This window comes from Sulfurospirillum diekertiae (assembly GCF_011769985.2).
Classification (GTDB): Bacteria; Campylobacterota; Campylobacteria; order Campylobacterales; family Sulfurospirillaceae; genus Sulfurospirillum; species Sulfurospirillum diekertiae.
The window spans coordinates 2,188,280-2,245,950 of record NZ_CP039734.2; the positions used below are offsets into that span (position 1 = coordinate 2,188,280).

A 57,671-nucleotide genomic window follows, 5' to 3' on the forward strand; every position below is an offset into this window, starting at 1 on the left:
GGCATGGAAAGTTTAGATGTGACTCGTTTTGAATCTGCTCGCACTTTACTCAAAAATGTGGAGACTCAAGCTAATGCGATTGATAATGAAATTGTTGTGACATTAGCGCTTTTTGGACCTGAAGCAAAAGACCTTCGTAAAATGGTTGCTTACCTTAAAATCACCAATGAACTTGTCAAAATTGCTGAAAATATCCGCAGTTTCAGTAAGCGTATGGCACTCCATCTTCAAGGCGATGTACCATTGATCTCACTACACGAATACTCAACACACCTTTGCAAAACCTCTGTTCAAGCCGTTACGTTAGCCCTTGGCACGATTGATATTGGCGATAAAGATACGCTTGAAGACACGTATCGAAAAGTCAAAGTGGAAGAGAGCAAAAGTGACGATCTTTACTCTATTTTGGAAAAAAATATCTTAAGTGACATTACAAAAACCATCGATCAATCCGCTGATTTTATTCAGATTTTAAGTACCATGCGCAAGTTAGAACGTATGGCAGATCGCAGTGTCAATATCGTCCAACTGATGATTTTTTCACGTGTGGGTGGAGAGATGAAAACCTATTAAAATTCTGCCACGCATGTGGCAAGCTTGAGTGCCTTAGCGGCCAGCGTAGCGTGTTGAGCTTTCCTAACATGCGTATAAAAATGTAAATTTCTGCCACGTACGTGGCAAGCTTTAGTGCCTTAGCGGCTAGCGTAGCGTGTTGAGCTTTGCCCAACGCGCGTGTTAAAGATCAGAGGGAAAATGAAACAGACTATTTTGATTATTGAAGATGAGGAAGATCTTTTAGAACTTTTAGAATATCATTTACAAAAAGAAGGCTATGAAACACTCGGTTTTTTAAGCAGTAAAAATGTTGAAAAGTGCCTTCAAGAAGAGCCCATCGACCTCCTCATCGTTGATCGAAATTTACCCGGAGTGGAAGGCAGTGAGTTTGTTGAGAGCCTACGCAAAAAAGGGTTCACACAAGCCGTTATTTTTGTCACAGCCAAAGACAGTGATACAAACATTGAAGAAGGTTTTGTGCGAGGAGGAGACGACTACGTTACTAAACCGTACAATATGAAAGAGCTTCTTTTACGCATCAAAGCGATTCTCTCTCGTACTGCACCCAAAAATGAAAAATCATTACTCTCTTACCGTGACCTCAGTCTCGATCTTGAAGCACACCGTTTACATGTAAACACCAAAGAGGTCGAACTCACCAAGCTTGAGTTTGACCTCTTACGCACCCTCATTGAAAACAAAAGTTCTGTTTTAAGCCGTGAATTTTTACTCGAGCATGTGTGGAAAAATGATGAATTTTTTCAAGATAAAACAGTCAATGTCGCCATCAATCGTCTCAAACAAAAGATAGATCCCACCAAAGAAAAAGAGTACATCAAGTCTATTTGGGGAGTAGGATACACTTTATGCTAATGCTCCACCAACACATTACACGAGCACTCCTTGCACTTTTTTTAACAACACTTTTGCTCTCAGGTGCGATTAGCTACTTCGCCATCAAAAGTGACAATATCGATCACTATCGCAACAACCTTGAATCCCATATCAATATTTTAGTACGTGAATTACCTCAAATGAACGACCTTGATAGTTTTGCAAAACGCTTTCGAGAGAGTACCGATATTCGTTTTACACTTATTAACGAAGAGGGTATGGTCGTTACCGACAGTGACCATGACAGCGAAACGATGGATAACCACTCGCATCGTGAAGAGATGATTAAAGCGGGCAAAGCCTCTTTTGGTTACTCTATCCGTTTCTCCGATACCATGAAAAGTAATTTTTTATACGTGGCACACCGCTTTAGTATGAATGATCATGTTTACTTTTTACGATTGGCAAAAAACATCGACACCATTATGCATAACTTCTATGCCTTATGGTTTAAAATCGCCATTATCTTTACCGTGACAATTCTAATGGGATTGTATGGGGCGTATCGTTTTAGTCAAAAAATTCGACAAGAGATCGATAACATTGTCGAAAACCTTCAGCAAATTGCTGACAAAGATTATAGAATTAAACTCTCTTCACACTTTAGTATGGAGTTTTTAGAAATTTCCAATTATCTCAAAAAGCTAGCCTCCAAACTGGAAAAAAGAGCCAAACAAAAACGAAAATACACCGCTAAGATCAAGCTGATTAGTCAACAACGTAGCGATGTTATCTCTGCCATTAGCCATGAGTTTAAAAACCCTATCGCTTCCATCATGGGATACGCGCAAACGCTTTTGGATGATCCCAATACCAATGCACAAATTAGAGAGCGCTTTTTAGGGAAAATTGTTCAAAATGGGCAGAAAATTTCCAATATGATCGACCGTTTAGCGCTAACAACCAAATTTGAAAATGGTGATTTTACAACCCAAAACACCACATTTGACCTAGTGAAGCTGACTCAAGAAATTGCACAGAGTTTTAGAGAAAAACAGCCTACCCGAACCATTCATACAGAACTTCCTGCAATGTATATGGTATCGGCAGATCGTACGATGATAGAGCTTGTCATCACTAACCTCATCGACAATGCCCTCAAATATTCTGAAGAAAGCATTACCCTTGTTCTTGAGAATGACGCTTTACATGTAAAAGATCAAGGCATGGGTATCAAAAGCGAAGAGATCGAAAAAGTGACTCAAAAATTCTACCGCTCGAATTCACACTCATGGGATAACTCCATGGGACTTGGACTTGCTCTTGTGAACTACATTCTTAAACTTCACAACACTACACTAGAGATACAAAGTAGCTTAGGTGTAGGATCTGATTTTTCGTTTAAATTACCTTCAAACTGATTTATTATAAGATAAACCCATCAATTTCGTCACTTTTGTTAAAGTTTTGGCCAGGTATCTGGCAAGCTTTAGCGTCCCAATGGCAAACGTAGCGTTGCAGGCTTTGCCTACAACGTGTATCAAAATAAAAAAGGGCTCAACATGTACAATATGGGTGAACCGCGCATCAAAATTGTTGCGATGCCAAAAGATACTAACCCCTCTGGTAATATCTTTGGAGGCTGGATTATGTCGCAAATGGACATTGCAGGAAGCCTTGCTGTACGCGATCTCAACGTTGGACGCGTAGTAACGGTTGCCGTACAATCTATGGAGTTTAGAGAAGCCGTTAAAGTAGGTGACGTTCTGAGTTGCTATGCTAAGATCATGAAGGTGGGGAAAACATCCCTTACCGTGCGTATTGAAGTCAATGCCGAACGCTCCATTGAAGGGGCACACCGTTGTTTACATGTAACGAGTGCCGTGATTACCTATGTCAACGTTTCGTCGGATGGTAAAAAAATGCCCATTCCTTATACCGATAACGAACTCATAGCGCTCGGTATTGAAGTAAACGCATAATGCGTTTACTTCTCAAGAACAAATTGACTCAGTGGGGTATCTGCGACCATTAAATCCTCGATTACCCCTTTACCCTCTAAAATTCTAAGCTTTGCTCTCACCGTTATTCCGCTATTTTGTCTTAAAACTTTTTCAGCTTTTGGTGCTAATTCCTCACGCATGTAAAAACGATCAAATGGTAATGAAAAAGAGACAAGTCTTGAGAGATCTTCTTTTTGAGTCATACCTTGATAGAGAGGATGAACATTCACTTCCAAAAAATTTCCACTCAGTGGCTTTGTAAAGCGTATCTCTTTGATGCTATCCTTTTGATCACTGTGTTCAAAAATGGCATACGCTTTAGAATGTTCTCTCATAGTCTCATCCTCAGCGAGAGGTGCTTTTGTAGCCGTATCAAAACGAAGTGTAACATAGCGTCCCCGAAATGGATCATACGGATCAAGTGGCGATACTTTCAAATAAAAGACTTCACCTTCTTTGAGAATGCGCTCATAACTCATAATCTGAAAAACAATGACGCCAAGTTGTACTACACACAGAAGCCCAAAACAAATCCACGAGAGGAGTTTCATATTTTTCATACGCTTGCCCTCAACTTTCGTCGTACAAAAGCATTGATCACTAAAAACAATACGCCTGTAACAATAAATGCCACACCTTTAGCTACCAAATCAAACTTAGCATCCATGAAATGAATCCAAACCGTTAATGCGATTAAAATCATCCCTTGATTGATCAGTCCTAAACGCCCCTCTTTGGCACCGCATACAATCATCCACGAAGCCCCCAAGAGTAAAGAAGCATTGATAAAGAGCATTGAAGCCAAAGCAGATACTTCGTGATGACTTTGAAGCTGTGTGTATATCAAGAAAATGACAGGGGTCAGTATGACAAGCACTTCGGCGGGAACCTTTTTAACCTTTTGTAAAAATAGCACTAACAGTGCTACAAAAAGCACGATTAGACTGATTGCCAGCCAACCCATCTGGCTAGGTGCTTGAATCATTGAATCCGCCCCATCCAGCCACATTCGTGCTCGAAATGAAACCTGAGTCAGTACCAAGAACAAAGCTCCAAATTTTCCGATGCGTTCAAAAGGACGTTGCCATGTTTTTTCACCATGCGAAAGATACAGCATTCCTGCCATGTAATACAGTGCAAAGAAAAGTGCAAAATAATTCACCATGCTACGTAAATGAGGCATAGCACGCGTTTGCGTTAAGATTTCAACAAGAAAAACAAGAAAAAGTGAGATCGCAAGTCCCCAACTAAGGAGCAAGGTACCATTGGCATTTTTTGCTGTTCTCAGTTGCCACACATAGTAGCCAAGCCAACAAAGCATAATTCCTAATAGTGCCCATGTGCTGAGAAAAGAGTCTGTATTCATTTCCAGCAATGTGCTTAAGTCACTTCGATGACTGATCCACACAACTGTCCACAAAAAGATCTGTAAAAAAGCGGCACCCGAAGAAGGAAGCAACCATGCAATACCAAAGGAGAGTAAGAGCCAAATACTCAGAAAATCAAACACCGTACCGCCCAAATGGTATGTCTGTCCAATGATCGCCAACGATGCGCCCATCATCAAAAACCAAAAAATGCCACTCCCTTCTAGTAACGCTGTGTTGTTTGGCTTGTAGCGCTTCACAAAAAAACTAAACGTTTGTGCTCCCACTAAAAGAACAATGGCGAACAGTGTACGCTCCAGATGTCCCAACGCATCCCAATTGTAGGCTAAAAGGGAGATAATGCCCAATCCTACAAGCGCAAATCCTAGCAGACTAAACGCGATACCTGAAGAGCGAGAAGACGTTTTTTCACCCACATAACGACGCAAAAGTACCTGTGCGCCTTCATCGGTAACAATACCCTCTTGAACCCAAGAAGGCAGCTCTTTCTCAAGCCATTGGTAAGTTTCTTTGCTCATAACTACCTTTACATGTAAAGATCAATCAACGATAAAAAGCTTAGCTCCACTTGGTGTATACGAACGATGTGCCATCGTCTCATCTGCCACTTCGTAACTCATACCCGCTTGAAGAACGTGAACTTCTCCATTTTTAAGCTCCGTATAAAGTTCACCCTCTAAACACAAAAGAATATGCCCTTTTTGACACCAGTGATCGGCTTTATACCCTGCGGTGTATTCAACCATACGCACGCGAATACTTCCGCACTGTTTCGTACGCCAAAAGGCACTTCCACTCTCTCCTTTGTGTTCCACTTTTTCAACATTTTCCCAATCGGTTGTGCCAAAAGGGATGTTGGTCATATTCACTTTACATCTCTTTTACAGCCATATTTTGCGGCATAAACTTCGCCAAATGCGTGCATAGAGTCAAGCACTTTTTTAAGCTCTAAACCGATAGGGCTAAGCGCATACTCCACACGAGGAGGCACTTCAGCAAAAACTGTTCGCTCAATAATATGATCGGCTTCTAACTCTTTAAGTTTTTGTGTCACTGTTTTTTGTGTCACTTGTGAAAAAGCTTCACAAATGTCTTTAAATCTTTTTTGTCCGCCTAATAATATATAAACGATAAATATTTTACTTTTGTCGTTTATAATGTCCAATGTCAATGCTACAGGGCATTGCAACTCTTTTACGTCTGTTGTTATCATTGTTGTCACCTCTTAATTTGTATTATACCATAATCACCATTTTTGTTCTTTACTTACTTTTTATTCTATAATAAACTTTAAGGTGTTAAGAGGTATATTTTTCTAAATTTTTAGGAGAGATACTATGAAAAAAACATTGATTATTTTTGCACACCCCAACATCACGGAGTCCAAAGTCAACAAAGCACTTCTTGAGAGCATCAAAAATGAGCCAAATATCACCGTACATGATCTTTATGCAACGTATAAAACCGTAGAGGCTATTGATGTTGCTAAAGAGCAAGCCCTTTTAGTCCAATATGATCGCATCATTTTCCAATTTCCACTCTACTGGTATAGCACTCCTGCTATGTTAAAAGAGTGGCAAGATAAAGTTTTGGGATATGGTTTTGCATATGGCCCAGAGGGTAGCAAACTGGCAGGAAAAGAGAGCAAAATCATTGTGAGTGTGGGTTCACCTGAGTACGCTTACCAAGCAGGTGCGTACAATAACTTTACGCTCAGTGAATACTTAAGACCGCTTTACTCAACCATTGTCTTTACAGGGATGGAATTTAAAGGGATTTTCGCATCTTATGGGGCGATGAAACTCACCGCAGAAGCGCTTGCAAAGGATGTTAAAACCTACCAAACCATCTTGCATACAGATGACTGGAGCACTTCCCTTTTCAAATTTTTAGCAGAGTAAACCAAAAGGGGCATGCCCCTTTTATGCCTCATCTTTGGGCAATACAATTGTGATAAACAGCCCACCTCGCTCATTGGTTGCATTGATGGAGCCTTGCATCGTCTGTTCAATAATCTGTTTGGACATATAAAGCCCTCCACCATTGCCACGTGTCGGATCTTTTGTGGTAAAAAATGGATCAAAAACATGAGGAAGTTGTTCATCCGTCACACCACCTCCATTGTCTGAAACTTCAATAATGACATAGTGCTCTTGCTCATACCCCTTAATGGTAATTTCACCATGAGCAATCTGCCGCTCAATAAGCGCCTCTTTTGCATTGTGAATCAGCACTAAAAGGACATGCCCCAGCTCTTTCTTAAAAGTATTCAGCGCAATCTCTTGCGGACAATCCACACAAAATAAAATATCTCGATTGGCAATGCCACCATCGTTCATCCGAATACTCTCTTCAATACATTTCGATACTGAAAACAGAACTTTTCCCGTGTCTGCTAAAAAGAAATCTTTAAAATCATCAATCGTTGATGACATACTTTGAATTAAACTTCTTAGTTTTACAATCTCGTCTTCAAGGTTTTGAGGCGTGAGTTTTTTCATTTGGCTATCAAGATAAATCTTGCTAATAACCACACTAATGGTATTAAGCGGCTGTCTCCATTGATGCGCGATATTGCCCAACATCTCTCCTAAGGCTGCCAGTTTAGCTTGTTGAAAGAGCATTCGATCTTTAAGTCTGCTGTTCGCAACTTCTTCATCGATCTTTTTTTCCAAGTTTTTATTGAGATATTCTAGCTCTTCTTTTGTATCAAAGGACTCGCACAGTGCTGTTGAAATAGCACCATATTCATTCTCTTTGAGCAAATATTTACGTAAAGGCTCTTTATTTTTAGCATTGAGCGCAACTGTGATGTCTCGCAAAGGAAAAGAGATAAATTTTGCAATCAAAAGGGCAAAAACGATCATCAAAATAACCGTATGCACAATGGTCAGCTTCAACTCTTTTTTACCATAGCGATCCAACACTTCACTCATTCGATTATGAATATGTAAATAGAGTGTGCCTACTTTCTCGCCTTGAATTCCACTTAAAGGAATTTCATGGACGGTGTTATAGTCATCGTCATTTTGAATTGCACTTAAACGTGCCTCTGCAATTCCATAGCCACTAAGCTCTTCCAAAAATGCTTCATCCCAATGCTTTACAATCAGAACAAACCCTTTCGCTAAAGAGTTTTGAGCAATAGTCTCATCAATACGATGAATCGGCGCAACATAGCATTCTATAATTCCTTGCTGCGGTACTTTGGCATAGAAGTGTAAGAGCCCCGCATTGGCAGTATCAAACACCGCAAAAGGGATAAGCGTTTCAATCGCCTCTAAAAAAGGTTTATTGGATTCGGAAAAGAGGATTTTTTTGTTCTGATCCAAGATATACATTCCATCGATACCAAATTGTACAATGCTTGCTCTAAGGTTATCTTCAGCCCATTGCGGATCTTTCGTATCGGTAAAATTGGCAAGGTCGTTCCACGCAGCATAATCAAGTGCTTGTTTTTTAAAAGAGTCTGATTTTAAAATTAAAAGTTGTTTGAACCCTTGAACGATCTCTTGGGCATTCTGCTTAGCCATTGCATTGACATTGTCGCGTTCATTCACCCAAATGAAAGCTTCAACACCAATAGCCACTAAAAAAGTTAACATTGTCAAGAAGAAAAAAGAGGACTTCACACTCATCGCGGCACTCCTTTTTAATATGCAAATAATGCATAACATGCTTTACATGTAAAGGGCGTCACCTACCTTTCGCGTAGGTCTCCCATCCTGCTTTTCGTAGCACACATGCAGGACATTCGCCACAACCATAGCCCCATGCATGCTTTTTATCGTGGACACCATTATAGCATGTATGTGACTCATCGATGACGAGTTCTAAGACACCCTCTTGGTGTGAAAGTTCAAAGGTTTCAGCTTTTGTGAGGTGCATAAGCGGGTAATGGAAAGTGATGTTGGCTTCGCTTCCAAGATTAAGGGCAAGTTCAAGCGCCTTTACAAAAGGCTCTCTACAATCAGGATACCCTGAATAATCGGTCTGATTGACTCCAATGATGATATGCTCAATACCTTGTTTTTGCGCAAATGCGTGCGCAAGTGTAAAAAAGATCGCGTTGCGATTGGGAACAAAGGAAGCAGGGAGATTGGTATGCGTTCTATGATGTGCGCCAATATCTTGCGTACCATCAATTAAAGCCGAATCATTCAGTTGTGAAAAGGCATCTAAGCTGAGCAGTGTATTTTTTACATGTAACGCTTTGGCGATCTTCTCAGCTTGCGCAATTTCCACGCGATGCTTTTGGCCATAATCAAACGTAATGCTTTCAACACTATCAAAACGATTCTTTGCCCAACCCAGACAAGTCGTACTGTCTTGTCCACCACTAAAGACCACTAATGCTTTGGAAGCAATTTTTCCCATTATTCCACTCCTAAAAACTTGTGCAACTGCACACTCAAGATAAATTGTGGATGTTCTTTGACAAACTCCACACAAAAAGCAACATTTTCTTTGTTGGGTCGATCCATCTCATTTTGAGGCTGAATGAAGATGGGTTTGTAGCTTGAAAATTCAAGTATTTTTTCAACTGCAGACTCTTTGCTCACCACAAATTTAATCTCATCGTAGCCATATTTTTCAATTTTATCCCAATCTTTTGGGCTATAGGTCACCCAGTTAGCACTCGCAATGTTGGAAAAATTATAGCCATTCGTTTCGACAGAAACAGCATACATATACGCTTGCAAATAATCAATAAAACCATTAAGATTATAAATACTCGGCTCGCCACCTGTAATGATGACATTCATGGCAGGATAAGGCTTAATACGTGTTAACACCTCATCAAAACTAAGACTTTCATATTCTCCTTTGTGCAAGAACTCATCACAAAAGGAACAGGTGAGATTGCACCCATACAGTCGAATAAAAATAGAAGGAACGCCCACATGTGCACCTTCTCCTTGAATAGAATAAAATATATCGACGACTTTTAGCATGCCACCCTTTTCCTTAATAATGTTTCAAAACATTATTATCTATTGTGTAACATTATAATATGAAATGGATTAGAAGATTATTTGAAAAAGTGCCTCTTGTTTTAAGATTAACAAGAGGCGTGTAGGTTTACATGTAAGCTTTTTAGTGATGTGATTTGATAATTAGAATGGTCATTCGGATGTTGATCATAATAAATTTTATCACTTGCCAAATCACACAGGTTCTTCTAAAAAGTGTAAACTTTGAAGGAATCGGTGTAAAAGCATTTTGTGAATACGGTGTTAATTTCATACTATTCTCCTTTGTTTTCATTTTTTGTCACGCCTTTAGAGCAAAGCTCTAAAGACTACGTTAACACTGAGTTTTGCTTGGCGCAATGCCCGTGCATCTTCGATGCTTTTAAGTTCTTATGGAACTTTGTCTCGCACTCAAAGCAAAGCTTCTCATGCTACGCTAACGCACTTTATTCTGGGATAATGGACCAAAAAGGTTTCATTTTGGCTTTCCAGATAAATGCATGGTGTAAAAGATGCTTAACCCAATGGGCAGCAAGACCAATTTCACCAAAAGTACCGCCAAAATCTCTACCATAATCAGGATATTTTTTATAATTCGGAATAATCGGATACATGGTCATCGCAACAGCGGTTCCTGAGAACAACCCTTTACCAGCACTCGCAACACACGCTGCACCCATTTCCGCCATACACGCGGTATGGGTTGGTGCACTCGCACCCCCTATCATATCAACGATGCTTGCAGCAACCGCTTTTCCCATCATCGCACTAGGCATTCCTGTTCGTGGAGGTGTTGGATTGATCGGTGTGCCATTAGGAGATTTCATCGGTTTAGAGATGATATGCGGTGGTGCAAAGGCAATACCTGCCGCAAAAATATTTTTATATTTAGGATTTTGACATGTTTTTGGCCAATCAGACGCATCCCATGTTTCATACGGAGCTGTTGCTTTTGAGTAATCCCCATCAACAAACATAAAACCACCCGCATTGAACATAGAAGAGGTAATGTCTTCTCCATTTTTATCGTATGCTTTCATACCAGCCCCTGCAAATGGAGGAATGAGCATAGAAAAGTCATACGTCTCTTCTTTCATTTCGCCTGCAAGATTTTCGTAATGGACTTTGTCTTTTTCAACTTTATTGACATGCGCTCTCGTGATCCATTTGACATCACGCTCGGCGTATAAAGATTCTGCAAAGACTTTGCCACTGGTGATGTAACCACCCATTTTAAGGTGCATACCGCCTACACCAAAGTCACCGAGTTCATATTCATTAGAGATATAAGTGATGGTCGCTTTGTCACGAACACCCTCAGCACGCAAGCGATGATCGACGTTAAACGTGTACTCAAACGCTGCACCTTGGCAGGTACACATTCCATGACCTGTACCAATCAAAATCTTTTTCTCTTCACCTTTTTTTAATGCTTCGATAATCTTTTCAAGCTCATCTGCGGCATGTTTAGCATGTGAAGCCGTACAAACGGAAACAGTAAAGCCATTGTCCGGTCCTAAACCTTCTGTTGCTGCAAAATTGAGCCGTGGTCCTGTGGCATTGATGAGATAATCATACGTGATTTCCTCTTTTTCGCCCTCTTTATTTGCACCAGTGTGTTCTATGGTAACAAAATTTTTACTATTTTCCACTGTGCCCTCAGGGTGAATAGTAAGTGCTTTTGCTTGAATATAGGTAATGCCCGCTTTTGCATAAATGGGTGCCAAATCAAACAGAACTTCCTCTTGATCCATTTGACCAACACCTACCCAAATGTTCGATGGAATCCAATTCCATTTGCTATTAGGGGTTACAACCACAACTTCATGAGTTCGATTGAGCCATTTTCGCGCAAACTGTGCGGCGGTATGCCCTGCAACACCACCACCCAAAATAACAACTTTAGCCATCAATTATCCTTATAAAAAATGTAAAACTTTTTGATTGTATAACAAGAAAAGATAAAATAAAATTGTACTATTACAAATCCGAAGTTATTTAAGGTTTAAAAAAGGTTTACTTTTTTTGACAGCTATATTTTGGTATCATTCCTAAGATATTTTTCGATGTAAAAGGGTATAACCAATGTTATGGCAAATCAGTAAAGAATTCGATTTTTGTTATGGGCACCGCGTTTGGTCACAAGAGCTGGATGCTGAATTTTCCCTCAGTGGGTGCTTAGCGTGCCGTCACTTGCATGGACATCAAGGCAAAATTATCGTTTTTTTACAAAGTAATGAACTCAAAAATGGTATGGTGACAGACTTTCATCATCTGAACTGGTTTAAACTCTTTTTAGACAATACCTTAGATCATAAATTCATCATTGACATTCACGACCCACTCTTTGCGACCTTATTGCCTCATTTTGCTGACAAACAGAATTTACTTTCCCATGAAAGTGGTTATAAAACACCCGATCTCTCTTTTATAGCGCATGAGCCAAATTATCTTGTAGAAATGTATGAGGGGTATATTATCGTTGATTTTGTGCCAACCAGTGAGAACATCTCAACGTGGCTGCTTCAAATCATTGCGAAAAAGATGAGTCGCTTGGGAGTGGAAGTCTCGCATGTAGAATTTTTAGAAACCCCAAAAAGCCGAAGTATCGTTTACAACCATTAGCGTTCTACCCGAACGCTGAACGTAGCCTCTAGAGCAAAGCTCTAAAGACTACGTTAACACTGGGTTTTCTTTGAAGTCAAGCCCGCGCACTTTCAGTGCTTTTAAGCCTTTGGATAGACCTTTTCGAGTTTTTTATAGAGCGCATCCACAGTGGGAGCAGACTCGCCATGAAGCAATGAAAGCATCACTTCGTTATCTTCTTTACCATTCCACACTTTGATGTAATGTCCCTCTTTGTAGCCATGATCTTGGCGGAATTGGTTAAGCACGTTTTTAGCCACATAGAATTTGTACAGCACTTTAAGGTTGATGCCACATTTTCTTGAAAGTGTAAAATACTCTTTCAACAGTCCATCAAAAAGATCCATTTCAAAACCTGTCGTATCGTGAATGATGCTCTCGATGTCATTGACCAGTTCCATTGGTACAGCCATACCGATAGAGAGTGGTTCTTTGGTAAATGCTTCAAATCCCTGAACATCCAACACATCTAAAACAAGTTGTTCAATATCGCCTCTGTTGTTCGTTTTATAATCTTCCAATAACAGGCTCATAATAAAATGCCAAATATCAACGATTTCAACGGTGACATTGTCCCAATCGGTCGGTTTATTAATGTTTTTCCAATGTTTCCAACTAAAACTATCAATGAGTTCCGCACACTCCATATAAATACATCGCTTCCAGTTAATCATGCGGTTATGTTTGGTATAGCCATTTTCCCAGCCAATACCATTGGTTTCGTCGTTCAGTTTTTGCTGTAACGCAAACATTTGCGTTAAATAATCTTTACTTGTCATTCTATTCCTTCGATCTTAAAAGGGTTTCATTATACTTTTTTGCGCCATAAAAGTCAAAATGGATTCACTGCCTTTGCGATATCCAAGCTCAAAACAAGCATCTATTTGTCTAAAAGTAAACAATCCAAAATCATTGAGTGTGGGATCGCTAATGCACAGATCACTCTGCTCTATCTGCTGTTTCGATGAAGCCAAAATGGAGAGATAAATAGCGCGCTCAAAACTGGAAAAAAAGTTACTTTTTTGCTTTACATGTAAAGGAAACAAATTAACACTCACCACAGGATAAGGAAGCTCTAAAAGTGGTGCTACAGGCAGGTTATCCATAAAACCACCATCAATAAGCGTGTAATTATCATAAGTGATGGGGCGAAAGATAGGAATGAGCGCGGAGCTTGCGATGGCAAGGTTAATTGTATTGCCATGGCTAAAGCGGACGATTTCGCCATGAGGGAGATCAACACATGTCATAAAAGTAGGAATGCTCATCTGCTCTAAACGCTCAATAGGGGCGATCTCTTTCAGAATAGCTGCTTTTTCATTGATGCGAAGAAGTCCCTTGCGAAAATAGTTAAAATGAAACACTTTGCGAAAGGCTCTGCTTTTAACGATACGCAACAGATCAAAAGCACTGACACCTGAACCCACACCGGCGGCAATCACCGAACCAATGCTACAGCCTGAAACAGCGGCTATCTCCACATTGTTTCGCTCCATTGCAGCAATGACACCCAGATGAAATGCCCCCCTTGCCGCACCGCCCGAAAGGGCTAAGGATATTTTCAATGTCCCAGCCATCGTATAATCCTAAATTCACCCTCTAAGGTTTCGACTATTGCGGTGCAAGACTCAACCCAATCGCCACAATTCAGGTACTTAATCCCCTCAATATCGCGAATCTCCGCCTTATGAATATGCCCGCAAATCACCCCATCGTAGTTATTGCGTTTGGCATGCTCGCTGAGAATATGCTCAAAATCGGTGATAAAAGAGATGGAGCTTTTGACATTGTCTTTGACGTATTTGGAGAGTGACCAGTGGCTGTGATAGCGCATTTTCTTGCGAAACCAACCAATAAGTTGGTTAACATTGAGCAAAAGGTCGTACCCCAAATCACCCAAGATGGCAAGCCACCGTTTGGTCATCGTAACCGAGTCAAAAAAGTCACCGTGCGTAATGAAAAATCGCTCGTTGTTGAGACTTGTATAATCCACTTCATCGACAACCGCGATGCGATCGCCCAACCCTAACGGCAAAAAGGAACGTAAAAAGTCATCGTGATTGCCGGTGATGTAAAAAACATTCGTCCCTTTTCGGGCTTTTCGTAAAATCTTTTGAATCACATCGGAGTGCGACTGTGCCCATTTGATTTTACGCTTAATCGCCCAACCATCGATCACGTCACCCACTAAATAGAGATTTTCACTGTTTGTAAATTTTAAAAAATCCAAAAGCTCCTCCGCTTGTGAGAAACGCGTTCCCAAGTGAAGGTCGGAGATAAAGATCGAGCGAAAGGCTATCGGGTCTTCATCCCCTGAAAATTCGTATTTGGTCATTTGTGTTTGTCGCCGTCCCCAAAAATATCATCCGCAAAGTGTGAGAACTTACCTCGTACCGATTTATCCAACTCTATCGCAAAGAGTGAGATGTGTGTCTGCTCTTTTTTGGTCTGTTTGAGCAGTGAGGTCAAACCGTTGTTAAAGCGGTTTAAGTACATGTTATCAATCTGTCGGTTTGAGCCAATCACAATCGCTTTACAGTTATTATCCAGACGGGACAAGATGAGCTGCGTGGTATTGTTGGAGCTGTTTTGCCACTCATCTAAAATCACAATGGCATTGGAAAGCGTTCGTCCTCTCGCCTCACCCGGCCAGAGTTTTTCGATATTGTACTTGGTGATCATCTCTTGTACTTTTTTCTCAATCGCCACTTGCGGTTCTTGGGAGTTGTCACGTTTTTTCATCTTCTTTTTAGCAATAAATTCCAATGTGTCATAGAGCGCCATATTGTAAATCCTAAACTTCTCATCATTGCCAGAGAGGTACCCGACATCCGCACCCTTGTCAACACTTTCAATGGAATTGCGCACATAGACGATCTTCTCGTAACTCCCTTTAGTGACCAAGCGCATCGCCGCAACAAAAGCCATCAAGGTTTTACCGCTACCTGCGCGTGCATCGATGACATGAATGTCGTACATATTGGAAAGCAGTGCTTTCATAAAAAATTTTTGTTTGAGGTTGATCGGTTTAATTTCCAAGCCTCTAAAGTCCAACTCTTCATTGAGCATATGAATAATGCCACCTGGAGAGATAATAGCATGTTCTGAATTGCCATCAGAACTGATAAATTCGTAGCAGTAGTTTCCACTTTTATATTCAGGGTCATACTCGCTGATCAGCTTTTTATCGAGTGTGTTGAAAAGGGCTGAATCAACAGGAAGCTGTTTAACAAACTCAAACTCTGGCACATCGCTTCGATCTTCTCTCAAAGACTCTACGGTGACATTGTAAAAAAGTCCAAACATACGCGCATACACATCTAATGAGAGAAAAATAACTTTATAATCAGGATAATACTCTTGAGCACCCGCAGCCACTTCAAGGATACGTTTGTCGTTAGATTCATTAATAAATTGCGAGTCTATATCGGACGTGTAGATCGTCTTGGAAAAAAGATGGATGGAAATATCTTCTTCGTACTGCATCTTGACAACGCGGAAGGGCTCCCCACTGTCCACTTCAATGACTTTACACGAAGCCAGCATCCTAGCAAAGCTTCTGGCTTGGTACCCAAGTTCTGTGAAGTTCTTTTTAAAATCTTCCAGCTCTATAAGCACCGTTTCTGGGATCACAATGATGTTGTTGCCGCCATCACACAACTCTTTGATAAAATTGGTATTGTGCAAGATAATATTGGTATCGAGCACATAAACTTTGTTGACTGACATCTGACTCCCTTTCATGCGATAATTCTATGCAAACATTATATCAACTTGGTAACAAAAGGGGTGTTGTTTTATTGAGCAAAAATTTTTACATGTAAAACAATTTATGTATAATTATTTTATGGAAACACTGGAAGCATTTTACAAACGAATCACCCATCCCCTGCCCCAAGACTTACATAATGGCATCGGGCACTTCAATGTCTTCACAAGGCAAGAGTGCGCTGAAATTCCTTACAGTCGCAAGGATTACTTTAAAATCACCTTTTTAAAGGGCAAACATAAGGTGCATTACGCCGATAAAACCCTGCAAAGCGACCAGTATGCCCTTATGTTTTCAGACCCGTTAGTGCCGTACAGTTGGGAGTCACTCGATGGCAAAAAGTGCGGTTATTTTTGCATTTTCACCGAAGCCTTTTTTTACAACCACGGAGCACTTCGAAGCTACCCCATCTACAAACCTGAGCACCCAAAACTGTTTTTGCTCAATGAAGCAACCGCCAAAGAGGTGGAAGCCCTTTTTGAAAAGATGCTAGGAGAAATTGACTCCACGTACGCTTACAGGGATGATCTGTTGCGTAACTGGACGATGGAGCTCATTCATATCGCCCTTAAAATGGAGCCTGCAAGAATAATTCCTGATGTGCAAAGCGATAAAAAACGCAAAATTGATACCCTGTTTAACGAACTGCTTGAAAGGCAATTCCCGATTACCTCGCCCTATGAGCGACTTGAGCTTAAAAACCCCAGTGATTTTGCCAGACTTCTTAATATTCATCCCAATCACCTCAACCGAACCCTCAAAGAGGTGAGTGATAAAACAACCACCGAGCGCATCGCACAGCGCGTTTTGGAAGAAGCCAAGATTTTACTCAAACACTCTTCGTGGAGTGTGGGTGACATTGCCTACGCCTTAGGCTATGAAGAGTCTGCTCACTTCATTAACTTTTTCAAAAAAAAGCTCAATCAAACACCGCAAAATTACCGCATTGGGCAAACCAGACTTTTTTCATAGCCCTTAAAAAGATAAAGAGATTGCTTAGAGTGCGTTAATTTTTGAAACTCAAAATTGAGTCATAGCCAAAGCTATGGCGATGTTTTTAGTTTTGAAAAGTGATGTGCTATAAGCGATACTCTTTTTTTAATGGGCTATGAAAAAAGTCTATTGTTTGATTTGCGCAATGATTCGCTTGAATGAGGCATGAAAGAAATCTTCCTTATCGTGTATGATTTCACTAGATTAAACAGATAAGGATAAAAAATGATCTCACCAAAACAGATCTACGTGATGTCGGCGGTTGCGGGCATCAATGTGGCGAATATTTACTACAATCAACCCATTTTAAATATCATCGCTCAAGATTTACATGTAAGCGCTTTAGCGGTAGGCAATCTGCCCACTTTTGCGCAAATCGGCTACGGTTTAGGGCTCTTTTTTGTAAGCCCCTTAGGAGATAAAATGGATCGCAAGAAGCTCCTTTTACTCTCGCATTTTTTATTGGGACTTTCCCTTATTGGGCTCTCCTTTGTGGAAAACATCTATGTGCTCTACGCGCTTAGCCTTTTAGTAGGACTCTTTGCCGTCTCCGCGCAAATCGTCATTCCTATGGCAGCGGCGATGAGTGGCAAAGACAAAGGTAAAGTAGTGGGTTCTATCTTTAGTGGTTTACTCACAGGCATCTTGCTTGCTCGAACACTGAGTGGTTACATTACCGACTGGTTTGGTAACTGGCATGTCGTTTTTGCGCTTTCCGCCGCGCTTGTTTTTGCCTGCATGGCGATGGTTGCCAAAACGCTTCCAAGCATTGAACCCAATTTTTCCAAAAGTTACGCATCCTTGCTCTACTCTTCCGTGTACCAACTCAAACGCTTTTCGCTTTTAAGAAGTAATGCGCTTTTGATTACGATTTTATTTGGTGTTTTTTGCTCATTTTGGACAACTCTCACCTTTAAACTGAGCCTTGCCCCTTTTAATTTCAACAGCGATATCATCGGTCTTTTTGGTGTGCTTGCCGTTGCAGGAGCACTGCTTGCGCCGTATATTGGAAAAGTGGCCGACAAGATCAACCCAACCTTTACTAAAATGCTCTCCGTGGGAATGATTGTAGTTAGTATTTTACTGATGAAGTGGTTTGATACCAGCCTCGCCGCCTTCATCGTAGCAACCCTGCTCCTTGACATCGGATTTCAAGCCGTACAGATCAATAACTTAGCGCAAATTTACACGCTTGATGAAAGTGCGCACAGCCGAATCAATACTGCCTACATGAGCTCCATGTTTGTCGGTGGTGCGCTTGGAACGTTCATTGGGGTGTATTGCTGGGAACATGGCGGTTGGGAGCTTGTGACCATTCAACTCCTAAGCTTAAGTGTTGTCTCTTTGGCCATTATTATTTACGCTGCTTTGTCTACACAACACGACAAAGCGGCCTAACCTCTTTTACATGTAAAGCTCTAAACCTTCACTTCTCATACCAAAGATTCATGGCTAAGCTGATCTTTGGTATGATTCTACTTTGTAACACTCATTACACTTTATGATTTTAGGAATACCTTTATGCCTTATACCCATGAAAAAAGATGGGCAGGTCTTGGCGCACTCTGCCTTGCCATGTCCATCATTACGCTCGACAATACCGTCCTTGATGTCGCCCTTCCCTCCATTTCAACTGATTTAAAAGCGAGTATGAGTGAACTCCAATGGATTGTCGATATTTACATCCTTTTTTTTGCCTCTATTTTAATTACGATTGGCGCACTGGGTGATCAGTTTGGGCGTAAGCGATTTCTTAAAATCGGCATTGTACTTTTTGTGCTCGCCTCTTTGGGAGCGGGACTTTCAACCTCAACGTTAGAACTGATACTCTTTCGCAGTCTGAGCGGTGTTGGCGCGGCATTCATTATGCCTTCCACTCTCTCTATCATCACGCATATGTTTACAGACTCGGATGAGCGCATGAAAGCCATAGGGCTTTGGTCGATGATCTTTGGGCTCAGTCAAGGATTAGGACCGCTCATCGGCGGTTTCATCCTAGAGTATACCTCATGGCACTGGGTCTTTTTTATTAACCTTCCTATTGGCGTGGTCGCTTTCTTTTATGCTTCGTGGATTTTGCCCGAATCGCACAATAAAAGCGCTCAAGCAGACATACTGGGGATGGTACTGTGCGTGCTGTTTTTATTTGCACTGACGTATGGCATTATCGAAGCGGGTGTGAGCAGTTGGAGTGATCAAAGCGTGCGCATCAGTCTTATCATTGGGCTGATCTTTGGCGCTTTTTTTATTTTTTGGGAGAGACATTGTATTCACGCGATGATTCCCTTTGAGCTGTTTGAAAAACGCACCTTCACGATTCCCTCTTTTGCGATCGCGTTTATTGTCTTTGGGATGGTGGGCTCTATGTTTTTCTTCTCGCAACTCTTTCAAACGGTTCAAGGTTACGGCGCTTTGGAAGCAGGTTTACTGCTTATGCCAATGACTCTGGGTGTCGCGGTAGGCTCTAAGTTTGCACCCGATGTTGTCAAAATGTATGGCACACCGCTCAGCATTGGTGGGGGTATGATCATTTCGGCACTCGGAATGGCTGTTTTTGTCTTTACGATTGATGTGCATATGCCTCTGTGGGCGATTTTAGGTGGATTTTTCATTCAAGGCTTGGGAATGGGATTTTCCATGCCACCTTCAACCGATTCGATTATGGGCTCCATTCCCAAAGAAAAAGCGGGAGTGGGAAGTGCGCTCAATGACACGACCATTGAGCTTTCAGCCGCCATGAGTATTGCCATCTTGGGCAGTTACGTTAACCGCATTTATCTTTTACATGTAAAAGAGATTGAGGTGGATTTCACACTTTTAAAAGCGCTCAAAACCTCAATCCAAGCTGCGCATACTGCCATCACTTCGCTCAATGATGACGCACTTGAGGTCAATCTTCTTCACCTTGTGGATCAAGCCTTTATTGAAGGAGTCCACCACACTATGATTTTTGGCTGTCTTATCTCTGTAATGAGTGGTCTATTAGCCATTTGGCTCTTGCCTAAAACAATGAAAAACGAAGCGCATTAAATCTTTACATGTAAAGATTTTAGTGCGCTAATCCACCGCCTAAAACACGGTACAACGTCACACGGTTACTGAGCTCTTCAAGACGCACAGAGATGAGGGATTGCTGTGAGCTATAAAAAGAGCGTTGTGCGAGAAGTGCATTCAAATAGGTATCAACCCCTTTTTGGTAACGCGCATCGTAAAGCGTGTAGCTCTGCTTGCTGGCTTCCACTAACGCTTCTTGTGCCGTATATTGATCAAAAATCGTTGCACGCCGTGCCAAAGCAGAGGCCACTTCACTAAACGCCGTTTGAATAGCAGCTTCATACGTTGCCACATACCCATCTCGTTTGGCTTTGGCATAATCTAACGTAGCATCTCTCTCGCCCGCATCAAAGAGAGGTAAAGAGATGTTAGGCACGAACGACCAGATGGTAGACGTACCGCCACTAAACAAGCCTGAAAGCGTACTTGAGCCAAGCCCACCTTTAGTTGTCAATGTAATGGAGGGAAAATATGCCGCTCTGGCGACACCAATATTGGCATTGGCGGCTTTTAGATTGTGCTCCGCTTCCAACACATCGGGACGTTGAAGTAAAATGTCCGAAGAGAGCCCCACCGGCACATCGGCTAACCAGTTTTGCGATGTCGTATCTAACTCTGTTGGTAACAAGCGTTCCTCCACACGTCCACCTACTAAAAGTTCCAGTGCAGCACGATCTTGCGCTACTTTGGTTGTATAGCTTGCGATATCTGCTTTTGCCTGTTGAACAATCGTTTGGGCACTGTACAGCGATACTTTAGAATCAATACCAAGTTCTACCCTTTTTTGAACAAGCTCTAAAGAGCGCTTTGCACTCTGCTCTGTCTGTTTAGAGAGGGTTAAAAGGCTTTGATCGGACGCATACGTCAGCCATGCACTGATGGTTTCAGCAATAAGGGTAATGCGAACCGATCGTTCTGCTTCTTCCACCCCTTTATACGTTTCAAGCTCTATTTCGCTGAGATTTCTCGCTTTACCAAAAAAGTCTAATTCGTAACTGCTGAGCCCTATCGTTGCAGAAGAACTTTGAGAAATGGCTGTGCTATTGGCTCCTGTAACGGTGCGCGCTTTGGAGCCCGATGCATCTGCTTCAATGGTCGGGAATTCAGTACTTCTTTGGATACGATACATCGCGCGTGCCGCCTCAATGTTCGCAACCGCTTTACGCAAATCACGACTTTGCTCTAAAGATTGCGCGACAACATGTGAAAGCCTCTCGTCGTGAATAAACGCTTTCCATGAGATATCCAACACGCTTTGATTGCTCTCTTTGACGTTCATTTCCCATGTGTGAGGAACGGGTGCGCTAGGGCGTTCATACTCAGGAGCCAATGAAACACATCCACTCACGAAGAAGGGGATTAACACCATGCCGATGTGATTTATTTTTACGTTACGCATCCAGAACCTCCTTTGCCAGCCGTGCCTGTCGTTTTGGAAACATTCCACGCACCAACACAAAGAAAAGGGGTACGAGGAAAATGGCTAAGAAGGTGGCACTGAGTGTTCCTCCTACAATACCCGTACCAATAGAGATACGACTGTTTGCCCCGGCCCCCGTAGAGAGGGCTAAGGGAAGAACACCTGCAATAAAGGCCAAAGAGGTCATTAAAATAGGTCTTAGTCTGAGTTTCGCACCTTCCACTGCCGCATCCATCAGGGTGGCTCCACGATTGTAAGCAGCCTCGGCAAACTCCACAATCAAAATGGCATTTTTAGAAGAGAGTCCGATGATTGTCAAAAGAGCAACTTGGAAATAGACATCATTTTCCAAACCTCGAAGCGATGCCGCAAGAACCGAGCCAAACACCCCTAAAGGAATCACCAATAAAACAGAAAACGGTACCGCCCAACTCTCATAAAGTGCCGCTAAGCATAAAAAGACAACCAAAATGGAGATGGCATAGAGTTTAACCGTCTGTCCGCTCGATAACCTCTCTTGATACGAGAGCCCACTCCACGCAAAGCTTGTGCCTGTTGGTAAAGCTTCTTGCAGTGCTTCCATCTTGTCCATCGCCACGCCTGAACTAATGCCAGAAGAAGGAGAGCCTTGAATCTCGTACGAAGCCAATCCGTTATACCGTGTTAAGCTTTGCGCGCCATAACTCCAACTCGTTGTAGCAAACGAGGAGAAAGGCGTCATCACGTCACTGCTACTTTTAACATACCACTGATCCAAATCTTCAGGCTTGGAGCGAAACGCTACATCGCCTTGGAGATACACTTTTTTAACACGTCCACGATCCACAAAATCATTGACATAATTACCCGCCCATGCGTAGTTGAGTGTCGTATCAATATCACTCAAGGAAAGCCCAAGCGCAACCGCTTTCGCCTCATCAATCTCAACTTTGAGCTGCGGCGTCTCTCCCAAACTTCCCAAACGCACCGCCGTAAACATGCCCTCTTGCTGTACCTTGTCCATCAATGTGTCACGAAAGGTTTTAAATTTTTCGCGATCGGTATCGGAGAGGGCAAGAAGCTGAAAGTCAAAACCATTGCTTTGCCCTAGTCCTTGAATTGCGGGAGGGTTGAGTGAAAAAATTTGTGCATCACGCACACAAGAGAGCTTCATCGTTGCACGATTAGAGATGGTATCGGCTCTATTTTCGACACCTGGCCTCTCACTCCAATCTTTCAGTGCCACAAACGCCATACCGGCATTTTGACCGCCACCGCTAAAGCTAAATCCTGAAATCGTAAAAATCGCTTCGGTATTATTGGATTCTTCTTCAACAAAGTAACGTTCTATCTCACGGGCAACAGCGTTGCTTCGCTTAAAGGAAGCTCCCTCAGGCAGGCTAAATTGCACCATACTATTGCCTTGATCTTCACTCGGTAAAAAGCCCGTTGGAAGACGCACCATCAACAGTGCCATCACAGAAGCAATGATGCCATAAAGAAGCATCCACCGTATCGGTGTAGCAATCACGGAGCTTACATTGCCTTTATAACGCTCAATGAGTGCATCAAATGTTGTGTTAAACCACCCAAAAAAGCCGTGCCCGTGCGTTGCAACATGCGGGGTTAACAACGAAGCGCACAGTGCTGGTGTCAAGCTCAATGCCACAATCACAGACAGTATCATCGAAGAGACGATCGTAATGGAAAATTGACGGTAAATAACCCCTGTTGAGCCTCCAAAAAATGCCATGGGTAAGAAAACGGCAGAGAGCACTGTGGCAATACCAATCAGAGCACTGGTAATCTCCCGCATCGATTTCTCCGTCGCTTCCACAGGAGAGAGTTTTTCTTCACGCATAATACGTTCAACATTTTCCACCACAACAATCGCATCATCGACTAAAAGACCGATGGAGAGCACCATGCCAAACATGGTGAGGGTATTGATGGAGTAACCAAAAACCTCTAAAACACCAAAAGTTCCTAAAAGAACAACGGGCACAGCAATGGCAGGAATGAGGGTAGCTCGCCAATTTTGCAAAAAGACAAACATAACCACGATAACGAGTAAAATCGCTTCAAAAAGGGTTTTCACCACCTCTTCAATGGAGATACGAATGAATTTGGTGCTATCCCTTGGGTACGCAACTTTGTAGCCATCTGGCATGGTAGGTTCCATCTTTGCCACCGTATTTTTAATACGATCCGCGGTGGAGAGGGCATTAGCACCGGGGGCCAACATAACGGCAAGACCCGAAGCGGGATGACCATTGAGTCTGGTGACGCTGGTATAACTTTCACTGCCCAGTTCCACGCGCGCAACATCACTTAAGCGAACAACGGCACCATTGCTATCGCTTTTAACGATGATGTTGGAAAATTCTTCAGGTGTTTGCAGTTGCGATTTTGCCGTGACAGTCGCATTGAGTTGTTGCTCATTGGAGGCGGGCAATGCTCCGATGCTACCTGCGGAGACTTGCACATTTTGTGCGGTAATGGCATTGCTAATATCAGAGGGCATCAAACTATAGGAGGCAAGTTTATTGGGATCAAGCCAAATACGCATCGCATACTGACCCCCAAAGACTTGCACCGTACCCACACCATCTAGCCGTGCAATCGGATCTTGCATGTTACTGAGCAGATAATCGGCAACATCAACCGACGTTTTCGTATCGGTGGTATCATACAAAGAGATAATCATCAAAAAGTCATTTTGAGCTTTGGTGACACGTACCCCCTCATTTTGAACAGATTTTGGAAGGCGTGTCGTGATTTGGGCGACTTTATTTTGCACTTGTACTTGTGCGGTATCGGCATCCGTTCCTTTTTGAAATGTCACATCAATGCGAGCACTTCCCGAAGAGCTACTACTCGAAGAAAAGTATAAAAGACCATCCAGCCCTGTAAGTTGTTGCTCGATAATTTGAATGACGCTATTTTCAACGGTTTGAGCAGAAGCTCCCATATACGTCGTATCAATACGAATCGTAGGAGGCGCTACATCAGGATATTGAGCAACCGGTAACGAGAGAATAGAGCCCGCACCTGCTAACATGATGACAATGGAAATTACCCATGCAAAAATGGGACGATGGATAAAAAAGTGTGCGATCATTTCGCTTTACCTAACGTTGTGGTGACATCAACCGCTTTAACACTATCACCAACACGCGCTTTATTTGAGCCTTCGACAATGACGCGATCTCCCGCATTTAAACCACTATTTACCAGCCATGTATCGTCAATAACACGATCTGTGGTTAAAACACGTTTTTCTACTTTATTCTCCGCGGTCACAATCAGTGCCGTAGCATTGCCTTTTGGGTCTCGCTGAACCCCTTGTTGTGGTACTAAAACAGCATCGGCATCAACCGCTTCATCAAGAACCGCTCTTACATACATCCCCGGAAGCAAAATGCCCTCAGGATTGGGGAAAGTTGCACGAAGCGTCACCGAGCCTGTACTTTCATCGACCGCTATCTCTTGAAATTGAAGTGTACCACTATGCTGATAGACCGTACCATCTTCCAGTTTAAGAGAGAGTGCCGCACTGCCATGGGTCACCCCTTTTTGTGCCAAAAGTGCTCTAAGCTTCAACAGCTGTGTACTAGACTGCGTCAGATCCACATAGATAGGATCAAGCACGCGTATCGTGGCGAGTGCTGTGGTTTGACCCGCCGTCACCAGTGCGCCAACTGTGTCACTTGAAGTACCGATTCGCCCGCTAATCGGTGCTTTTATTTTTGTGTATTCTAAATTGATGCGTGCACTCTGCAAAGACGCTTTTTTCCCTTCTGCCGTTGCAACCGCTTGCAAATAAGCAGCTTGGGCATCTTCCCTGTCTTGTTGAGAGACTCCATCTATTTTGGCAAGATCCGCATAACGCTCGCTTTTAAGACGTGTCGATTCAAGCGTGGCTTCCGCATTTTTAAGTGCAGCTTTCGCTTCGTCAAATGCCGCTTGATAGCTGGAAGGATCAATTTGATAGAGCACCGTATCTTTTTTAACAAAAGCACCCTCATCAAAAAGGCGCGCTTGAATAATACCGCCCACCTGCGGGCGAATTTCAGAGCTGAGGGTTGCTTTTGTACGTCCGGGGAGCTCTCTGGTGAGCGTCACACTTTGTTCACTTAAAGTATAAACACCAACTTCTGCTTGCATTGGTTTCATCGCTGACTTTGAGCGAGTATCGGAACAACCAAGCCATAAAAGGGGTAGCATAAAGAGAAGTGGTTTGAATATATGGATTATCATCACATTTCCTTGCAAAATAGTTACGGTATTTTATCCCTTCTATGTTAACCAAACCTTGCCCAAAAAGAGGCAAACCATGCTAAAATAGCGTGAAAATTATTGTATGAGGGATATGCGTGATTATTGAATGGGATGAACGTTATAGCGTGCATCATGAACTACTAGACCTTCAGCATCAAGAACTTTTCGATCTGGCAAACACCGTGCAAGGACTCGATCCCAATAATGCCGATAAGACAGAACTTTCGAAGCTTTTTAAACAGTTTTTTGACTATATGGCAAAACATTTTAAAGAAGAAGAGGCGTATATGCAAAGTATTGATTATCCTCTTTTTGAACACCATAAAAAATTTCATGAAAGCATTATTTTAGGAATGACAAAAATTCTTAAAGAGAAAAAGGGAATCGTCGAACTTCAAAAAAGCATGAAAATGATTGCTCAAAAATGGCTTGTTGAACATATTTTGGAGAATGATCTTAAAATTGAGAAGTGGCGCAAAAGCATCACCGTCAGCGAAGATGACCTTCACGCACCTCTTTCGTAAGCTTTACATGTAACGCTTAGGGGTGTGGTTTGATAACACTCAAACCAAAGAGCAACCAATCTTGCAAACCACCTCGGTACCACAACAATTTTTCCTTAGGATACCCCAGTTTGATCAACTGCGTCATTGCCAAACCAGACTGTGCACACCATGGACCATTGCAGAACAAAAGTGCTGTTTTTGCATGCGTGAAATCATACGTCTCTCCCACTTTTTTAAACCCTAATAGTTTTTGAATCCGCTCAAAATCTTCAGGAATCGAAGCATCGTATTCGATCTCATCAAAAGGGATATTAACCGCACTTGGAATGGTCATCTGTTCATACCAATCACGTTTACGTGCGTCCACTAAAATATAAGCATCAGGAGAGACATTGACTTTGTTTTTAATAAAATCCAATACCTCAAGTTCACCCACCGTCATGATACCTGGGGCAAAGATCATCGGCTGAATTTTACCCACGGTGGTGACAAAACTTTTCTGACAAGCCGCTGGTACACCTTTGCCTGCATAGTTTCCACTAAAAACATCCTCTGTATTAATTCCAACGTTAGTGCATGATGGAGAAATGGTACGCTCAATCAAAACTTCCTTCGTACTGCCATCACTCATCACATGCGTTGTTTTAACACCCGAATGTTGCAACGTTGAAAGATTTTCAGCCAAAAGGGCACCCACCCAAAAAGATAATACAAGAATAAAACGCATCGATTGCTCCTTAGAGTAAATTGGTTTATATTAACCCATTTAAAATTTAAAAGAGAGAAAGAAAATATGTTATACTTTTCCCCAAAGGATACCTATGCTAGAGCCTGCCATTACCACTTTTTTAAAAAAACATCACCTTCTCAACGTGGCTACCTGCAAAGACAATCTCCCTTACTGCGCGACCTGTTTCTATGCGTTTGTCGAGCAAAATGCCACCTTTGTCATTGCCACCGATGAGAAAACTAGGCATGGACGCGAAGCGCTGGAAAATACGCATGTAGCAGGCAGTGTTGCACTCGAGACAAAACTCGTTGGGAAAATTCAAGGGGTACAGTTTACGGGAATATTTAGAGAAGCAAACGAAGCAGAAAAAAAAGCTTATTTAAAACGCTTTCCTTACGCCATCGCGATGAATCCGCATTTATGGAGTATTGAGATTACGTATCTCAAATTTACGGACAATACACTGGGCTTTGGCAAAAAATTGGAGTTTTTTGCCTCCAATTAAGTGCCAAATCTTTTTACATGTAAAGGTTATAAATTAATCGGCTCAGTTGAACACGCCGCTGTAAAAACAACGTCGGTTGAACTGTTAAGTGCTGTCTCTGTGGAGTCTTGAATAACACCAATTAAAAAACCAATCGCAACCACTTGCATCGCAATCTCATCGCTAATGCCAAACAGACCGCATGCAAGAGGAATCAAAAGCAATGAACCACCCGCAACACCTGAAACACCTGCAGCTGCGATACTCGCTACAACGCTTAACAAAAGTGCTGTGGGAAGATCTACGGAAATGCCTAATGTATGAACCGTTGCTAATGTTAAAACAGTAATTGTAACCGCTGCACCTGCCATATTAGCGGTTGCACCCAAAGGGATAGAGATAGAGTAGGTATCTTCATGAAGTCCTAATTTTTTACACAACGCCATATTCACGGGGATATTGGCCGCTGAACTACGGGTAAAGAATGCTGTTACGCCACTCTCTCTTAGACATGTAAACACCAATGGATAAGGATTACGTTTGGTTTTAACATATACAATAAGGGGATTAAGCACAAGCGCTACAAAGACCATTGTTCCAACCAAAATAATCAGTAACTTTCCATAGCCAAAAAGTGCCGCAAAACCTGTCTCTGCAAATGTTTCAGCCACCAAACCTAAAATACCAAAAGGTGCAAGACTAATAACCGCTTGAACAATTTTCGTCATCGCATCGCTGACATCTTTCATCATCTGTTTGGTATGATTGCTACTATGGTGCAGTGCAAGACCTGCCGCAATTGCCCATGTTAACACACCGATATAATTGCCTGTAGAAAGTGCTTTAATAGGATTTTCAACCATGCTCACTAAAAAGCCCTTTACAACGGTAATAATACTATTCGGAGGGGTAAGCCCAGCATCAGAGATATTGGCAAGTACCAAAGTAACAGGGAACGTGAAGCTCACAACAACCGCGATCAACGCTGATAAAAGCGTACCAATAGCATAAAGCTGAACAATAGGCTTAATGTTCGTCTGAACACCTACAGGTTTTGTAGCAATCGCAGTTGCAACCAATACCAAAACCAAGACAGGCGCAACGGCCTTAAGTGCGCCAACAAACAGTTTTCCTAAAATAGAAACAGCCATTGCAGCTGTCGGAGAAACAAGGGCGATAACAACGCCCAAAACCATGCCAATCAAAATAAGTACAATCAGATTGCCCTCTTTGTACCTTGCGACTAAACGCTCCATAAAAACCTTCCTTACTCAAAATGTGTGTACCTAAACTAATATTTTCTTTAAAAAAACACACTAATCATATAAAAAAGGTTCTTATTTACGCGTTAAACTCCTGCACTTAGCGCATTAAATTTTTGAAGTATCAAGCTTTAACGCTTCGTTATCCATCACGCCAATTTCTGTACTTAAAATGTTGGAAGCAATACTATGCGCTTCATCCAATGAGTGCATTTTATAGGTTCCACACTGATAGACATTGAGCTCGGGAATATCGTTCTCACTCTTTACATGTAAAATGTCATTCATCGATGCTTTCCATGCATCAACTACGCGCGAAGGCTCTGGTGTACCGATCAAACTCATGTAAAAACCTGTACGACATCCCATCGGTGAAATATCAATAATCTCAACACCTTTTCCATTAAGATGATTGCGCATAAAGCCTGCGAAGAGATGCTCTAGCGTATGAATACCCCTTTCTGGCAAAATAGCGTGGTTCGGTTTACAAAAACGAAGATCAAACACGGTGATCTCATCGCCATGAGGCGTTTTCATCGTTTTGGCAACTCTGACTGCGGGCGCTGGCATTTTGACATGATCTACACAAAAACTATCCAATAGTGGCATTTAAAGTCCTTTTTTTTCTTTTTTTTTATAAAAAAGTGTACAATAATTTGCCATTCAAATTCTTTACATGTAAAGGAATACCTTGAAACGACTGCTCCTGATTGTCGTCATTTTATTGCTCTCCTATGCATTTTTTCAAAGTACCAATATTCTTCATATTACTGCTGGAGTGGCTATCTTTTTGTTTGGTATGCGAAACCTAGAAGAGGGATTTCGCTTCTTTGTCGGTGGACTCCTCGATCAATTTCTCAAAAAAATTACGCATAACCTTTACCGAAGTATTCTCTTTGGTACGGTGATTACCACACTGATGCAATCCAGTGGATTAGTGGCTGTCATTGCCATCTCCTTTATCAGTGCAGGGCTGATCAGCGTGACGCAAGGTATTGGGATCATTCTAGGTGGAAACATTGGGACAACCACTGGCGCTTGGCTGATTGCAGGGTTAGGACTAAAAATCAATATTGCCACGTATGCACTCCCCATGCTGGTCTTTGGAACTTTGTTTGTTTTTCAAGAAAATAAGCGTCTTAAAGGTATTGGTTACGCTTTGGTTGGCTTGGGTTTCTCCTTTTTGGGTATCGCTTACATGAAAGAGGGATTTGACGCATTTAAGGAGACTATTGACCTTACCCAATACTCTGCTGATGGGCTTAAAGGAATTCTACTTTTTGCATTGATTGGTATGGCTGTGACGATGATCTCTCAATCTTCGCATGCCTCACTGGTTCTTATTCTCACAGCCCTTTCCGCTTCTCAGATTACGTATGAAAATGCTATTGCCCTCACCATTGGTGCCAATCTTGGAACACCCATTACTGCCATCATTGGAGCATGGGGAGCAAGCTTCGAAGGTAAAAAACTTGCAGGTGCACATTTTTTAATGAATAGTCTCACAGGCTTTTTACTAATTTGGTTTGTACCGCAATTTATCCGTTTCATCGACTTTACTGCACCCTTTTTAGGTATTGCCGAAGACGACTATACGCTCAAACTCGCACTGTATCACACCTATTTTAATCTTATCTGCGTCCTTTTATTTGCCCCACTAGTACATGGACTTGTCATTCTTTTAAACCAGCTGTTTATCCCTAAAAAAACAGCAGAAAAAGAGAGAGATGATGTTCTGTTTATTAACGATGTAGCACTTGATTTTCCTGATACGGCACAAGCAATTCTGCTTAAAGAGACCAAGCATCTCTTTAACAATATTTTTGACATTATCGCTCAAGGAATGAGTGTTACCAAAGAAGATATTACCTCAGGTATGGAAGTAGATGATATTTTAATAAGACGCAATAAAGCTATGCATGTCAATATGGATGAGTATTATGAACTGCGTATTAAAGAGATTTACGGAAAAATTATTAACTTCGCTATTTTGGCACAAGGTAAATTCTCAGATGAGAGCAACCGACAGCTTATACCCATAAAAAATGCAACACTTGGGATGGTTGAAGCTTTTAAGGCTTCAAAACATATGCAAAAAAACATGCTTTACTATCTTGAATCAGACAATGAATACATTAGACAAGAGTATAACCATATCCGAAAAAACCTTATCAAACATCTACGGAACATGCAACTTATTATCAACACTACCGAAGAAGATGTTGCTATCTTGCTTCTCAGTAAACTTCAACTGGATGCCCAAAAATATGACATCGCAGCCAATAAATCGCTCGATAATCTCATTCGTACGAATAAAATTACTTACACCATGGCAACCTCTCTGATGAATGATACGACATACGCTTATACCATTGTGTCAGAACTGACAAAAGTCGCACATACTCTTTTCATCCATGCAGATACACAATCAAGCGAAGGTCGAGAAGCGTTGATCTTAAATGAATCCGAAATCACGGATTTAACACATTCAACCGAGCAAAGGAGCACTTCATGAACGGTTTGAAATTTATCCACTCAGTCAAAGCCTTATTTGGTATATCTACCCCCGATGAAGCGGGAACAAAAAAACAGACGATTAAAGAACTCCTTCAAAAGCTCAAACTCAGACGCATCACACTTAAAAAAGAGCTCAAAGAGGAGAGTGATCTCATCAAACGTGAAGCCATCCACGATAGCATTAAAATCATCAAAAAGCAGATCAAAAAGGGAAAGGAAATCTTGGATGAGTAGACTCTGCTTTTTCTTGCTTTTTCTCTTTTACGGTTGCGCTACAACCACTACAAATCCCCAAGAAAAAATAGGCGAAGTGTTCCAATCTCATGGGGCTACATCGTTACATTATGACTACAGCAAGGTCATTGAAAATCTTATCGTCTATAAAGAAAAACTTGACCTTCGCAATCCAAAAAGTTACAGCAAAGAGAGTCAAAGCTTCATCATTAACGAAATGCGCACCTCACAAAACAGTATTCGTATGAAATACAACGGAGTATATCTTAAATCATATGATGACTATTTGCGTATAGCGTTTGATAAAAATAGTAATATTCCCGATCGGAATGATTTTCTTGTCATTGGACTTTATAAATTGATCTGGGAGACGTATAAAATCGGAGAAGGTCACCAAATTACTACACTCGCATATGATCAAGAAGCTTTTAAAAAGCTCTACTATTACCTTGAAGTAGTTAAATGGAAAGTTAAAACGGCCAAAGATAAAAACGATACCTTCCTTTTTTTAACATGGCAAAATAACTGGCAAATCGAGTTCCAAAATAGACTGCATGCGGGAGAGCAACCCTCTTGGGAGATGATCCAAAATCTTGTATCTATCAAAAATCACAAAGAGAGCATTTTGGATCCTTCCAACTTTAATTTTGAATCATTACTCAGTCAAATAATCTTTCAAGTCAAAAATAGCGCCAGACTCATTGGAAAAGAGCCTGTAGACATTGGCATTGATGCAATGATAAGTGTGGTTCTGTTTTTATAGATATTTTTACAAACGCTTTTACGCTCATAAAAAACTCTTTGGGTTGTCTTGTACTGGGTTACGCACGCTTGTCAATGTTATTGACAGAAATACGCCTTCATCATTCAACAAAAGCTTACATGTAAACCTTGATCTCGCTCAATCTTTTCTTGTTTTTTTTTAACTATAATACGCCAAATTTAACAAGGAGCTTTTTATGGAAATCAACAATATTCAAGTGTGTAATGTCTGCCTAAGAACCAGTGAGGAAAGTGAAGGTGCTGTTTTTATTAAAGCAATGAAAAATGGTGAAGAGATTCATGTTTGTACTAGCTGTATTCCACATATTATTCATGGAAGTGGTGAGGTTGTCAAATCAAACGCACAAGTGGCAGCAGAAATTAAAAACTAAAAAAGGCAAGAAATTACTTTCTTGCCTTTACATGTAAAAGGGGCTTATTCGCCCTCTTTTACCTCAACTAATTCATTTGAAAAATCAGCACTTGCAAGACGATTTAACTGTCTCCATCTACGTTGCGCATCTTTTTTATTGTGTTCAAAGAGTGCTTGTGCATGCTCTGGATTTGACTTTTTAAGTGACGCATAACGTACTTCGTTCATCAAGAAATCATCATACAATGACCAATCAGGCTCTTTTCCCGTAATTTTAACAGGGTTTTTACCTTCAGCTTCCAAACGTGGGTCGTAGGTATAAATTGGCCAGTAACCACATTTAGTTGCAAGTTCACCTTGGTTACCAGATTTTCCAAGACCGCCCTTAATACCATGTGCAATACATGGAGAATACGCGATGATGAGAGAAACACCCGGATACGCTTCCGCTGCTTCAAACGCTTTAATCGTTTGTGCCGCAGAGGCATTAGAGTTAATCTGTGCAACAAAGACGTTACCGTATGTCATCGCAATGTAGCCAAGGTCTTTTTTCTGGCTAGGTTTTCCTGCTGCTGTAAACTGCGCGATAGAACCTGCACGAGAAGATTTTGAGCTTTGACCGCCGGTATTGGAGTAAACTTCGGTATCAAGAACTAAGATGTTAACATCTTCGCCGCTTGCGATAACATGGTCAAGTCCACCGTAACCGATGTCATATGCCCAACCATCTCCACCAAAAATCCATTGGGATTTTTTAGAAATGTACTGTTTGAGGCTTAAGATTACATCAGCACCTGCTGCTGTTGGATTTGCTTCCAATAAAGGAACAAGAAGATTGCGAATTTCAGTGCTTTTTACACGATCGTCTCTGAATTCAATCCAGTCTTTGTAGAGTGCTGCAATGGCGTTAGGTGCTGTCTTAATCGAATCATCCATCACAGAGTGAATTCTATGACGCATTGTTTCCGTAGCCACATGCATACCTAGACCAAACTCTGCATTGTCCTCAAAGAGTGAATTACCCCATGCTGGGCCATGTCCTTCAGAATTTTTGCGATACGGTGTTGAAGGAGCTGAACCACCATAAATGGATGAACAACCTGTTGCGTTAGCAATCATCATACTGTCACCAAAAAGTCTGGTTGCGAGTGTGATATAAGGCGTCTCTCCACAACCTGGACATGCGCCATGGAACTCAAAGAGTGGTTGAGCAAATTGTGCACCCTTAACCGTGCTTTTAGAGAGAATGTCATCTTTGTACGTTACTTTTTTGAAGAGGTAATCCGCATTGACTTGCTCACCGGCTTCAAGACTCTCACCGAGTGGAACCATTACGAGTGATTTTTCTTTGGTCGGGCATGCTTCTGCACATAGGTCACAGCCTGTACAATCAAGTGAAGAGACTTGGATTTTATATTTTAAGCCTTTAAGCTCTTTACCTTTGGCTTCAAGAGCATGTGCTTTAACACCTTCAGGAGCATCGGCAAACTCTGCATCATTGATAAGGAATGGACGAATAACAGCATGTGGACAAACAAAGGCACATTGATTACATTGGATACAATTCTCTTCGATCCATTTTGGAACCATAACACCCACACCACGTTTTTCATACTCTGTGGTTCCATGCTCAAAGGTACCATCTTCATAACCTTTGAAAGTAGAAACAGGTAAGCTATCCCCTCGAGCAGCATTGATTGGTTTTACAATTTTTTCAACAAATTCTGTTCCAACGTATTTGCTGTCTTCTTTTTTAACATCATCAGGAAGGTTTGCCCATGAAGGGTCAACGTCAACTTTAATCAATCCATTAGCGCCTACATCAATCGCTTTGTAGTTCAACTCAACAATCTGCTCACCTTTCTTGTGGTAAGACTTATACGCTTGTTTTTTCATAAAGGTTTGAGCTTGTTCAAAATCAATGATTTCAGCAAGTTTAAAGAACGCTGATTGCATGATGGTATTGCTTCTGTTACCCAAACCAATATCATGTGCAAGTTTGGTTGCATTGATAATGTAAAACTTAGCTTTTTTGTTCGCTAAGATTTTTTTAACACGATTTGGAATTCTTTTGACGGTCTCTTCTGCATCCCAAATTGAGTTCAGAAGGAATGTTCCATTCTCTCTAATTCCATCCACAACCTCATACAACTCAAGGTATGCAGCAACAGAACAGGCGACAAAATGTGGATTTGAAACGAGGTAAGTTGAGCGAATTGGTTTTTTACCAAAACGTAAGTGAGAGCGTGTAAAACCGCCTGATTTTTTAGAGTCATATGCAAAGTATGCTTGAGCATACATATCAGTCTCATCACCGATGATTTTAATAGAACTTTTGTTAGCACCAACGGTACCATCAGCACCAAGTCCATAGAATAAGCACTCTTTCGTTTCAGCATCGCCCAAACTAATTTTTTCTTTGACGTCAAGTGATTTAAAGGTAACGTCATCAACGATACCGATGGTAAAGTCATTTTTCGGGTTTTCTAATTTGAGGTTTTCATAAACAGCTAGCATTTGTGCTGGATCAACGTCTTTTGAAGAGAGACCATAGCGTCCACCCACAATAATAGGAGCATTTTTATGACCATAGAAAGCCGCTCTCATATCAAGGAACAATGGCTCACCGATAGATCCTGACTCTTTGGTTCTGTCTAATACAGCAATTTTTTTAACGGATTCTGGCATAACGTCCATCAAGTATTTGATACTAAATGGACGGTAAAGATGGGGTGTGATCAAACCAACTTTTTCACCTTTACTCATTAAATAATCAATCGTCTCTTTCAAACACTCTGTTACAGAGCCCATTGCTACAATAATACGATCTGCATCTTTGGCACCATAATAAGTGAAAGGTTTGTACTCACGTCCTGTCTCTTTTGAGATTTCTGCCATATAGTGCGCTACGATGTCAGGCAATGCGTCATAAAATTTATTTTGTGCTTCTCTGCCTTGGAAATAAATATCGTCGTTTTGTGCTGTTCCTCTTGTTTTTGGAGACTCAGGATTGAGCGCTTCGTCACGGAAACGTTGTACTGCTTTTTTATCAAGTAATCTATCAAAAACGGCATAATCCATTACTTCAATTTTTTGGATCTCGTGTGAAGTTCTGAAACCATCGAAAAAATGCATAAAAGGAACTCTTCCTTGAATTGCTGATAAATGAGCAACTCCAGCTAAATCCATAACTTGTTGAACAGAACCTGATGAAAGCATCGCATAACCTGTTTGACGGGCAGCATAAACGTCCTGATGATCGCCAAAAATAGAAAGTGCATGGGTAGCGAGTGTCCGAGCAGCAACATGGATAACACTTGGAAGTAATCCACCTGCCATTTTATACATATTTGGGATTTTAAGTAACAGTCCTTGAGATGCTGTATACGTTGTCGTAAGTGCACCGGCTTGAAGAGAACCATGTACAGTTCCGGCAGCACCACCTTCACTTTGCATCTCAACAACTTTTACGGGCATACCAAATAAGTTTTTTTTGCCTTGACTTGCCCAAATGTCAGTAAAGTCCGCCATTGGGGAAGAAGGTGTAATTGGGTAAATACCAGCAACTTCGGTAAAAGCGTAAGATGCGTATGCAGCAGCTTCGTTACCATCCATAGTTTTCATGACTTTAGCCATTAAATGCCCCTTAATTTATAATATCATTCATATATTCATCTGTGATGATTTCTCATTCTACTTAGCATTCTCTTAATAACTCATAAATGAAAAAAGTTAAGAACTGTTACATTAACTACTATTTTCGCAACATTATTTACCAATTTTATAACAAAATCATCACTGTTCAGCAATCATTTTAACGGCATCAAGCGCATCACGAACAACGAAAGAAGTATGCTTTTCAAGTTCGTATTTTGTGCTGTAACCACACAACACACCAATACCTTTAATGCCCGCCTCTTTAGCACAAATAAGGTCCATTGGAGTATCGCCTATCATCCAGGTTTGTTCCAAATCAGCATTGAGTGCTATTAGTGCTTTTTGAATAGGTTCAGGGTGTGGTTTTGGGTGGGTCACGCTTTCTCGTCCAATCAAGACTTTAAAATGATGCATAACACCTAAGTGCTCCAAAATCTCTTCGGAATAACGTGCCGTTTTTGTCGTCACAATGCCCAGAGTCGCAATTTTAGAAGCATGCCTAATTGCCTCGATAGCAAGGGGTAAAAGTGTTGTTTTTTTACGAGAAATAAGCCTGTAATGCTCTTTATAAGCCATAACATAATCATCAGCCTCCAAAGAGTCAACTCCCAACATAGTAAACATCAAATCCAAAGGATGCCCGATCAACTTTTTGATCTGTTCATCTTCAGGGATAACACGTCCAAATGTTTCATATGCGACCCCAAAACTTTCCAAAATAGCGTCTGTTGAGTCGATCAATGTACCATCTAAATCAAATAAAATCGTTTTCATTTTTTCATTAATCCTTCTTTTACATGTAAAGTATTATTATAACCCAAACTGCTAGTAAAACAATAAAGCTTCTTGTTGTACTAGCAGTTTGGGTTAATTTAAACACTTTAAATAGTTATGAGTAAAAGTATTATCAAATTTATATCATTTTTGTGTAATACAACATATAATTGAGTAATGAATGTTTATTTTAATTTAAGGAGGTTTAGAATGGGCGCTTTTTTAAAACAGTATGGCTTGTTTGTATCTTTGATAATTTTATGTATTATCATTGCATTGCCAACACCAGAGGGACTAACCATAGCAGGGCATAGAATGCTAGGTCTTTTAGTTTTCTCTGTTATTCTTTGGATGACTGAATGTACTTCTTATCCAGTGAGTGCAGCGATCATCATAACATTGATGGTATTACTTCTTGGTTTTGCACCAGACATGGCACAACCGGAAAAATATATCGGTACATCTAAGGCATTGACAATGTCATTAGGGGGATTTTCCAATACGGCTTGGGCATTGGTTGGAGCGGCTCTTGTTATTTCTATTGCCATGATGAAAACAGGACTTGATAAAAGAATTGCTCTTAATATTCTCTCTTTAGTTGGCGCCAAAACAAATCGCATTTTAATCGGCATCATTTTGACAGGGTGTATTCTTAGCTTTTTTGTACCATCAACTACCGCTAGAGTTGCGTGTATGGTACCGATTGTTATGGGTGTCATTTCAGCTTTTGGTATCGAAAAACGTACTAAATTTGCAGCCGTTTTAATGATAGCGATTGCACAAGCTGATAGCATTTGGAATGTGGGTGTCAAAACGGCCGCTGCACAAAACATGATTGCAACGAACTTCATTAAACAGATTTTAGGACATGACATTAGTTGGGGTGCATGGTTTGTTGCGGCTTTACCTTTTGCCGTTTTGATGTCTATTGCACTTTATTTTGTTCTTCTAAAAATCATGCCACCTGAAGTCAAAGAGATTGAAGGAGGAAAAGCCGTTATTAAACAAGCACTGGAAGCTTTAGGAAAAATTACAACACAAGAAATCAAACTTGTTATCATTTCTGTATTTTTATTGCTCTTTTGGGTGTTGGAGCAGAAAACGTTTGGCGATTTTGGCATAAAAGGTGATTTGGAAAATACGTTAATTCATCGTTTTGACACTTCCTCTATTACTGTTGTCGCTGTTACGTTGATGTTTTTACCTAAAATTGATATCTTAACGTGGGAAGATGCCAGTAAAAAGATGGCTTGGGGAACACTTTTCTTGTTTGGAGTGGGTATCAGTTTAGGAAGTGCTATCATATCAACAAAAGCGGGTGTTTGGCTAGCAAAGTCCATCGTTCCATTTTTTGGACTTTCATACTCTTCTGCATTTATGATACTGGCTATTTTGGCACTTTTTTTGATCATTATTCATTTAGGTTTTGCATCAGCAACCGCTTTGGCAGCGGCCATGATTCCTATTGTCATATCCATGCTACAAGAAGTTAAAACACCGGGACTCAATATCATTGGCATGACCATGATTTTACAATATGTTATTAGTTTTGGTTTTATTTTACCTGTCAATGCTCCACAAAATATGATAGCCTATGGAACCGATACCTTTACGGTAAAAGAGTTTATTAAGACGGGTATTCCACTGACAATTATCGCTTATGGCTTGATCTTGTTGCTCGCTGCAACGTATTGGAAATGGATAGGACTTGTTTCATAGACAAGAGATGGTTTTTAAAATTATGACAAAAATCTAAAAATCTACCAACCACAAAATTTTTATACGTGTTGGTAGATTTTGTTGTTTTAAAAATGATAGACTTTCATAACCTTAAAAAGGAGAAACATGTTATCCAAAAAACTGATTCTTTTGGCACCGCTTTTGCTGTGTGCTGCGAATTGGCAAGATGCGGTCAATACTGCTGTCAGTGCCACATCCACATCCAAAACAACTGCCTCAAGTAGTTCAACAACCTCGCAAAGCAGTGCCACTTCAGGCGTCAAAGAAGCCCTGAGTCTTGGTGCCCAACAAGCCGTTTCACTTTTGGGAAAAGAAGGAGGGTTTTTAAATAACAGTGCTGTCAAAATTCCACTGCCAGCATCCATAAAACCCGTTGCCACTGCGGCAGAAAAACTAGGTGGGAAAAGCTATGTAGACGACTTTGTTAAAACGATGAACAGTGCTGCATCAAAATCAGTTCCAAAAACAGCTTCTATCTTTAGTGATACGATTTCAGCCATGAGTATTGAAGATGCGAACGCCATCGTAAAAGGTAGTAACACAGCGGCAACCGATTACTTTAAAACTAAAGCTGGGACAAAACTTCTCAGTGCCATTATGCCGATCATCAAAGAGAGTATGAACGAGAGTCAAGTGATGAGCTCTTATCAAAGTCTTAAAGGTTTTGCAGGCGGTAGTAATCCAGTAGCGGGCGCTTCAAATAATGCTTTAATGGGACAAGCTTCATCCATTGCAAAAGGATTGGGCATGGGGGATTCAGTGCCAAGTGGAGATGAGAGTATTGAAGATTATATTGGTCGTAAAACACTGGATGGTCTTTTTTATATGATCGCAGAGAAAGAAAAAGCACTTCGTAGCAATCCACTTGCAAGTGGGAGTTCAATCATCCAACAAGTATTTGGAAAATAATTACGCTTCGGGTAAGAGAGGGTGAGGAATACTTATCCTCTTTTCATCAAACGCCAATTTTACTTTTTCAAAAATATCAAAACTGACAATAGAATAATCTTCCGTTTTGACCCACACACGCACAATGAGTTTCACACTATTTTGCGCTAATTCGCCAACAGCTACAAAAGGGGAAGGTTCATTAAGGACTCTTGGCTCGTTATCAACAATCTCCTGCAATGTCACTTTAGCAAGGCGAAGATCATCTTCATAACCAATATTAAAGGTCATATCAATACGTCTGGTTGCTTTAGCGGAAAAGTTGGTTATATTTTTACCAATCACAGCAGAGTTAGGAATGATAATCTGTTTATTATCTGCTGTTTTAAGAATGACGCTAAAGAGGTTCAACTCTTCAACTGTGCCATTTTCACCAGCGATTTGTACAGAATGTCCGATTTTAAAAGGACGGAAGAATACCAGTAAAATACCAGCACCTACATTAGAAAGTGTACCTTGAAGTGCAAGACCTATTGCTAGTCCTGCTGTTCCCAGAACGGCTAAGAAGGAAGTGGTGTTAATGCCTAGGTTGCTTAACGCTGCTAGGATTATCACCACCAAAAGACCAAAATAGATCACATTGGAAAAGAAGCTGGTAATCGTCTCATCAATCTTTGACTTGCGCATCCCTTTAACAACAACGGTTGTTAAAAGAGAGGCTATTTTTTTACCGATAAAAAAGATCAGTAAAGAAGCAATTACTTTCACTCCATAAAGAGTAACAAAATTGACAACGACTGCCCAGCTCAAATCCATATGCACGCTACGATCCTAAATTATTTTTTGAAAACGGCGTCAACTCTTCTGTTTTCAGCACGTCCAGCATCTGTATCATTTGAAGCAACAGGTTTACTCTCACCAAATGCCTCTGTAGTTACTTTTGCTGCAGAAACGCCAAGGCTTTCAAGTGCTTTAGCAACTGCTTTTGCACGTTGGTCTGAAAGTTTCATGTTGTATGCGTCGCTACCTTTAGAGTCGGTATGACCTTCAAGAACAACACTGTATCCTGGGTTTTGTTTCATAAAATCAGCTACTTTTTGAATCTCAGGCATAAATGCTGGTTTTACAGTTGATTTGTCGAAATCAAATTGTACATGTAAACGAATGATTTTTGGACAACCATCAGCGTCAACCACAGTACCTTTTGGAGTATTTGGACATTTATCTTTATCATCTGTTACACCATCGCCATCGCTATCAACTGGAGCTTTTACGACAACTGGAGCTGGTTTTGGTTCAGGTTTAACAACGGCAACTGGAGCAGATTTTGCACCAAATGGAATGGTAAAGCCTAGGCTGTAGAACATTTCATTGTCGCCACCTTGGAATTTAATGGCATGACGAACTTCAGCTTTAAGCGCAAAATTATCCGTTACCCAGTATTTTACACCACCACCGTATTGTGCAAACATGCTATCTCTGTTTTCAAGTTGTGCATTTGTTACATCTTCATAACCAAGACCGACTAAAGCATACAATGCAGCTTCTGGAGTAATTTTGTACTCTTTAACCAAGTTAGCATAGTAACGATTAAAATCTGTACTGTCTGTTCTACCCGCTTTATAGTCAACATTATCTGATCTATCGTAACCAAGTTCAACTTGATTGATAATCGTGTTGTCAAGGTTGATACCAAATCTCAAACCATAAGTCAATTGACTTTTAAGATCAAGATTGCCCTCTGGTAAAACACCACCAATAGTTGGTGTTACCTCGTAATTGTATGCAGTTGGTGCTGCAAATGCCAAAGATGCTAATGCCGCCAATGAAAATAAAGTTTTTTTCATTTTTATTCCTTTAAACTAATATTTCTAAGATTTCATATGTGAAGGCCCGAATTATAACACAAGTTTTGGCAATTAAGTCTTAAATTTATGGTTTAATCCAATCAATGGTATTGTGCATAACCCCAATTATAGAGGTTGAGACAGGTGTGATCTCTTTATTGACCACTGTAATAGAATTAGGAATCACTAAAAAAAGATAAGGATTATCTGCAACAATTTTTGCAAAAATTTCTCGATAAATGGCATCGAATTTTTCTTGATCAACGATCTGTTCCGCTTGTGTAATAAGCTGATCGACCTCAGCATTTTCATAGCCTATGAAATTGAATCCGCCTTTGCGCATAGATTCACTGTGCCAAATACTGTAGGCGTCGGGCTTAAGTCCTAGTGACCAACCCATCAAAACGGCTTCAAACTTGCGAGGTGTTATCACTGTATTTAAAAACGCTTGCCACTCCATGATGCGAAGTTTCATCACCACACCTGCTTTTTTCAGCTGGTGCTGAAGAATTTGAGCAGAGTAACTGCCACTACCATTGGCGCTGGTACTCAGTTCAAACTCAAAAGGATGAGCCTCATCATACCCTGCCTTTTTAAGAAGGGCTTTTGCTTTTTCAATATCAGGTTTTGGTGCATGAACTGCTTCATTAAAAGCTCCCGTTCCTGGTAAAAAAGGTCCTGTACACACTTTGCCATGACCAAAATAAAGGATATCGACGAGTTCTTGACGATCAATCGCTAACGAAAGCGCTTCACGCACTCTAGGGTCTTTAAATTTCTCAGATTTTAAATTAAACCCCATATATGAAAAATTATGAGCAATATCTTCATAAATACTGTAGTGTGCTTTAAAATCCTTATCGATTTGACGCTCTAACTGTAAAGGAGAGAGTGAACCAACATCCAATTTTTGGGACTTAAGCATCAAAAATTCCGAAGAGGGATCAGGCAGATAGTGAAAAATCATTGTATCAATAGTGGGCTTATGGATAAAATAGTTTTGATTGCCAGCTAATACAATATCTTTAGAGATGTTAAACTGACTCAATGTATAAGGGCCTGTACCAATAGGCGCTTGATTGAATTTACTGGTCATCAAATCCGCTTCATTTTTAAGCAGATGCTCTGGCAATATCTCCATCATCCAAACTTCGAGCGCTTTAAAGTAGGGATATTTATATTTCACTTCTACCGTAAACTCATCTAACATCTTTACATGTAAAATGTGCATAAAGCCTGAAGAGTACGGTGTAAAGATTTTAGGGGAGATAATCGTTTCATAGGTGAAAAGTACATCTTTGGCCGTAAAAGGGACTCCATCACTCCATGTGACATCTTTTTTAAGCTCAAAAATCAGTGTGGTATCATCCACAAAATGGTAACTTTGTGCAAGATCCGGAACAATATTCGCATCTTTATCGTATTTAATGAGTCCATTAAAAATCCACTGCGCGACATCTGAACTCGTTTTATCGGTTGAGACAATAGGATTGAGACGACTAGGATTGGCGGAAATAGCAAGATGTAGCGTACTGGCTAAAACATTACATGTAAAGAAAAAAAGAGTAAGTAAAAGTGTTTTCATGAAGGGATTATAACATATTAGGCTTCAGCATGAAAAAGCTTTTATTTTAAAATTAGGCATAAAAAAAGCTTCCAGACCGGGCAATCTGGAAGCTGATTTTTAAAGTTGTTAAGTGATACACAAAAAGGAGGTAATTGTCTTGGTAATGAAAGTATAGGGGAGTTGTTTAAACGCTCTGTTAATCTTTTGTAAATAAAAAGTTAATAGGAGTTTTTTTATCTCTTTTATACTTTTTCCTTTCATTTTTTAACGTTGATAGTATGAAACCAGTGTTGCTTTCGCAAGAGTATTGGCATTGAGCATAAAACCAACGAGTGCAGGTGAAGCTTTTTCATCAAGACCTAGTTTATCCACACCAAGAGCATAAACGGTAAAAATATAACGATGTGCTTTATCGCCTTTAGGAGGACACGCCCCACCAAATCCCGTTTTGCCATAATCGGTGATACTTTGAATAGCCGCAGTAGTCGCTGACTTGCTGACATTGCCAAAATCCGTCGGAAGGGCATTGATGGATGATGGAATGTTAAAAACAACCCAATGCCACCAGCCGCTTCCTGTTGGCGCATCGGGGTCATAGACCGTTATGGCAAAACTTTTCGTACCCGAGGGTGCATCACTCCAATGCAATTCAGGAGAGATATTCGCACCATTACACCCAAAACCAGAAAACTCTTCCGTTTTAGAAAGTTGTCCAGCGAGGTCATGACTGTAAAGGGTAAAGCCACCTGCTAAGAGCGTGCTTCCAGATAACATGAAAGCAGCTACCCAATGTATGATTTTCATCCATAATCCTTTTGTCTCAAAATTTAAAGATTATTTTACATGTAAAAAGTATTTTGAAGTTAGTCTGTTAGGTTTGATATTTTGCCTATAAGGTTTTTAGGGGAGAATTCATGTTTTGCTTTAAAAAGACGCGTAAAGTGAGACTGGCTTTTAAAGCCTGCCTTAAATGCCGCTTCGCCAATACTAAGGTTGCCTTTTTCGATGAAAAAACGTGCGCGCTCGACTCTTTTTTGAAGTATCCATTTCATGGGCGAGGTCTGAAACTGTGATGTAAATTCCGCTTTAAATGCGCTCAAACTTCGACCACTGCGCTTTGCAAACTCAGGGATACTCCAGTTTTGTATAAAATGCTCTTCCATAAAGACACTCAGATCAATACCACGTGGTAGCAATGTTTGAAAGTAAGAGACCAATTTTGCTCCCTCAGAAGAGCCCAAAAGTAAGAGTAAAAGCTCTTGCAATTTTAATATCAAAATCGTATCAACAAAAGCTGGTTTTTGCTCGATAAACGGAAGCAGTGACAGTGCCGTACTTTTCATAATTGGGCTCAGTTCTATCTTGCAAAAAGCCTCTGGTGGATAGGTCTGCATCTTTACATGTAAAGGTACTTTTTCTAAAATGGGGGATAACCAATTGCCAATCACCTTCTCATCAAAAAAGACGAGCAAACACGCATAGTTTCCTCCTTCACACACTTCACTCATGACGTATTCACCCCGTGAGAGAAAAAAAGCTTCGCCCGCTTTAACCTCAACATCACCCTTTTTCGTGTGGAGCATTTTTTTACCTTCTAAGATAATATTGAGAAGATTTTGCTCCATAAATGCTTCGGCTTTGTAATGATCTTCCACTACAAAATAGCGCGCTATTACCACACCATTGGCTTCAATGGAATGCTCTTTATAATTTTTTTGAATGTATTCAAGCACATGAATGGACATTTACATTTCCTGTTCGTTAACTCTATTGAGTTACAATTTTAGCACATACTTCTTTGAGGAGAAGAAAAATGACACAAAACGTTTCACGTTGTGGCTGGGTAAAACTAAGCGATCCTACTTATGTGGCATACCACGATGAGGAGTGGGGAAAACCTCTGCATGATGATCGAGCCCTCTTTGAACTCTTTTGCTTAGAAACCCAATCCGCTGGCCTTAGCTGGCTCACAATTTTAAAAAAACGTGATGGCTACCGCAATGCTTTTGCTAGTTTTGTCCTTGAGAAAGTGGCTCATATGGGTGAGATGGATGTTGAACGCATTTTAAATGAAGGCGAAGTCATCAAAAGTCGCCCAAAAATTGAAGCCATCCTTCATAATGCCAAACTTTTTCAAGGTATTGCGCAAGAATTCGGTTCACTGGATACCTACTTTTGGAATTACGTAGGTGGCAAAACGATTGTTAACGATGTAAGCGATTACAAAACTGCCGCATGCACTTCGACCATTTCCGATGCTTTAACCAAAGATCTTAAAAAACGCGGTTTCAAGTTTGTTGGATCCACCACGATTTATGCGTTCATGCAAGCGTGTGGGATGGTGAATGACCATGAAAACAGCTGTGGGTGCAAATAAAATGACGTTTGAAATCCTCAATAACTACTGCCTCAGCCACATAGGCGCAATCAAAGAGTACCCCTTCGATAACACGACTGCCGTTTACAAAGTTGGCGACAAGATTTTTGCACTCATTGATGAAGCAAGCAATGCTCCACGCATCAATCTCAAATGCGACCCCTACTATGCAAGAGAACTTCGTGAAATGTATGAAAACGTTATCGCAGGCTACCATATGAACAAAAGACATTGGAATACAGTCATTTGTGAAGACGAAATAGACGAGACTTTGGTTTTTGAGTGGATCGACGACTCATATGACCTTGTATTTAATTCATTATCTAAAAAATTACAAAACTTTATCCGCAATTCATAGCAGGAGTTTTCATGTTTATTATCGCTTTAACCTATCATAAATCCCTCGAAGAGGTCGATAAACATTTAAGTGCTCACGTAGAATTTCTCAAAGCGCACTACGCGAAAGGTGTTTTCTTAGCGTCTGGTCGCAAAAATCCTCGCAATGGTGGCATTATCTTAGCACTTGCGCCCTCTAAAGCTGAAATTGAAGCGGTCATTGCACGTGATCCTTTTTACATTCATGATGTAGCAACCTATGAGATCACTGAATTTACACCCTCAATGACCTCACCCGAACTGGATTATTTAATCAATCGCTAAAGGAATCTTATGTCACAGACACTGAATGCTTACCTTCAAAGTTCATTCGTCATTGATTTTGAGCACCCTTCGATTTTAGCGAAAGCAGAGGAGTTAAAAGGGAACGCTAAAAGCGATGTGGAGATTGCCAAAAACTGTTTTACCTTTGTGCGCGATCAGATCCGTCATACGGGAGATCATAAAGATGCCATCATTACCTGTAAAGCCAGCGATGTCTTAGCCTTTCAAACAGGATGGTGCTATGCCAAGAGCCATCTTCTAGCAGCATTGTGTCGTGCCAATGGCATTCCTACAGGCCTTTGCTACCAACGACTCAGCCTTTTGGGCAATGGTGGCGAGCCTTACACGTTGCATGGGCTCAATGCCCTGTATCTCAAAGATTTTGGCTGGTACCGTGTGGATGCTAGAGGCAATAAAGAAGGCATCCATGCGGAATTTTCTCCACCATTGGAACAACTTGCCTTTAAAGTCAAAGCATCCCACGAAATTGACTTCCAAGAGATCCTGAGCGAGCCTTTGAGTATCGTCATCACCGCTTTACAAACGTATACAAGCTTTGAAGAATCTCTAAAGCATTTACCTGATTGCACAGAGATAACACGACTTTAGCTTTACATGTAAAGATTTTGTACAGGATTAGGCAAGAACTCTGCGAAAATGTTCTATCGCTTTGAGAACCTTTCGCTCTATAATAAACTATTAAAATTAAAGGAGAACCTATGGTTAATTTTACCTATCAAAACCCCACAAAAATAGAATTTGGAAAAGGCAAAGAAGAACTTATCGGCACAGCCATCGCGGAAGACAACATCACAAAGGTTTTACTCTGCTACGGTAGCGAGCGCATTAAAAGTGATGGACTCTATAACAAAGTGACCACCCGTTTGAAAGAAAAAGGCATCGCTTGGGTAGAGCTCTCTGGCATCATCAGCAACCCCATTCTTTCCAAAGTGCACGAAGGCATCACTATCGCTAAAGCAGAAAAGGTTGAAGCCGTCCTTGCCATCGGTGGTGGTTCTGTTTTAGACAGTGCTAAGAGTATCGCCGCGGGGGCTTTATACCATAGCGACGTTTGGGACTTTTTTATTGGCAAATCCGTCATTGAAAAAGCGCTCCCTGTGTATGCCATCATGACCCTTGCAGCAACAGGAAGCGAGATGAATGGCTTTGCCGTTGTTACCAACGATACGATTCAGCAAAAGTACAACATCGCCTCCATTCACGTCTATCCGCGACTTTCCATTCTCAACCCAGAACTGACCAAAAGTGTTCCTAAAAATTACCTCGCGTATTCGGCGGTTGACATTATCGCACACGTTATTGAGGGCTATTTGACCGCGACGGTTCAGCCTCATTTTCAATCACGCATGGTGGAAGGTATTATTCAAACCGTTATGGAAACGACGGAAATTTTGCTTCAAAATCCTGATGATTACAATGCCCGAGCTGAATTTACATGGGCGGCTACGCAAGCGCTGAATGGTGTGACAACCGCTGGCACCAACCCTTCCGTCTTTCCTAACCATATGATCGAGCATTCCCTTTCAGCACTGTTTAACATCGCGCATGGTGCAGGTTTAGCGATCGTGATTCCTGCCTGGATGACATGGTTTCACACGCAAAATCCTACGCAATTTAAACGTTTTGCTGAAAAGATTTTTGACAAAAGCAGTGCGGAAGAAGGTATCGTGGCACTCAAAAGATGGTTCGCTAAAATTGGAGCCCCTGTGAGTTTAAAAGAGGCGGGAATTAGTGTTGATTCTATTCCTGAAATTGCCGCCAATGTATACTTAGCGGCTGAAAGACAAGGTGCACAGAAAGTTTACACCCAAGCAGTCATCGAAACGATTTTACATAACGCATAATCACTCAAGGCAAAAAGGGACTTACCCTTTTTGCCTCCAAAATGCTTCAGCTAAAACGAGCTCTTCTTCGCTAAAAACCGTAATGCCACTCTCTTGCAACAATTTACATGTAATGCCAGAATCATTAACAGGCGTGTGCGTAAAGGTTCCATCATAGATAACATCTTTGCCACATGAGGGGCTTCTAGCTTTTAAAATCGCCATACACGCGCCCTCTTCTCGAGCCATTCTCAAACTCTCACGCGCTCCTTTAGCAAACGCCGCACTGACATCTTCACCCGTTTTACAGATAACGCTATCCGTTCCTTCAATGACTTCACATGGAGGTCTTGGAACGTTGAGCCCACCAAGCACTTCAGGGCACAACGGAACCAAAATGCCCTGCTCTTTCCACGCTTCCAGAATCTTTACATGTAAAGCATTATTGCCACCATCATATTTGACGTTTTCACCGATCAAACACGCACTGATAAGGATTTTTTTATCCATTATTCAAAATCATCTTTGGCATTTTTAACTTGCCAGCGCAACCGTTTATAACGTAAACGATTTCGAAGGCGTTTGACTTTATCAATATCTCGCATATCAATGCTAATAGAGGTATCTTCAAGATCATTGCCCTTTCCAATCATGATATTATCGGCCTTTTTAAGGGCGAGTTTTTGTGACTGAAAGACGCTGCGATGCCCTGTAATCAAAAAGGCAATGACCACACTCAGTGCCGCATAGTTTGCCATATGTACACCAAAAAGTTCCACCGCCATAATAATGGACGCTATGGGTGAATTCGTTGTACCTGCCAAAACACTCACAAACCCAAGTGCGGCAAAAAGGGCTATATGTCCCCCAGTGATATGACCAAAAACAACACCACTGGTCGCCCCCACGTAAAAAACAGGGGTAATAATACCACCGCTACCACCAGAGCCTAAGGTCATTGCTGTAAAAATGGTTTTTAAAATGAAATCGTACCAATGTACATTATTTGAAATTAACGCATTAGGACTGAGTGCATCGCGAATCGTTATGAGCCCAAGCCCCAAATAACTCTCAGAGAGGAAATAAGAGATCACCACCATCACTAAACCCGCGACAAACGCTTTTAAATAGCGATTGTAAGGAATTCTTTTAATCGCTGTTTCTATTTTATTGACTGCGGTAATAAAAAGATCCGAAACAACTCCAAAAAAGACACCGGCAACAACGACTTGCCCAATTAGCCCTAAATCAAGACTAAATGCGCGGTACATATTGATGTCATAATATTGGTATGTCACACCTAAAAATTGTGCGGTTGTAAATGCCGCAAAACCTGCAATGAACGAAGGAAGTAAAACATCGTACATAATCACACCAATAATGAGCACTTCAATTCCAAAAATAGCACCCGCAATCGGTGTACCAAACACTGAAGCAAAACCTGCGCTAATACCGCAGATGACCAGCTTTTTACGATCAGACTTTGAAAATTTGAGCAGTGTTGCGACAAATGAAGCTGCTCCTGCACCAATTTGCGCTCCGGGTCCCTCTTTTCCTACAGAACCACCAGAAAAAATGGTAAGAACCGTAGCAACCAATTTGACAGGAATGACTTTAGCATTGATGTAACCATCGCGTTTATGAACCGCTTCAATGACTTTTTCCGTTCCATGCCCTGTGGCATTTTGGTCAAACGTTCGTACGATCCATGTTGTGAGCATCAAAGCAAAAGGGAGAGTAAAGTAAAAAGGAAAAGGAAGAAGGCTTCTCGTCTGCTCAGCAGTTGTGAGAATTTTAAGAAAGACGGACATCAGTCCGCCTATCATAATACCAACGGCTGAGGAGAGGAAGAGCCATTTGGAAACACTAAAGAAAATAACCGTCTGTTCAACAACATGTTTATTCATCAAATCACTTTAAGTTTGGGCTTATTTCATTATAGCTCTCTTTGGTAAATTTTTTATAAATATTTATTTTAAAATTATTTTAGAGATGAAATTAACCAACAATCGACGCAACAATTTCTTTAGCTCTCTTCTTTGCCGCTTCGACTTCATCTAAAACAAGCGCTACAGCCATACGACGCCCCACATGGCTCACAGGCTTTCCAAAAATACGCACAAAGGAATTTTTAGAAAAAGCCGTTTCAGGAATCGTCAGTGTTGGCACATGCTCTTCGTTTGAGCTTTTAAACGCACCACTTGCGCCTGAACCGTAAAAGGTGAAATCAAGTGGTAAGCCCAAAACCGCTCTTACATGTAAAGCAAATTCACTCTGGCTTTGTGTGATCATCGTCACCATTCCCGTGTCGTGTGGTCGTGGACTAAGCTCACTAAAATAAACTTCATCATCTTTGACAAAAAACTCCACGCCAAAGAGTCCTCGACCGCCCAAACCGTCTGTCACCGCTTTTGCCATCATCTGCGCTTTGGCTAAGACTTCAGGCTTCATCGGTACGGGCTGCCAACTGAGGACATAGTCACCGTTTTCTTGAATATGCCCGATCGGTTCACAAAAAACGGTCTCTTTGCCATTGCGCACGGTGAGAAGCGTGATCTCATAGTCAAACGGTACAAACGCCTCAACGATCAACTCGCTTGCATCACCGCGTGCTTCTTTGGCGATCTCCCATGCTTTTTGAATGTCTGCCTCACGACGAATGACACTTTGTCCATGACCCGATGAACTCATAACCGGTTTGACCACACAGGGAATTCCAAGCGCTTTTGTCGCTTCATTCAGCCCTTCGAGTGTTTTGACAAAAACATAGCCACTGGTTTTTAAACCCAACGTTTCAGCGGCAAACTCACGAATGTTTTTGCGGTTCATTGTCTTTTTCACCGCGTCCGCATTAGGAATGACGCAAAAGCCTTCTTTCTCCGCCTCAATGAGCGCTTCGATGCTGAGTGCTTCAACCTCAGGCAAGATGAATGTCGGCTTTTCAAGGCGTATCACCTCCAAAAGTTCCTCTTTATTTTTCATATTGATGACATAACTTCGATTGGCAACCAAATGAGCAGGTGCTTTTGGGTATGAGTCCACCGCTACGGTTTCAATGCCTAAACGAGAGGCTTCGATGATGACCTCTTTGCCAAGTTCACCACTGCCGATGAGCATAATTTTTGTGCTATTGCTTTTAAGGGGAGTTGTAAAGTGCATGATGTCCTCTTTGTGTTAGTTTAGGAGATTTTACACAAAAGTGGTTTAAGAAATGAAAGAACTTTAAAATTTTATGGCTCTTGGTTGGATATACTTACGCATCAAACAGATTTACATGTAAAGGTTTTTTGTGGAAATTCTCTTCACCATTCTTGCGATACTCACTCTTCTTGGCTTCTTATTTCTTCTACTAAAACCCAAAATTCAGCCAAAATCCAAAGAGCAAAAACAAGAAGAGATACGCCAAAATTTCCTTCAAAGGCTAGATGCCGAGCTTTCTGCTACCCAAAATCCTGATGAGCGTCAAACGAAAAAAATCGCGTTACTCAAAGTGTTTGCGAAAGAGTTGGAGTTCAATCTCTTTTTTGATAAAGATGAAGTGAAAGTATTGATACAAGAGTTGGCGGGTTATTAAGTCGTCTCTTCTTCAATCCATTGAAGGTACGCCTTAAGTCCTTGTTCGATCGGTAGTTGAATGATCTGAGGCGTCGTATAGGGATGATGCTTTAAAATCAACGCTTCTATCTTTTGAAACAAAGAACTCCTCGTTTTAATCAAAAGCAACTGCTCACATGATTCGCACAGTTTCCCTTCCCAGTGGTAAAAACTTTGAACGGCTTGCATCTGAATACATGCGGCAAGTTTTTGCTCTAACAAAAGATGAATAATAGATTTTGCATTTTGTTCATCAGGGCATGTTGTGGTTATTAGGCAAAAAGAGTTCATTCATGTACTCCTCGTGTGAAAAAAGAAGTATTATAACGATTTTAGGTGAAAAAGTTTTAAAAGAAGAAATGCAAGGGAAAATCCCTTGCAGAAAGAGCAAAAGTCTCGAAAGACTTCTGTAAAGAAATCATTAACGTTTTCAAGGAAACTTTTAATGATTCCCTTGAGGAAATCATTAACGTTTTGAGAATTGTGGACTACGACGTGCTTTTTTGCGACCGTATTTTTTACGCTCAACAATTCTTGAGTCACGTGTCAATAAACCATAAGGTTTAAGGATCGCTCTAAAGTCAGCATCCATAGCAGAAAGTGCTTTAGAAATACCGTGACGAACGGCATCTGCTTGAGCTGAATAACCGCCACCTTGCGTAGAAGCTACGATGTCAAAGCTTGCTTCTTGTTTTGTCAAAGCAAGAGGTTGACGAACACGTTTTTTAATGGTCTCATGACCACCAAGCCACGCTTCAAAATCAACGCCATTAACTGTAATCGTACCTTTACCAGGTGCACTTACCCATACTTTAGCGATTGCTGTTTTTCTTTTACCAGTTGCGTATACTTTTGCCATATTACTTTACCTCTACTTTAACTTGCGCTGTATGTGGATGCTCACTACCGGCATAAACTTTTAGCTTTTTGATCATCTCTTTAGCAAGATTTGTTTTAGGTAACATGCCTCTTACCGCAAGTCTGTACAATTTCGCTGGGTTGTTGTTCAAAAGATCACCCAATTTTTCAGTTTTAACGCCACCGAAATATCCTGTGTGTCTGTGATACAATTTTGTGTCTAATTTTGTTCCACTAAACTCTACTTTTTCCGCATTAATGATGATAACGAAATCGCCACAATCAACATTTGGAGTAAAATAAGGTTTATGTTTGCCTCTGAGCAGTGTTGCTACTTCTGTAAGGACTTTACCAAATCTCTTACCAGCAGCATCCACTACGATCCAGTCGCGTTTAACTTCGCTTGGCTTAATCGCTTGTGTAGCTTTCATCTGTCATAACCTTTGACGTATTTATTTAACGAAGTGCAAGTGTAATCAAAATATACTTAAATACTACTTAAATTCAGTGTACTATAAGTTTTTAAGAAGCTCGATTCCATCGTTCTGCAAGTAGCAGATATACGCAGCCACCGGCAAATTATAGATCGTAGAGAGGGCTTCTTGATAGAGCTTCACCTGTGCTTGATGCTTTGCACTTTGCTTTTTTGAACTTTTATAATCCACCACGACGATACGATCTGGAAATTCAAGCAAAAGATCAATCTGCTTACGCTCTTTTTGGTAAATCAACGGTTGTTCTTTGGATATTTTTGCCCCCTCGATCAAATCCAAAAAGGCTTTACAAGAAATGAGTTTTTCGCCTCTTTGATAGATCGCTTGCAAGGTTGACTCATCCAACAGTGGCGCAAAACGGTTTTGCAGAGCGATGTACGCGCGCTTGAGCGATGGCTCATCAAAACTGTCTAACATCTCCAACAAATAGTGCTGTGCAATTCCAAATGTGATAGAAGCGATCTCAGCGCTTTCATTCTCATCCTCAGATGTACTCGCCACCTCTTGAGCGCCATAACGCTTAGGCTGATAGACACTCATGGTGCTTGGAATGACGATAGTCTCTTTGGTTGAAACACCTATCACGCCTCGCTCTGTTGTGCTTAACTCCAACATCTCAAACGCACTGTTTTGCGCTTTGGCACACACAAACAAGGAACGTTTGGCTCTCGTAAAAGCGACATAAAGCGCATTGAGTCTATCTTCATGCATTAAAACACTCTCGTGCTCTTTGGCTTTGGCATAGACTGCATCGACCGATTCTCTGCCACCCATAGTAAGGTAAAGCCCTTTGATGTCCACTTCATCGTAGCTAAATAAAAGCGTATCGCTTCGGTTATTGTCGCGACTCAAACGATCGCACACGATGACATGCTCAAACTCCAAGCCTTTGGATTTGTGTACGGTTAAAACACGCAAACCATCTACATCTTCACTTTTGGCTTCATCACTCAGTTCATCCAGAGCAAACAAAAAGCTCTCAATCTCCTCATAACGACCGGCAACCTCTAAGAAACTGAGCAGATCCGCACTGCCATCAAACAGACCATAATTTTTGATGATCTTTTCAACCAAAACGAGTGGCGTCGCGTCTAAATCCCACCCGCTACGAGAAAGTGGTGTCTCCCACGCCTTGCCACACTGCACAAGAAACGTTGCTTTGTAGAGTGCATCGCCAAAGTAGAGGTATTTAAGCAACGCAATGATGGCTTTAATGGAGCGAACTTCGATGAGTTTCAAGGTTGCCTCAAGTCTTACATGTAAAGCAGGAAACTGCTCTTGCACCAACGCTTTAAAGGCTTTGGCATCTTTGTTCGTATGGACTAAAAGCGCGATGTCTTTAGGCTTGACACCCTCATTTAAAAGCATTCCAATCGCCTCTAAAACAGAAGGCTCTATATCTTCTTCAATGCGCACATTGATGTACCCCTCACCTGTGGCTTTCGCAACCTTTTGTGGTTCATACCCTTTGATTTTACATGTAAAGATTTCATTGACAAAATTAACAACTTGCTCGCTGCTTCGATAATTGGTATCAAGCGCATTCACGTCTAAATGCAAACTCTTTTTGGCGTAGTCAAAGAGCTCTTTAGCCCCACCACGGAAGCGATAAATCGACTGCTTGACATCGCCCACGAAAAAGAGTGTTTTAAAGTCTTTCACACCCTGCCCTGCACGTATCTCTTCAATGAGTGGCAGAAGAATCTGGTACTGCACAATGCTCGTGTCTTGAAACTCATCGATCAGCAGATGTTCGATCACCCCATCAAGGCGAAAATAGAGAAAATCTTTGCTGATCTCTTGGCGTAAAAGAGTGTAGAGCAGATTGGTTACGTCATCAAAACGAAGCTCACCATACTCGCCCATCAAACCTCGCAGGCTCTCATCGTAGATCGCAAAGAGTTTGCCTAGTTGTCCTAAAAAGTATGCTTCTTTAGCATTGACATGTTCATTTAAAGCCTGTTTGAGTTCACGTAAAAGCGCATCGGTTGTCTCATTGGCATATTTTTTATAGTCCCAATACCCAAAGTCTTCACGCTCCAAATACTTCTTGGCAAGCAGATCGCTCAGTGTATCCGCTTTGAGTGTCGCAAGTCCACGCGCAGAGAGCCCACTTTGCTCAAAATAGTCTCGTATCTGCCCTAAAATATCCAAACACGGTTTTAAAGAGGGGTAATGCTCTTCATCCAATGTGCTGATGTCCAGCTCGGACTTTTTCTGATAGAGCATATCGAGCAGACTAAAGAGATCGCCCAGTTTTTTATCTTCGTTAATGCTAAAAGCGATTAAGGCATTGTAGAGATTTTTGCTTTTGCACCCTTTGATGAAACGCTCCACCAGCTCCTCATCAAGCCCATTTTGCCCTACTTTAAAGTCAGGTTGCAAGCCTACATGTAAGGCAAAATGGCGCAAAATCAAAGAGAAAAAAGAGTCCAAGGTTGAAATCTTGATGTCGGCTTGAAGCAAGGTTTGCATGACGCGCTCTTTTTCATGTAGCAGCGTCTCTTTAGATTTACCCGTTTGCACGCAAATCGCCTCTAACTCATCTTTGTCTTCTAAGTGTTTGAGCGTCTCAAAGATGCGCGTTTTCATCTCTGCCGCTGACTTGTTCGTAAACGTCAATGCCACGATCTTTTGCGGATTGGCACCCATAAAGAGAAGTGAGAGATAACGCACACTGAGCGCAAACGTTTTACCGCTTCCTGCACTGGCTTCGAGGGCTAAATAAGGACTGAGATTCATATCTGCTCCTCACGTCCGCACAACTGCGCATAAGGGCACAGCCTGCAATGCTTAATCTCCTCGCACAATTCGTAGCCATTGATCGGTTTGGATAGCTCTTGTAGTTTTACATGTAAAAGCGCTTTCTTTTCTTCGAGGAAGTTTTCGCTCACTAAAACACCCTCTTTAAGGTCGTAGTAATAAACGCCTCCAACCCTGCCTAAAGTGCTTGCAATATGGTCGTAAAAGACCAGTTGAAAATCGGTGGTGCTCTCCAAGGAACGCTCGCTCGTTGTTGGTACTTTCCCGCTTTTATAGTCGATGATAAAGAGCTCATCTCCTTTTTGATCGATACGGTCAATCTGCCCTTCTAATATAAAACCCTTATAGGGCACAGCATGCACAAACTCTTTTTTGAAAACGCGAAAACCCTCTTCAAAACGATTGATTTCATTTTGCATAAAAGGACGGAGCTTTTGAAGCCATACATCAACAAAGTAGCCCCACACTTCATGTCTATTTTGCTCTTTTAAAAGAGTCTCTATTTTGGAATAGAGGCTTTTCTCATCCCTTAACGCTTCATCGCACATCGCATCTTCAAGTACTTTGTGAAGCGTTAAACCAATCACTTGCTCATCAATCTTAGTGCTTGGCATCTTCGCCTCTTTAAGCCTTTGGATGTAACGAAAGTAAAACTGGCGTTTACATGTAAGCAGCGTTTTGAGCTTGGTTGCAGAAAGAGGAAACGCTTTAAGATCGTAGGGCGCGTCAATGAACGGCTGATCGTAAAGATTTTTAGGCGCATTGAGCTCAAACAAAAGCGGTTGCAGTGCTTTTTCATCTGCCATTGTGTTCGTATTAAAGCCAAGCTCATCCAAAAAGCGTGAAGGCATTGAGGTCTCATTTTTGACATAAGCGATAGCGATTTTCTGCGCATGAGAAAAGAGCTGATGGTAGTAATAACGTTGCAAATTTTCGCGATCCCTTTTGGTGGGAAGTCCCGCGTGTGCGCGAACGGCTGAGGAGAGAAACAGATCTTTCTGGCTTCTTTTGGGTACAAACTCATCGTTGAAATCTAAGACGATCACCCCTTTATAGGTCACTCCTCTGGTTTCTAACACACCGAGTACGGTCACCTTTCCACCTCTCACATCATCTTGCGTAAGGGCTGCAAGGCGGTTTAAAAGCAGTTTGGTCACTTGCTCAAAACGTAGAGCTGGTGCGTGTTTTAAAAAGTGCGTGAAAGCAAAAAAAGCTTCTTGAAAGAGAGGATTTTGCTGCTCTTTTGCATTGTAAGAGAGCAGCTTTTCAAAGAAATTCATTGCCGTTTCAGGGGAGATTTTTTGATGCCAAATCTCTTTACATGTAACCATGATTTCAGGTTCAATCTTTAAGCGAGCAAGACGAAGATGGTCTTCAATTTCGTCGTTTCGCATCGCTTTTTCAATCGCACTCAGTCCCTGATAAAACTGGCTTTGCTTGAGGCTTATGCCCATCGCGAAGTTGAGATTGTGCCACGTATCAAAAGGGCGCAACACTTCGGCAAAGCGTTCATCAGGAAGAATAACCACAATCTCTTCGGGACTCAACCCATCTTCCACAAACTGTGCAATCGCACTTTGTACATAGCCTATTTGCGCCAGCCGTGAGGAAAAACCATAGACTTGAATATCCCGTTTGGAAGTATTGTGAGGCTTTACATGTAAAATCTCTTTCGTGGAGAGATTGATCTCATAGGTCTGATTTTGTTCTAAAATGATGCCAAGTTCGGCAAAAACTGCAACCATTTTTTGATTGTAAGCACTCATCGTAACGTTTACATGTAAAGGTATCAGCGCTGCTATTTGGGTAAGAAGTTCCACTTCAAAACGGCTCAGAAACCCTTCT

The 57,671-nt window shown here is 41.2% G+C and carries 57 protein-coding genes (2 of these 57 running past the window's edge); 23 read left to right on the top strand and 34 right to left on the bottom strand.

Annotated elements, in window-relative coordinates:
* The 4 genes from FA584_RS11155 to FA584_RS11170 form a co-directional block, all read left to right on the top strand.
* Positions 1-573: the 3' portion of a phosphate signaling complex PhoU family protein gene (locus tag FA584_RS11155; protein WP_087439297.1), read on the top strand. 96 nt of this gene lie to the left of the window's left edge; the window shows 573 of its 669 coding nt (coding positions 97-669); its start codon lies beyond the left edge, outside the window; the stop codon is at positions 571-573.
* 180 nt (positions 574-753) lie between these two features.
* The gene (locus tag FA584_RS11160) at positions 754-1,428 is read left to right on the top strand and encodes a response regulator transcription factor (RefSeq protein WP_087439298.1); all 675 of its coding nucleotides are present in this window, start codon (positions 754-756) and stop codon (positions 1,426-1,428) included.
* A complete protein-coding gene (locus FA584_RS11165) occupies positions 1,422-2,810 on the top strand; it encodes a sensor histidine kinase (RefSeq protein WP_167749510.1) in 1,389 nt (462 codons plus the stop codon). The genes FA584_RS11160 and FA584_RS11165 overlap by 7 nt, the downstream gene beginning before the upstream one ends.
* Positions 2,811-2,951: 141 nt before the next feature.
* Entirely contained in the window at positions 2,952-3,371 is a 420-nt protein-coding gene (locus FA584_RS11170) for an acyl-CoA thioesterase (RefSeq protein ID WP_087439299.1), read from the top strand.
* A gap of 5 nt (positions 3,372-3,376) precedes the next feature.
* On the opposite strand, the gene FA584_RS11175 is transcribed toward FA584_RS11170, so the two are convergent.
* The 4 genes from FA584_RS11175 to FA584_RS11190 are packed head-to-tail and all read right to left on the bottom strand — an operon-like array spanning position 3,377 to position 5,993.
* A complete protein-coding gene (locus tag FA584_RS11175) occupies positions 3,377-3,952 on the bottom strand; it encodes a GDYXXLXY domain-containing protein (protein WP_167749511.1) in 576 nt (191 codons plus the stop codon).
* Entirely contained in the window at positions 3,949-5,298 is a 1,350-nt protein-coding gene (locus tag FA584_RS11180; RefSeq protein ID WP_167749512.1) for a DUF2157 domain-containing protein, read from the bottom strand. Before FA584_RS11180 ends, FA584_RS11175 begins: the two co-directional genes overlap by 4 nt.
* 21 nt (positions 5,299-5,319) lie before the next feature.
* Positions 5,320-5,643 (bottom strand): DHCW motif cupin fold protein, encoded by a 324-nt coding sequence (locus FA584_RS11185; RefSeq protein WP_228448219.1) that lies wholly within the window; start codon positions 5,641-5,643, stop codon positions 5,320-5,322.
* Positions 5,644-5,645: 2 nt separating this feature from the next.
* A complete protein-coding gene (locus FA584_RS11190) occupies positions 5,646-5,993 on the bottom strand; it encodes a winged helix-turn-helix transcriptional regulator (RefSeq protein WP_087439304.1) in 348 nt (115 codons plus the stop codon).
* Between the two features lie 124 nt (positions 5,994-6,117).
* On the opposite strand from FA584_RS11190, the gene FA584_RS11195 reads away from it, so the two are divergent.
* Complete coding sequence (locus FA584_RS11195) at positions 6,118-6,681, top strand: NAD(P)H-dependent oxidoreductase (protein WP_096047308.1); 564 nt, start codon at positions 6,118-6,120, stop codon at positions 6,679-6,681.
* Between the two features lie 21 nt (positions 6,682-6,702).
* On the opposite strand, the gene FA584_RS11200 is transcribed toward FA584_RS11195, so the two are convergent.
* From FA584_RS11200 to FA584_RS11220, 5 genes are all read right to left on the bottom strand, one after another.
* Positions 6,703-8,418, bottom strand: coding sequence for a sensor histidine kinase (locus FA584_RS11200; RefSeq protein WP_167749513.1), 1,716 nt, complete (start codon positions 8,416-8,418; stop codon positions 6,703-6,705).
* Positions 8,419-8,476: 58 nt separating this feature from the next.
* Positions 8,477-9,157, bottom strand: coding sequence for a 7-cyano-7-deazaguanine synthase QueC (queC, locus tag FA584_RS11205; RefSeq protein ID WP_096047310.1), 681 nt, complete (start codon positions 9,155-9,157; stop codon positions 8,477-8,479).
* A complete protein-coding gene (locus FA584_RS11210) occupies positions 9,157-9,735 on the bottom strand; it encodes a 7-carboxy-7-deazaguanine synthase QueE (RefSeq protein ID WP_087439308.1) in 579 nt (192 codons plus the stop codon). Before FA584_RS11210 ends, queC begins: the two co-directional genes overlap by 1 nt.
* Before the next feature lie 142 nt (positions 9,736-9,877).
* Entirely contained in the window at positions 9,878-10,027 is a 150-nt protein-coding gene (locus tag FA584_RS11215; RefSeq protein WP_162494884.1) for a hypothetical protein, read from the bottom strand.
* A 172-nt stretch (positions 10,028-10,199) separates the two neighbouring features.
* Positions 10,200-11,663: an NAD(P)/FAD-dependent oxidoreductase gene (locus FA584_RS11220; protein WP_167749514.1), complete on the bottom strand. Its 1,464-nt coding sequence runs from the start codon at positions 11,661-11,663 to the stop codon at positions 10,200-10,202.
* A gap of 175 nt (positions 11,664-11,838) precedes the next feature.
* Here FA584_RS11220 and FA584_RS11225 point away from each other — a divergent pair, with 175 nt between their 5' ends.
* On the top strand, positions 11,839-12,378 hold the full coding sequence (locus FA584_RS11225; protein ID WP_087439310.1) for a 6-carboxytetrahydropterin synthase: 540 nt from the start codon (positions 11,839-11,841) through the stop codon (positions 12,376-12,378).
* Between the two features lie 101 nt (positions 12,379-12,479).
* Here FA584_RS11225 and dut read toward each other — a convergent pair whose 3' ends face one another.
* From dut to FA584_RS11245, 4 genes are read right to left on the bottom strand one after another with little or no spacing between them, the layout of a single operon-like run.
* A complete protein-coding gene (gene dut, locus FA584_RS11230; protein WP_087439311.1) occupies positions 12,480-13,178 on the bottom strand; it encodes a dUTPase in 699 nt (232 codons plus the stop codon).
* Between the two features lie 15 nt (positions 13,179-13,193).
* Positions 13,194-13,976, bottom strand: coding sequence for a patatin-like phospholipase family protein (locus tag FA584_RS11235; protein WP_096047311.1), 783 nt, complete (start codon positions 13,974-13,976; stop codon positions 13,194-13,196).
* Positions 13,961-14,734 (bottom strand): UDP-2,3-diacylglucosamine diphosphatase, encoded by a 774-nt coding sequence (locus FA584_RS11240; RefSeq protein ID WP_096047312.1) that lies wholly within the window; start codon positions 14,732-14,734, stop codon positions 13,961-13,963. The genes FA584_RS11235 and FA584_RS11240 overlap by 16 nt, the downstream gene beginning before the upstream one ends.
* The gene (locus FA584_RS11245) at positions 14,731-16,128 is read right to left on the bottom strand and encodes a PhoH family protein (RefSeq protein WP_096047313.1); all 1,398 of its coding nucleotides are present in this window, start codon (positions 16,126-16,128) and stop codon (positions 14,731-14,733) included. The genes FA584_RS11240 and FA584_RS11245 overlap by 4 nt, the downstream gene beginning before the upstream one ends.
* A gap of 118 nt (positions 16,129-16,246) precedes the next feature.
* Between FA584_RS11245 and FA584_RS11250 the strand changes: the two genes are divergently transcribed.
* The 3 genes from FA584_RS11250 to FA584_RS11260 all read left to right on the top strand — a co-directional run bounded on the left by FA584_RS11250 (position 16,247) and on the right by FA584_RS11260 (position 20,191).
* Positions 16,247-17,140: a helix-turn-helix domain-containing protein gene (locus tag FA584_RS11250; RefSeq protein ID WP_167749515.1), complete on the top strand. Its 894-nt coding sequence runs from the start codon at positions 16,247-16,249 to the stop codon at positions 17,138-17,140.
* Positions 17,141-17,386: 246 nt separating this feature from the next.
* On the top strand, positions 17,387-18,559 hold the full coding sequence (locus tag FA584_RS11255) for an MFS transporter (RefSeq protein ID WP_167749516.1): 1,173 nt from the start codon (positions 17,387-17,389) through the stop codon (positions 18,557-18,559).
* A 123-nt stretch (positions 18,560-18,682) separates the two neighbouring features.
* On the top strand, positions 18,683-20,191 hold the full coding sequence (locus tag FA584_RS11260; protein WP_167749517.1) for an MFS transporter: 1,509 nt from the start codon (positions 18,683-18,685) through the stop codon (positions 20,189-20,191).
* Between the two features lie 19 nt (positions 20,192-20,210).
* Here the strand turns inward: FA584_RS11260 and FA584_RS11265 are convergent, their stop codons facing one another.
* From FA584_RS11265 to FA584_RS11275, 3 genes are read right to left on the bottom strand one after another with little or no spacing between them, the layout of a single operon-like run.
* Positions 20,211-21,614 (bottom strand): efflux transporter outer membrane subunit, encoded by a 1,404-nt coding sequence (locus FA584_RS11265; protein ID WP_167749518.1) that lies wholly within the window; start codon positions 21,612-21,614, stop codon positions 20,211-20,213.
* A complete protein-coding gene (locus FA584_RS11270) occupies positions 21,607-24,735 on the bottom strand; it encodes an efflux RND transporter permease subunit (protein WP_167749519.1) in 3,129 nt (1,042 codons plus the stop codon). The genes FA584_RS11265 and FA584_RS11270 overlap by 8 nt, the downstream gene beginning before the upstream one ends.
* Entirely contained in the window at positions 24,732-25,874 is a 1,143-nt protein-coding gene (locus FA584_RS11275; RefSeq protein WP_167749520.1) for an efflux RND transporter periplasmic adaptor subunit, read from the bottom strand. Before FA584_RS11275 ends, FA584_RS11270 begins: the two co-directional genes overlap by 4 nt.
* Before the next feature lie 116 nt (positions 25,875-25,990).
* Between FA584_RS11275 and FA584_RS11280 the strand changes: the two genes are divergently transcribed.
* A complete protein-coding gene (locus FA584_RS11280; RefSeq protein ID WP_096047318.1) occupies positions 25,991-26,419 on the top strand; it encodes a bacteriohemerythrin in 429 nt (142 codons plus the stop codon).
* A gap of 16 nt (positions 26,420-26,435) precedes the next feature.
* Here the strand turns inward: FA584_RS11280 and FA584_RS11285 are convergent, their stop codons facing one another.
* Positions 26,436-27,128, bottom strand: coding sequence for a rhodanese-like domain-containing protein (locus FA584_RS11285; RefSeq protein ID WP_167749521.1), 693 nt, complete (start codon positions 27,126-27,128; stop codon positions 26,436-26,438).
* Positions 27,129-27,222: 94 nt separating this feature from the next.
* Here FA584_RS11285 and FA584_RS11290 point away from each other — a divergent pair, with 94 nt between their 5' ends.
* Positions 27,223-27,636, top strand: a complete 414-nt coding sequence (locus tag FA584_RS11290; RefSeq protein WP_167749522.1) for a pyridoxamine 5'-phosphate oxidase family protein — start codon at positions 27,223-27,225, stop codon at positions 27,634-27,636.
* Between the two features lie 26 nt (positions 27,637-27,662).
* Here the strand turns inward: FA584_RS11290 and sstT are convergent, their stop codons facing one another.
* Complete coding sequence (gene sstT, locus FA584_RS11295; RefSeq protein ID WP_096047321.1) at positions 27,663-28,871, bottom strand: serine/threonine transporter SstT; 1,209 nt, start codon at positions 28,869-28,871, stop codon at positions 27,663-27,665.
* Between the two features lie 114 nt (positions 28,872-28,985).
* Entirely contained in the window at positions 28,986-29,486 is a 501-nt protein-coding gene (luxS, locus tag FA584_RS11300) for an S-ribosylhomocysteine lyase (RefSeq protein WP_096047322.1), read from the bottom strand.
* Positions 29,487-29,568: 82 nt separating this feature from the next.
* On the opposite strand from luxS, the gene FA584_RS11305 reads away from it, so the two are divergent.
* The 4 genes from FA584_RS11305 to FA584_RS11320 all read left to right on the top strand — a co-directional run bounded on the left by FA584_RS11305 (position 29,569) and on the right by FA584_RS11320 (position 32,782).
* On the top strand, positions 29,569-31,392 hold the full coding sequence (locus FA584_RS11305) for a Na/Pi cotransporter family protein (RefSeq protein ID WP_167749523.1): 1,824 nt from the start codon (positions 29,569-29,571) through the stop codon (positions 31,390-31,392).
* Positions 31,389-31,628, top strand: a complete 240-nt coding sequence (locus FA584_RS11310) for a hypothetical protein (RefSeq protein WP_167749524.1) — start codon at positions 31,389-31,391, stop codon at positions 31,626-31,628. Before FA584_RS11305 ends, FA584_RS11310 begins: the two co-directional genes overlap by 4 nt.
* Entirely contained in the window at positions 31,621-32,391 is a 771-nt protein-coding gene (locus FA584_RS11315; RefSeq protein WP_167749525.1) for a hypothetical protein, read from the top strand. The genes FA584_RS11310 and FA584_RS11315 overlap by 8 nt, the downstream gene beginning before the upstream one ends.
* 196 nt (positions 32,392-32,587) lie before the next feature.
* Positions 32,588-32,782: a hypothetical protein gene (locus FA584_RS11320; protein ID WP_096047326.1), complete on the top strand. Its 195-nt coding sequence runs from the start codon at positions 32,588-32,590 to the stop codon at positions 32,780-32,782.
* Between the two features lie 44 nt (positions 32,783-32,826).
* Here FA584_RS11320 and nifJ read toward each other — a convergent pair whose 3' ends face one another.
* Together nifJ and FA584_RS11330 are read right to left on the bottom strand one after the other, a co-directional pair.
* The gene (gene nifJ, locus FA584_RS11325; protein WP_167749526.1) at positions 32,827-36,399 is read right to left on the bottom strand and encodes a pyruvate:ferredoxin (flavodoxin) oxidoreductase; all 3,573 of its coding nucleotides are present in this window, start codon (positions 36,397-36,399) and stop codon (positions 32,827-32,829) included.
* A 159-nt stretch (positions 36,400-36,558) separates the two neighbouring features.
* Positions 36,559-37,194 (bottom strand): HAD family hydrolase, encoded by a 636-nt coding sequence (locus tag FA584_RS11330; protein WP_096047328.1) that lies wholly within the window; start codon positions 37,192-37,194, stop codon positions 36,559-36,561.
* A gap of 210 nt (positions 37,195-37,404) precedes the next feature.
* On the opposite strand from FA584_RS11330, the gene FA584_RS11335 reads away from it, so the two are divergent.
* Both FA584_RS11335 and FA584_RS11340 read left to right on the top strand, forming a co-directional pair.
* The gene (locus FA584_RS11335) at positions 37,405-38,913 is read left to right on the top strand and encodes an SLC13 family permease (RefSeq protein ID WP_096047329.1); all 1,509 of its coding nucleotides are present in this window, start codon (positions 37,405-37,407) and stop codon (positions 38,911-38,913) included.
* A gap of 126 nt (positions 38,914-39,039) precedes the next feature.
* A complete protein-coding gene (locus tag FA584_RS11340; RefSeq protein WP_096047330.1) occupies positions 39,040-39,843 on the top strand; it encodes a DUF4197 domain-containing protein in 804 nt (267 codons plus the stop codon).
* On the opposite strand, the gene FA584_RS11345 is transcribed toward FA584_RS11340, so the two are convergent.
* The 5 genes from FA584_RS11345 to FA584_RS11365 all read right to left on the bottom strand — a co-directional run bounded on the left by FA584_RS11345 (position 39,844) and on the right by FA584_RS11365 (position 44,981).
* On the bottom strand, positions 39,844-40,638 hold the full coding sequence (locus tag FA584_RS11345; protein ID WP_167750634.1) for a mechanosensitive ion channel family protein: 795 nt from the start codon (positions 40,636-40,638) through the stop codon (positions 39,844-39,846).
* A gap of 20 nt (positions 40,639-40,658) precedes the next feature.
* A complete protein-coding gene (locus FA584_RS11350; protein ID WP_167749527.1) occupies positions 40,659-41,669 on the bottom strand; it encodes an OmpA family protein in 1,011 nt (336 codons plus the stop codon).
* An 85-nt stretch (positions 41,670-41,754) separates the two neighbouring features.
* Positions 41,755-43,254, bottom strand: a complete 1,500-nt coding sequence (locus FA584_RS11355) for a peptide-binding protein (protein WP_167749528.1) — start codon at positions 43,252-43,254, stop codon at positions 41,755-41,757.
* Between the two features lie 246 nt (positions 43,255-43,500).
* Positions 43,501-44,040, bottom strand: a complete 540-nt coding sequence (locus FA584_RS11360; protein WP_167749529.1) for a YbhB/YbcL family Raf kinase inhibitor-like protein — start codon at positions 44,038-44,040, stop codon at positions 43,501-43,503.
* Positions 44,041-44,099: 59 nt separating this feature from the next.
* The gene (locus tag FA584_RS11365) at positions 44,100-44,981 is read right to left on the bottom strand and encodes a helix-turn-helix transcriptional regulator (RefSeq protein ID WP_167749530.1); all 882 of its coding nucleotides are present in this window, start codon (positions 44,979-44,981) and stop codon (positions 44,100-44,102) included.
* Between the two features lie 68 nt (positions 44,982-45,049).
* Here FA584_RS11365 and FA584_RS11370 point away from each other — a divergent pair, with 68 nt between their 5' ends.
* From FA584_RS11370 to FA584_RS11390, 5 genes are all read left to right on the top strand, one after another.
* Positions 45,050-45,613, top strand: a complete 564-nt coding sequence (locus FA584_RS11370) for a DNA-3-methyladenine glycosylase I (protein ID WP_167749531.1) — start codon at positions 45,050-45,052, stop codon at positions 45,611-45,613.
* Positions 45,588-45,971: an MmcQ/YjbR family DNA-binding protein gene (locus FA584_RS11375; protein WP_228447985.1), complete on the top strand. Its 384-nt coding sequence runs from the start codon at positions 45,588-45,590 to the stop codon at positions 45,969-45,971. Before FA584_RS11370 ends, FA584_RS11375 begins: the two co-directional genes overlap by 26 nt.
* Positions 45,972-45,982: 11 nt before the next feature.
* Positions 45,983-46,273 carry a YciI family protein gene (locus tag FA584_RS11380; protein WP_167749532.1) on the top strand — a complete coding sequence of 97 codons (291 nt, stop codon included), beginning with the start codon at positions 45,983-45,985 and terminating at the stop codon, positions 46,271-46,273.
* A gap of 9 nt (positions 46,274-46,282) precedes the next feature.
* On the top strand, positions 46,283-46,882 hold the full coding sequence (locus FA584_RS11385) for a transglutaminase-like domain-containing protein (RefSeq protein WP_228447986.1): 600 nt from the start codon (positions 46,283-46,285) through the stop codon (positions 46,880-46,882).
* A 110-nt stretch (positions 46,883-46,992) separates the two neighbouring features.
* Complete coding sequence (locus tag FA584_RS11390; RefSeq protein WP_167749533.1) at positions 46,993-48,138, top strand: iron-containing alcohol dehydrogenase; 1,146 nt, start codon at positions 46,993-46,995, stop codon at positions 48,136-48,138.
* 21 nt (positions 48,139-48,159) lie between these two features.
* Here FA584_RS11390 and FA584_RS11395 read toward each other — a convergent pair whose 3' ends face one another.
* The 3 genes from FA584_RS11395 to purT form a co-directional block, all read right to left on the bottom strand.
* Positions 48,160-48,627 carry a 2-thiouracil desulfurase family protein gene (locus FA584_RS11395; protein WP_167749534.1) on the bottom strand — a complete coding sequence of 156 codons (468 nt, stop codon included), beginning with the start codon at positions 48,625-48,627 and terminating at the stop codon, positions 48,160-48,162.
* The gene (locus tag FA584_RS11400; protein WP_167749535.1) at positions 48,627-50,024 is read right to left on the bottom strand and encodes a chloride channel protein; all 1,398 of its coding nucleotides are present in this window, start codon (positions 50,022-50,024) and stop codon (positions 48,627-48,629) included. The genes FA584_RS11395 and FA584_RS11400 overlap by 1 nt, the downstream gene beginning before the upstream one ends.
* A 91-nt stretch (positions 50,025-50,115) precedes the next feature.
* Positions 50,116-51,276: a formate-dependent phosphoribosylglycinamide formyltransferase gene (gene purT / locus FA584_RS11405; protein WP_096047340.1), complete on the bottom strand. Its 1,161-nt coding sequence runs from the start codon at positions 51,274-51,276 to the stop codon at positions 50,116-50,118.
* 130 nt (positions 51,277-51,406) lie between these two features.
* Between purT and FA584_RS11410 the strand changes: the two genes are divergently transcribed.
* The gene (locus tag FA584_RS11410; protein WP_167749536.1) at positions 51,407-51,691 is read left to right on the top strand and encodes a hypothetical protein; all 285 of its coding nucleotides are present in this window, start codon (positions 51,407-51,409) and stop codon (positions 51,689-51,691) included.
* Here FA584_RS11410 and cutA read toward each other — a convergent pair.
* From cutA to FA584_RS11435, 5 genes are all read right to left on the bottom strand, one after another.
* Positions 51,688-52,002, bottom strand: coding sequence for a divalent-cation tolerance protein CutA (gene cutA / locus FA584_RS11415; RefSeq protein ID WP_167749537.1), 315 nt, complete (start codon positions 52,000-52,002; stop codon positions 51,688-51,690). The genes FA584_RS11410 and cutA overlap by 4 nt on opposite strands.
* A 175-nt stretch (positions 52,003-52,177) precedes the next feature.
* A complete protein-coding gene (gene rpsI, locus FA584_RS11420; protein WP_041959263.1) occupies positions 52,178-52,570 on the bottom strand; it encodes a 30S ribosomal protein S9 in 393 nt (130 codons plus the stop codon).
* 1 nt (position 52,571) lies between these two features.
* Entirely contained in the window at positions 52,572-53,000 is a 429-nt protein-coding gene (rplM, locus tag FA584_RS11425) for a 50S ribosomal protein L13 (protein WP_096047344.1), read from the bottom strand.
* An 81-nt stretch (positions 53,001-53,081) separates the two neighbouring features.
* On the bottom strand, positions 53,082-55,805 hold the full coding sequence (locus FA584_RS11430; RefSeq protein WP_167749538.1) for a RecB-like helicase: 2,724 nt from the start codon (positions 55,803-55,805) through the stop codon (positions 53,082-53,084).
* On the bottom strand, positions 55,802-57,671 hold the 3' portion of the coding sequence (locus FA584_RS11435; protein ID WP_167749539.1) for a PD-(D/E)XK nuclease family protein. Its footprint extends 479 nt past the window's final position; the window shows 1,870 of its 2,349 coding nt (coding positions 480-2,349); its start codon lies off the right edge, out of view; it ends in the stop codon at positions 55,802-55,804. Before FA584_RS11435 ends, FA584_RS11430 begins: the two co-directional genes overlap by 4 nt.

Excerpts from the sequence above, each read along its gene's own strand:
- dut (WP_087439311.1), bottom strand. The coding sequence starts at position 13,178 with ATGACAAGTAAAGATTATTTAACGCAAATGTTTGCGTTACAGCAAAAA.
- queC (WP_096047310.1), bottom strand. The coding sequence starts at position 9,157 with ATGGGAAAAATTGCTTCCAAAGCATTAGTGGTCTTTAGTGGTGGACAA.
- FA584_RS11285 (WP_167749521.1), bottom strand. The coding sequence starts at position 27,128 with ATGCGTTTTATTCTTGTATTATCTTTTTGGGTGGGTGCCCTTTTGGCT.
- FA584_RS11275 (WP_167749520.1), bottom strand. The coding sequence starts at position 25,874 with ATGATAATCCATATATTCAAACCACTTCTCTTTATGCTACCCCTTTTA.
- FA584_RS11250 (WP_167749515.1), top strand. The coding sequence starts at position 16,247 with ATGGAAACACTGGAAGCATTTTACAAACGAATCACCCATCCCCTGCCC.
- FA584_RS11245 (WP_096047313.1), bottom strand. The coding sequence starts at position 16,128 with ATGTCAGTCAACAAAGTTTATGTGCTCGATACCAATATTATCTTGCAC.
- FA584_RS11360 (WP_167749529.1), bottom strand. The coding sequence starts at position 44,040 with ATGAAAATCATACATTGGGTAGCTGCTTTCATGTTATCTGGAAGCACG.
- FA584_RS11235 (WP_096047311.1), bottom strand. The coding sequence starts at position 13,976 with ATGGCTGGGACATTGAAAATATCCTTAGCCCTTTCGGGCGGTGCGGCA.
- FA584_RS11315 (WP_167749525.1), top strand. The coding sequence starts at position 31,621 with ATGAGTAGACTCTGCTTTTTCTTGCTTTTTCTCTTTTACGGTTGCGCT.
- FA584_RS11215 (WP_162494884.1), bottom strand. The coding sequence starts at position 10,027 with ATGAAATTAACACCGTATTCACAAAATGCTTTTACACCGATTCCTTCA.
- rpsI (WP_041959263.1), bottom strand. The coding sequence starts at position 52,570 with ATGGCAAAAGTATACGCAACTGGTAAAAGAAAAACAGCAATCGCTAAA.
- FA584_RS11255 (WP_167749516.1), top strand. The coding sequence starts at position 17,387 with ATGATCTCACCAAAACAGATCTACGTGATGTCGGCGGTTGCGGGCATC.
- nifJ (WP_167749526.1), bottom strand. The coding sequence starts at position 36,399 with ATGGCTAAAGTCATGAAAACTATGGATGGTAACGAAGCTGCTGCATAC.
- FA584_RS11395 (WP_167749534.1), bottom strand. The coding sequence starts at position 48,627 with ATGGATAAAAAAATCCTTATCAGTGCGTGTTTGATCGGTGAAAACGTC.
- FA584_RS11320 (WP_096047326.1), top strand. The coding sequence starts at position 32,588 with ATGGAAATCAACAATATTCAAGTGTGTAATGTCTGCCTAAGAACCAGT.
- FA584_RS11170 (WP_087439299.1), top strand. The coding sequence starts at position 2,952 with ATGTACAATATGGGTGAACCGCGCATCAAAATTGTTGCGATGCCAAAA.
- FA584_RS11350 (WP_167749527.1), bottom strand. The coding sequence starts at position 41,669 with ATGAAAAAAACTTTATTTTCATTGGCGGCATTAGCATCTTTGGCATTT.
- FA584_RS11340 (WP_096047330.1), top strand. The coding sequence starts at position 39,040 with ATGTTATCCAAAAAACTGATTCTTTTGGCACCGCTTTTGCTGTGTGCT.
- FA584_RS11345 (WP_167750634.1), bottom strand. The coding sequence starts at position 40,638 with ATGGATTTGAGCTGGGCAGTCGTTGTCAATTTTGTTACTCTTTATGGA.
- luxS (WP_096047322.1), bottom strand. The coding sequence starts at position 29,486 with ATGCCACTATTGGATAGTTTTTGTGTAGATCATGTCAAAATGCCAGCG.
- FA584_RS11200 (WP_167749513.1), bottom strand. The coding sequence starts at position 8,418 with ATGAGTGTGAAGTCCTCTTTTTTCTTCTTGACAATGTTAACTTTTTTA.
- FA584_RS11330 (WP_096047328.1), bottom strand. The coding sequence starts at position 37,194 with ATGAAAACGATTTTATTTGATTTAGATGGTACATTGATCGACTCAACA.
- FA584_RS11290 (WP_167749522.1), top strand. The coding sequence starts at position 27,223 with ATGCTAGAGCCTGCCATTACCACTTTTTTAAAAAAACATCACCTTCTC.
- FA584_RS11220 (WP_167749514.1), bottom strand. The coding sequence starts at position 11,663 with ATGGCTAAAGTTGTTATTTTGGGTGGTGGTGTTGCAGGGCATACCGCC.
- FA584_RS11180 (WP_167749512.1), bottom strand. The coding sequence starts at position 5,298 with ATGAGCAAAGAAACTTACCAATGGCTTGAGAAAGAGCTGCCTTCTTGG.
- FA584_RS11380 (WP_167749532.1), top strand. The coding sequence starts at position 45,983 with ATGTTTATTATCGCTTTAACCTATCATAAATCCCTCGAAGAGGTCGAT.
- FA584_RS11175 (WP_167749511.1), bottom strand. The coding sequence starts at position 3,952 with ATGAAAAATATGAAACTCCTCTCGTGGATTTGTTTTGGGCTTCTGTGT.
- FA584_RS11375 (WP_228447985.1), top strand. The coding sequence starts at position 45,588 with ATGAAAACAGCTGTGGGTGCAAATAAAATGACGTTTGAAATCCTCAAT.
- cutA (WP_167749537.1), bottom strand. The coding sequence starts at position 52,002 with ATGAACTCTTTTTGCCTAATAACCACAACATGCCCTGATGAACAAAAT.
- FA584_RS11270 (WP_167749519.1), bottom strand. The coding sequence starts at position 24,735 with ATGATCGCACACTTTTTTATCCATCGTCCCATTTTTGCATGGGTAATT.
- FA584_RS11390 (WP_167749533.1), top strand. The coding sequence starts at position 46,993 with ATGGTTAATTTTACCTATCAAAACCCCACAAAAATAGAATTTGGAAAA.
- FA584_RS11260 (WP_167749517.1), top strand. The coding sequence starts at position 18,683 with ATGCCTTATACCCATGAAAAAAGATGGGCAGGTCTTGGCGCACTCTGC.
- FA584_RS11365 (WP_167749530.1), bottom strand. The coding sequence starts at position 44,981 with ATGTCCATTCATGTGCTTGAATACATTCAAAAAAATTATAAAGAGCAT.
- FA584_RS11265 (WP_167749518.1), bottom strand. The coding sequence starts at position 21,614 with ATGCGTAACGTAAAAATAAATCACATCGGCATGGTGTTAATCCCCTTC.
- FA584_RS11310 (WP_167749524.1), top strand. The coding sequence starts at position 31,389 with ATGAACGGTTTGAAATTTATCCACTCAGTCAAAGCCTTATTTGGTATA.
- FA584_RS11240 (WP_096047312.1), bottom strand. The coding sequence starts at position 14,734 with ATGACCAAATACGAATTTTCAGGGGATGAAGACCCGATAGCCTTTCGC.
- FA584_RS11335 (WP_096047329.1), top strand. The coding sequence starts at position 37,405 with ATGGGCGCTTTTTTAAAACAGTATGGCTTGTTTGTATCTTTGATAATT.
- sstT (WP_096047321.1), bottom strand. The coding sequence starts at position 28,871 with ATGGAGCGTTTAGTCGCAAGGTACAAAGAGGGCAATCTGATTGTACTT.
- FA584_RS11160 (WP_087439298.1), top strand. The coding sequence starts at position 754 with ATGAAACAGACTATTTTGATTATTGAAGATGAGGAAGATCTTTTAGAA.
- FA584_RS11430 (WP_167749538.1), bottom strand. The coding sequence starts at position 55,805 with ATGAATCTCAGTCCTTATTTAGCCCTCGAAGCCAGTGCAGGAAGCGGT.
- FA584_RS11185 (WP_228448219.1), bottom strand. The coding sequence starts at position 5,643 with ATGACCAACATCCCTTTTGGCACAACCGATTGGGAAAATGTTGAAAAA.
- FA584_RS11370 (WP_167749531.1), top strand. The coding sequence starts at position 45,050 with ATGACACAAAACGTTTCACGTTGTGGCTGGGTAAAACTAAGCGATCCT.
- FA584_RS11225 (WP_087439310.1), top strand. The coding sequence starts at position 11,839 with ATGTTATGGCAAATCAGTAAAGAATTCGATTTTTGTTATGGGCACCGC.
- FA584_RS11190 (WP_087439304.1), bottom strand. The coding sequence starts at position 5,993 with ATGATAACAACAGACGTAAAAGAGTTGCAATGCCCTGTAGCATTGACA.
- purT (WP_096047340.1), bottom strand. The coding sequence starts at position 51,276 with ATGCACTTTACAACTCCCCTTAAAAGCAATAGCACAAAAATTATGCTC.
- FA584_RS11210 (WP_087439308.1), bottom strand. The coding sequence starts at position 9,735 with ATGCTAAAAGTCGTCGATATATTTTATTCTATTCAAGGAGAAGGTGCA.
- FA584_RS11385 (WP_228447986.1), top strand. The coding sequence starts at position 46,283 with ATGTCACAGACACTGAATGCTTACCTTCAAAGTTCATTCGTCATTGAT.
- FA584_RS11355 (WP_167749528.1), bottom strand. The coding sequence starts at position 43,254 with ATGAAAACACTTTTACTTACTCTTTTTTTCTTTACATGTAATGTTTTA.
- rplM (WP_096047344.1), bottom strand. The coding sequence starts at position 53,000 with ATGAAAGCTACACAAGCGATTAAGCCAAGCGAAGTTAAACGCGACTGG.
- FA584_RS11195 (WP_096047308.1), top strand. The coding sequence starts at position 6,118 with ATGAAAAAAACATTGATTATTTTTGCACACCCCAACATCACGGAGTCC.
- FA584_RS11165 (WP_167749510.1), top strand. The coding sequence starts at position 1,422 with ATGCTAATGCTCCACCAACACATTACACGAGCACTCCTTGCACTTTTT.
- FA584_RS11400 (WP_167749535.1), bottom strand. The coding sequence starts at position 50,024 with ATGAATAAACATGTTGTTGAACAGACGGTTATTTTCTTTAGTGTTTCC.